Raw genomic sequence first — 57045 nt, 5'->3', positions numbered from 1 at the left:
GCCGGTCAGGCCGGCCGCCCCGGCCACCAGGCTTCCGGCCACCAGACCCCCGGTTAAGAACCACCGGGACCGTCGCCTGTTCTTCCGTGCTGCTGGCTGGCCGGAGTCCTTGGGGTTTCCGCGTTGCTCGGACATCGGACGTCCTCCTGCTCTACTTCCATACGAGACACGGCCGCACCACCTCAGATGGTGCGCAAGGCTACAAATAGGCTGTAGCCATTAACAGTCACCGTAAAGCGGTGTTTTGCCTGGCGAGGGCGTTCGTGAATCAACTACACATCGGGTTCATTTTTCTTTGCCACAAAATCGGGCAAAGGCCATGAGTCCTGACTTCGTGGACGAGATGTCGGGTCAGGTCCGCAGCGCCCAGCAGCTGGACAAACCGCACATTGCTGTATTCCGTTACCCGAGCAAGAAACGTACATAGCGCGCAGTGCTACCCGGATGCCGCAGAATTGCAGCGGAATACCCCAGACAGCTTTTGAATAGCTCAGAATCGGGCGAACGACCGCAATGGCATTCGCGGGCCGAAGGCAGGCGCATATCGCCCAGCAGCTGCCAGCAGTACGCAGACCCGCCCACGATGCCCTCGGAACGGCTCCAACAACTCGAGCATCCGCGCGTCGTCCGCCCGGGCCTCGCCGACCAGGGCCCAGGCCACCATGTTCGGGACGTGGAAGTCACCGACACTCACCGCGTCCGCGTCGGCGAATACGACCCGGACCACCTCTGCGGCGGTCCACCGGCCGATACCCGGGATCGCGGTCATCCGCCGTGTCGCCTCGGCCGAGGTCGTGCAGCGGGCCAGCCGGTCGGCGACCGCCGCCGCCCGACACAGCGTGTCGGCCCGTCGCTGCTCCAGACCGAACGGATGGAACGCCCAGTACGGCGCTGCCGCGATGTCGGCCGGCTCCGGCGGAGCCCACAGCCCCCGTACCGGGCCGGGGGCGGGACGACCGAAGTGTCGGACCGTTGCCGCGTACGCCCGGAACGCCTCCTTGCCGGTGACCTTCTGCTCACAGATCGCCCGCAACAGCCGGGGAAAGACCTGACCAGTGGCGGGCAGCCGGAGCCCCCGATGCTCGTGGGCCAGCCGGGCGACCACCGGATGGCCGGCGGCCAACTCCGCGAACCCCGACACGTCGTCGCGCAGCCCCGCCACCGCGTCGGCCTGCTCGACCACCCAGGTCGCCCCCGGCCCGTACCCGGCCGCGACCAGTTCCCCACCGGTACGCCGCAGGGCCAACACCCCAGGGCCGTCCGGCGTCCGGGTCGACCACCAGAACACTCCGTCGACGAATCGGGCACACGGGTCGTGTGCGCCCATCGCCAACAGCCGGACCGAGGCGGTGAACTGGTAGTTGTCCGGCGGACGTAGCGTCCGGGTCACCACCGGCTCGGTCTCGGTCACCGGCCCACTCTGTCACGCCCGACGCCGAACGCCCCGGGTGGTGGTGGCGTCGAGGGCTGGGCGGAGGCGTCAACCACCACCGAGGCACCGCCGACGAACCGGTCCAGGTCGTCGCCGGCCAACACCCGGCCCGGGAACCAGTCACCCGCCGCCCGTCGGGTCAGCTCCGGCACCGGCGGCTCGACCCGGCTGGCAACCAGCACCAGGTTGCCGTAACGCCGACCACGCAACACCGGGGCGTCAGCGATCAGGCAGGCCCGGGGCAGCACCGTACGGACCGTGGCGACCTGCGCGCGGGCGTACCGCAGCGGTGGGCCATCGGCAAGATTGGCCAGGTAGCTGCCGTCGGGGGCCAACACCCGGGCCACCTCACCGGCGAACTCCGCCGAGGTCAGCGAAGCCGGGGTACGGGCACCGGCGAACACGTCGGCCACGATCAGGTCGTACGCCCCATCGCGGGCCTCGGTGAGCACCTGGCGCGCATCCCCGACCCGGACCCGGATCCGGGCCTGCGCCGACCACGGCAACTCCTGCCGCACCAGTTCGACCAACCGACCGTCGATCTCGACGACCCGCTGACTGGAGCCGGGGCGGGTGGCCGCGACGTACCGGGGCAGGGTCAGCGCCCCGCCGCCCAGATGCAGTACGCGCACCGGCCGACCGGGCGGGGCGAGCAGGTCGATGGCGGCGGCGATCCGGCGGACGTACTCGAACTCCAGGTGGGTCGGGTCGGCCAGGTCGACGTGCGACTGCGGGGTCCCGTCCAGCAGCAGCGTGAACGAGCGCGGTCGGTCCGGATCGGGCACCAGTTCGGCCAGACCCGTGTCGACCTCGCCGACCACCCGGTCAGACCCCCGTTTACGTGCCACGGGTGCCAGTATCCCCGGCTGCGGAAACCGGGTCGCGGCGGATGGAGCCGATCTCTATGCTGGGGCCGACCTCGCGGCTGCTGAACCGTCGGGCACACCACCACACAGTTACGGGCGTTCGACCGGTTTCGTCGAACGGTTTCCTCGACCCGTTCCGTCGACCCGTTCCGTCGACCCGTGCCGGTGCACGTGTCGCTCGCTCGTACCCACCTCTCGGCAGCCATGAAAGGCACCCGTATGTCCGTTTCCAAGCGCCTCGATCCGCGCCTGGTCCGTACCGATGACTCCTGGCTCACCCTGCCCAATCCGGCGAACATCCCGGTCGAGATCTGCGCCGGGCCCGATGTCCCGATCGAAACCGCAGCGGTCGACGAACTGCTGACCGTGCTGGAGACCGCCGACACCCTGAACGCACTCGCCAAGAACAGCCCGGCCCGCGACGTCCCGCCGCGTATCGACCGGGTCGTCTGCACCCCCGACTTCCACAAGGGAGCTGGCATCCCGATCGGCACGGTGCTGCGTACCGTCGGCGCGCTGATCCCACAGGCGGTCGGCAACGACATCAACTGCGGAATGCGGGTCGAGGTCACCTCGTTGACCGTCGAAGAGGTCCGCCCACACCTCGACCAGCTGGAACGTCACCTGCGCCACCTGTTCTTCGAGGGCGGACGTCGGATCGGGCTCACCGCTGACCAGCGGGAGGGCCTGCTGCGCGACGGGTTACCCGGGCTGCTGGCCAACGGTGTCCCGGTCGGTGCCGACGGGGCCTGGGGGCAGGTGGTCCCGACGGACATCGACCTGGGCGGGCGACTACACGCCGCCGGCTATCCGGTCGACTCCGCCGAAGGCTTCCGTGACTGGATCACCAGTGGCGGCGGCACGAGCTACGACAGCATCATCGGCAGCGTCGGCGGTGGCAACCACTTCGCCGAGCTACAGTACGTCTCCGCCATCCACGATGGACCGACGGCGTACGCCTGGGGGTTGGCCCCCGGCCGGGTCGTGTCGATGGTGCACAGCGGCTCGCTGTCCCTGGGGCACCAGGCCAACGCCACCGGACAGGATCAGGCCCGCGCGGTCTGGCCCCGGGACGTGCCGATGCCCCGTAACCGGATCCTGCCCATCCTGCTCGACGAGCGCAGCGCGCCAGCCCGGGAGCGCTACCTGACCGCGCTCGCCAACGCGGCGAACTTCGCCATCGGCAACCGGTTCTTCCTGGCGTTGATGATGCGCGCCGGACTTGCCGCCATCGCCGGTGAGCTGCGCTCGCAGCTGGTCTACGACGCGCCGCACAACCTGCTCTGGCCCGACGAGGACGGCACGGTGCTGCACCGCAAGGGTGCCACCCCGGCCGGTGGGGTCAGCGATGACGGGTCGGGACCGGGCCGGCTCTGGGGCGAGCCGGTGATCGTACCCGGGTCGATGGGTGCGCCCAGCTTCCTGCTCCGTGGACTGGGCAATACCCGGGCGCTCGCCAGTGCCTGCCACGGTGCCGGACGTAGCATTCCGCGGGGCGTGGCCGCCCGGGGCGGCGAGGCAGAGCTGGACGCCTTCCTCCGGGAGTTCCGGGTGGTGACTCCGCTCAACCATCGGGACCCGGCCGTTTCCGCTCGCCGCGACATCATCGACGCGTGGCGCCGCGACCTGAAACAGGAAGCGCCGTGGGCGTACAAGGAGATCGGTCCGGTCGTGGGCAGCCTGAGCCGGGCCGAAGTGGCCCAGCCGGTCGCCGAACTTCGACCGATCCTGACGGTCAAGGGATAGCTGCACCGCCCCGAGAGGTTAGCGCCTGGACCCCGCTCGCCAGCACAGTAGGCGAGCGGGGCCCCTGACGTGGCCTGATCCGCCAGACCGGCCGTAACTGATCCCGGTATCCCGGTATCGGACTTTCAGCGGCGCGCCAGCGCCAGCACGCTCAGTCCGAACATCAGGACGCCCAGGGGGAGGTGGACCGACGGTATGTGCGCGATCCCGACCACGACCTGAACCGAGGCAAGGACAAGGAATCCGGACGCGTGCCAGACGGGCCGGGGCGAGCCGCCGCCCGGCTTCCACGCCAGCACCGCCGCGAGCACGTACAACATCGATGCCCCGTACATCACGCGGCTTCCGACATCGTGCAGCGTTCCTCCGTAGGACGAGGTCAGCAGCAGTCCGGCGGAGACCGCTTGAAGGAAGATGGTCAGGGTTTGCAGGATGATCGCGATCTGTAGAAACGAGAAGTGGCGCTGTGCCGTCGCCTGGGTTGCCATGCCACGGTCCCCTTTCCCGCCCGGGGGCAGTAAGTCGATAAGGTCTCACCAGTGCGACGACGCGGGCCTGCGAAAGGTAAGGCGAGGAGGCGGTCGGGAGCATGGCGGCGGCTGGGGCGAGCACCGATGAGATAGCCGGTGAGCGGCGCCAACTGCTCAATGTCGCCTACCGGTTGCTCGGTTCACTGGCCGAGTCCGAGGACGCCGTACAGGAGGCCTACGCGCGCTGGTACGCGCTGCCACGATCTCGGCAGGCCGAGATCGTGTCCCCCGGCGCCTGGCTGACGACGGTGACCGGCCGCATCTGCCTGGACGTGCTCGGCTCGGCGCGGGCCCGGCGGGAACGCTATGTCGGCGCGTGGTTGCCCGATCCGCTGCCCGACCACGCCGAGTGGGACCACAGCCATGGCATCGACCCCGCCGACCAGATGGTCCTGGACGAATCGGTGACCATGGCCTTCCTCGTCGTCCTGGAGTCGATGACACCTGCCGAGCGCGTGGCGTTCGTCCTGCACGATGTCTTCCGGTACTCCTTCGCCGAGATCGCCGACGTCCTCGGCCGGACCCCTGCGGCCTGCAAACAGCTCGCGGCCTCCGCCCGGCGGCGGGTGCGCGTCGCGCGGGCTCCGATGGCGGCGACCGGGCAGGCCGAGGCGGTACGGCAGGTCAAAGAGGCATGGGAGACCAAGAACATCGCGGCCCTTGTCGACCTTCTCGACCCGGCGGCCGTGATGACCGCCGACGGCGGCGGCCTGGTCGGTACCGTGCTACACCCGATCGAAGGCGGTGTACGCATCGCCCAGTACATGATCGCCATCGCCGACAAGGCTCCGGGGCTCGAACTCCTGGAGCGGTCGGTCAACGGTGTGCCGGGTCTGGTGGCCCAGCATGCCGGCACCGTCATGACCGTAGCCTCGTTCGAGGTCGCCGACGGCCGCGTTACCCGGATCTGGGTGGTCCGCAATCCGGAGAAGCTGCGGCCGTGGGGGCGGGACAGCTAGTGGCCCTTCCAAGCCTCGACGCCGGGTGGGGTCAGGCGGTCTTGCTTGCCACCCGAACCCGACGACGAGAACTCCGACCAGGCGACATCAGGTAGGAGCGCATCGCCGTTACCCGCGCCGAACGGGCCGCCTACGCATGATCCACCTGTTGCTCGTCTGGTGCGCGGCGAGCGGTGTCGTCGTCGGTACGGCCGTCGCCCGGCCACTCGCTCCGCAGACGCGGTGTCGGTATGTGTCGGGATGCTTGCCGGCCGTAGACGGTGAGGGTGGTTAGGAAGGGGCCCTTCCTCTACAAAAAGCGATAAGAAGGGGCCCTTCCTAACCTCAACGCCGGGCGGCGCCGATGGTCAGCGCGCGGTGCAGCAGGCGTGCGTCGCCGAGCAGACTGCGCAGTCGACGCTCCAAACCGGCGATCGGAATCAGGTTCTGGGGGGCCCGGGGATCCTTGTAGGACGTGGAGGCGAACGGCGGCAGCGTCACCAGGGACAGGTCAGCCAGGGCGATCGCCTCCGCCACGTCCAGTTCGGTGGAGCACTCGACGCGGACGATGCCCGCCCACGGTGCACCGGACGGGCCGGGCAGCCGCATGTACCACGAGTAGCCGCCCCAGGCCGTACCGACCCGGAACACCGGGCAGCGCTGACCCGGTTCCAGCGTGGTCACCACCGCCGCCAACTGCGCCGACAGGTATTTCCCCTGCTGCGTCTTGACGTAGCCCAGGGTGCGCGGCAGGTTGCGCCGACGCCGCAGCGGACCGTCCACGATGAGCAGATCGTCATCACCCACCGTGCCCCGGCGGGCCTCGGTGGAGACCTCCACCTCCAGCTCGGTCAGCGGCCCCTGCACGGTCTGGCTGAGCTTCGCCGCGTCGCTGGTGCCGACCCGGTGCACCCGGTAGCGGACCGTGCCGGCGATCAGCTCCGGAGCCTCCTGGCTCGCTGTGAACAACCCCCGGTCGACCCGGCGGGTCACCAGTTCGGCCGCCCCCCGGGCCAGGTCGCAGCGGACCACGCCGGCCGCGTACGAGGCGGCGATCCCCGGGTACGACGTGCCGTCCGACTCCCGGCTCCACAGTCCCGCGTCGATGCGACGTACCCCGTCGACGAGGAGCACCACCGGTGGTGGAAGCAGCCCGGCCGGGGCCGACAGCGGACGCCACTGATCGGACTTCAGCTCGACGTCGGTGTCGACCTGGGCACTGCTCTCGGTGGTCGGGCCACCAGCGGCCTCGCCCTGGTCGAACGACGTGCCATAGGCCGGGTTCCAGCCGTCCACATGCCAGCGGGTCACAATGCCTCCTGGTAGCCCTATAGGCCAGTGCGCTCGATGTGGGCCGTGCGGGCGTCCTTACGTACCTCGAACCGGACCGGCACCCGTTCGGCCAGGGCCGGTACGTGGGTTACCACGCCCACCATCCGGTCACCCCGGGCGGCCAGGCTCTCCAACGTCGCGGCCACCGTGTCCAGGGTGGCCGCGTCCAGCGTGCCGAACCCCTCGTCGAGCACGATCGACTCCAGGCTGGCCGAGGTGGTGGACATGCCGGCTAGCTGCTCCGACAGGGCCAGTGCCAGGGAGAGCGACGCCTGGAACGTCTCCCCGCCGGAGAGGGTCCGTACGCCCCGGCGCAGCCCCGCGTCGTGGTGGTCGACCACGAAGAACTCGCCCTTGTCGTGGGCCAACTCGTATTGCCCGGCGGAAAGCTCCCGCAGGATCCCCGACGCCCCCTCGACCAGCAGGTCGAGCGCCTCGGCCAGCAGCCACCGCTCGAAGTTGTTGGCCCGCAGGTGACCGGCGAGGGTCTTGGCGACCCGGGCCTCGTGCTCGTGCCCGGCCCGCTCCTCGGTCAGCTGCCGGGCCTGGTCGCGGCGTTCGGTCAGCCGCCGCTGCTCGGCCTCGGCGCGTTCCACCGCCACCGCCGCGCCGCGTACCGGGTCGTCGTCGGGGGCCAGCCCCGCGGCGGTGAAGAGACCGGCGATCCGTTCCCGGGCCGCTTCGGCGGCGGCGTGCGCCTCGGTGACCGCCCCGGCCACGTCGACCCGGTCGGCCCGGCGGCGCAGCACCTGCACCGTGGCCCAGTCGCAGAGCGCGGCCCAGGCCGCCGCCACGTCGTCCCGGTCGGCGGCGGGTGGAGCCAGCCGAGCCACCCGGTCCCGGGCGGTGTCGAAGTCCCGCCATGCCGCGCGGAGCCGGTCCTCGGCGGTGTCGAAGCCGTCCCGGGCCCGCCGGGCGGACTCCCGGGCCGCCCGCACCGCCGTACCCGCCTCGTCGAGGTCGCGCTGCAACGTGGAGACCGCCGCCAACTCGCGTTCCAGCGTCGCCGGCCCGGGGGAGTCGGCCAGTTGTGCGTCCAGGTCGGCCAGCCGGTTGCCGAGCTGGTCGTGCCGGTCCCGGGCCCGGTCCAGGGCACGTTGCAGCTCCCGGGCGGCGGCGTCCCGCTCGGCGAGCAGCCGGGCAGCGGCGTCGGCGGTGGCCCGGGCCGCCTTGCCAGCGGCCTCCGCGGCGGTCACCGCCGCCCCCACCGGTACGGGGGGCACGGTGTGCACCGGCTGGGTGCAGACCGGGCAGTTGTCCCCGGCGGTGAGCTGGGCGCGCAGCGCGGCGGCCCGATCGGCGGTTTGCGCCTCCTGGTAGGCCCGGCGGGCCTCCTCCAGCGCGTCAGTGGCCCGGTCGGCCTCGGCCCGGGCCTGCCCGAGCGCGTCGACCGCCCGGGTGTGTGCGGCTTCGGCGGTGACCAGCCCGGCCCGCAGTGTGTCCGCCTCGCCGGCCAGCCGATCCCGGTCAGCGTGCGCCCGCAGCAGCAACCGCAGTGCGGCCGGATCACCGGCCCCGGCCAGCTCGCCCCGAACCTTCTCCTCCCGCTCCTCGGCCAGCGCGACGGCAGCGGTGGTGTCGGCGATCTCGCCCCGGGCCACCGCCACCGCCCGGGCGACGGCGTCCACCCCGGCCGGGGGGCGTACCGCGTCCAGCTCGGCGATCTCGGCATCCAGGGCGGTCAGCCCGGCCGTCGCCTCGGCCGCCGCCCGCTGTGCCCGGTGCAGCTCCGGTACGGCGTCCGCCACGGCGGCGGCGAGGGTACGCATCGCGGTGACCTGCGCCTCCGCCTCGGCCAGCGCCTCGTCGTCCACCCCGGTCAGCCCGCCCAGCAGCCGGTCCACGGCGGTGACCCGCGCCTCGGCCTCGGTGGCCCGGGCGGTGGCCTGCTTCTGGACCTGCTCGTAGACGCCCAGCCCGAGCAGGTTGACCAGGATTTCCTGCCGGGCCGCCGGCTTGGCGTGCAGGAAGTCGGCGAACTGCCCCTGCGGCAGCACCACGCAACTGGTGAACTGCTCGTACGGCAGCCCGACCGCGTCGAGCACCGCCTGCTCCATCTCGGCCGGGGTGCCGGCGATCACCTCACCCAGGTCGTCCGGGCTCATCCCGGTGTCCAGTTTGGTCACGTCGAAGCCGGCCGGCATCAGTTGCAGGCCGGCGTTGCCGGTCTTGACGTTGCCCCGCCCGTCGCGCCGGATCACCCGGGTCGCCACATAGCGGGCACCGGCCGACTCGAACACCAGCCGCACCCGGGCCTCGGTCGCCGACGGCGCCAGCGCGTTGGCGATGCCCCGGGCACCACCCCAGCGGGGCACCGTGCCGTAGAGGGCGAAGCAGATCGCGTCCAACACGGTCGACTTGCCTGAGCCGGTCGGGCCGACCAGGGCGAAGAAGTCCGCGTCGGTGAAGTCGACCGTGGTGTCGTCGCGGAAGACGGTGAACCCGGACATGTCCAACCGTAGGGGGCGCACTACTTCTCCACCTCCTCCAGGAGCTGGTGGAACAGGTCACGTACGTCGTCGTCGGTGTGGCCCCGGCTGGTCAGGTAGTCGCCGAACAGATCACGGGGCGAACGACCAGCCCGCTGGGCGGTGCGCGGCGGACCGGTAGCGGCCAGCAGTTCCGGGTCGACGCGTACCTCCAGGGCCCGGGGGAGCAGCTCCTGCACCTCCTCGCGCAGCCCGGCGCGGGGCGTCTCCCGGACGTACACCCGCAGCCAGGCGTCCGAGTCGTCGATGGCGGCCAGCTCGTCGAGGGTGCCCCGGACGGTACGCAGTGGCGTGCCGGCGGTGATCGGCACCTCACGTACTTTGGCGGTGGTGGTGGCGGTGACCTCGACGATGGTGACCGACGGGGTGTTCTCCTCCTCGCCGAAGTCGACGGCGAGCGGGCTGCCGCTGTAGCGGATCGGGCACGGGCCGAGCACCTGCTGGGCGCGGTGCAGGTGACCGAGCGCCACGTAGTGCGTGTTGGTGGGGAAGACCGAGGCCGGTACGGCGTAGTTCATCACCGTGTGCGCCTCCCGCTCGCCCCCGCCGAGCCGGGCACCCACCACGGTCAGGTGGGCGGTGAACAGGTGCACCCGGTCGGGGGCGGAGAAGTCCTCGGCGAGCCGTCCGATCAGCCGTTTCATGTGGTCGGCGTAGGTCTGCACCGCCTCGGCGGCGGTCAGCTCGTACATCTCGACCGCGCGGACCGCGTACCGCTGGGACAGGAACGGCAGGGCGACGATCCGCCACCGCTCGCCGTCGGCGGTCTCGCCGTCGATGATGTGCTCCGCGGCGGTCTCCCGGACGGTGCCGCGCAGCGCCACCCCGGCCGCCTCGGCCCACGGGCGTAGCGCGTCCAGGGCGGCCCCGTTGTCGTGGTTGCCGCCGATCGCCACCACCTGCGCCCCGGTTCCGCGCAGCGCGGAGAGCGCCCGGGTGACCAGCCGGGTGGCGTCCGGGGTGGGTGCGGCGGTGTCGTAGAGGTCACCGGCGACGATGACCAGGTCCGGACGTTCGGCGCGGGCGATCTCGACCACCTGGGCCAGTACGTCGACGTGCTCCCGGACCCGAGACTGTCCCTTGAGGACCTTCCCGACGTGCCAGTCGGAGGTGTGCAGGATCTTCATGGGCTGCCCCGATCAGAACGGGATGTCGTCGTCGGTGAGCGCGCCGGACCGGGCACCGACCACCGCGAACGGGTCGGCGGCCTGGGTGATCGAGCGGAGCGTCCCCGACGGGGCCTGACCGGCCTCGGAAACCCGGGTCGCCCAGGCCGGGAACGGGAACTCCAGGCAGAGCGGCACCGGGATGTCCGGCTGGTTGACGAACATCGTGCCGGGTTTGGCCAGTAGTGCGCGTTGGCGCTGGGCTGGCGGCAGGAAGCCGTACTCCGGTCGGGATGCCTCGGCCGGGTCGAGCCGGCCGACCACCCGGATCGCCGAGTTGGTGACGATCCGCCGCTCGACCTCGCTGGCGGTCTGCTGCGCACCGATCAGGATCACCCCGAGCGAGCGACCCCGTTCGGCGATGTCCAGCAGCACCTCCTTGATCGGGGAGGAGCCGTCGCGCGGGGCGTACTTGTTCAGCTCGTCGAGTACGACGAAGAGCAGCGGCTTGGCGCCCTTCTTCTCCTTGTTCTCGAACTCGGTCTTGAGGGTGACGCCGACCACGAACCGCTGCGCCCGGTCCGGCAGGTTGTGCAGGTCGACCACGGTGACCTGGGCGCTCTCGTCGGTGTTGATCCGGTGCGGCCGGCGGGTGGCCAGGTCGCCCCGGATCAGTCGGGCCAGGTCCCGCTTGCTGCCGATCAGCCGGCGGGCGAAGGCGTTGACCGTGCCGGTGTTGATCGCACTGCCGGCCCACTCGGAGCGGGTCTCCTCGTCGGTGAGCTGCTCGACGATGTGGTCCACCAGGTCGGGGTAGGAGCCGAGGCGGACCCCGTCGATGCTCACCCCACCGTCGGCCGGTTGGGCGTAGCGGGCCAGGTGCGCGGTGACCGAGTGCACCACCATCGTGTACTGCTGGCGTTCGTCGTCGGCGTCGGCGAAGACGTACGGCAGCAGCCGGTCGGCGCAGAACTCGCTCAGCGTCCAGTAGAAGCTGTCCACCCCGGCGGGCCGGCTGCTCACGTCGGGTGTGCCGGAGGCGTCGCCGGCCCGGGGTGGGGCGTAGACCCGGACATCCGGGAAGGCCCCGGCGGCCAGACCGAGCTTTGCGTACGCCGCCGTGGTCGTCGCGTCCAGCCGGGTGTTGGGATGGTCGAGGAAGAGTAGATCCTCACCCTTGACGTTGAAGATCAGCGCCTTGGAGTTGATCCCGTCGGGGCCGAGCTGTCCGGAGCGGAAGACCGAGTAGAGCAGGAAGGTGGCGAAGCTGGTCTTGGTGGCCACCCCGGAGATGCCGGAGATGGAGACGTGTGCACCCCGGGTGCCGTCGAGGAAGTCGGCGTTGAGGTAGACCGGCACCCCGTCCCGGCCGGTGCCCATCGGGATCCGCCGTTCCATCCGGTCGAAGTGCAGCGCCCGCGCCCGGGCGTCGCCCTCGGCCCGGTAGACCGGCGCACCCGGGGCGGGCGGTACGTAGAACTCCGGGTCGACCCGGGTGGTGGTGATCTCGGCGGCCTCCTGCACCATCGCCGGCAGCGTGCCGTCGGCGATGGCGAAGACGTCAGAGTCGAACTGGGCTCCCTCGTGTCGGGCCCGGACCTGGGTCACCACCCCGGCGATGGTGACCGGTTCCCGGTCGGGCAGGTCACGTCGGGTGACCACCACGTCGTCGAGTTGCAGGTAGTTACCCGGAGTGACCGCGGTCCAGAACTGGAGCGGGGTGGCGTCGGCGGTGCCGAGCACCTTGCCGACCTCCTCGCCCGGCCCTCCCGGTTCGTCAGCGGTCATCGGGTCACTCCGGTCGCGGTCGGCGTCAGGTCACGGCACACGCCCTGCATCCTGCCCCACCGGTACGACAGCCCGCCAAGTGACTCGCGGTGCCGGCCCCGGTCGCCGGGTTGCGCGGTGGGTCAGACGCGGGTACGGGTGAAGCGGCGTCAGAAGCTCAGCGGGTCAGACCGGGGCGGACCTGACCGTCTCACCGGAGCCGGAGCCGGAGCCGGTGTCGGAGTCCGTCTGCGGCGGGTCCACGTGGGGTTGACCCGTGGGAGCTACCCGCCGCAGGGTGGCGACCGCCAGGATGGCCAGGGCGAGGAAGAGGAGCGCGCCGACCCCACCCACGACGTTGAGCCCGCTGGTGAAGGCTCCCCGGGCGCTGTCGACCAGCTCGGCGGCCGGACCGGTGGACAGTTGGCCACTGGCGGCGATCGCTCCCGCCAGGCTCTCCCGGGCGGTCTCGGCGAGCCGGCCCGGCACCCCGTCCGGAAGAACTAGTTGATCACGATAGACGGCCGCACCGAGGCTGCCCAGGGTGGCCAGGCCGAGCGCCACCCCGAGTTCCCCGCTGGTCTCCGACACGGATGCCGTCGCCCCGGCCTTGCCCGGCGGGGCGGAGCCGACGACCAGGCCGGTGGCCAGCGCGGAGGGCGGGGCGACGCCGACGCACGCCAGCAGGAAACCGACCACCAGCAGCGTCCGGCCACCGACCGGTCCGACCTGGCTGAGCAGCAGGCCACCGACGGCGGCGACCACCAGCGCACCCGCCATCACGTACGCCGGACGGAACCGCCCCGCGAGGTACGGGGTCAGCTGGGTGCTGGCGATCATCGCCAACGACTGCGGGATCATCCACAGTCCCGCCTGCAACGGGGGCAGTCCCTCGACCAACTGCAGGTAGAGCGGGATGAACAGGAAGGTGCCCGACATCAGCACCGCGCCGAGGAAGTTGATGCCCAGCGCGGCGCGGAACGTCCGGTCGGTGAAGAGCCGCAGGTCCAGCAGCGGGTGGGGCAACCGGTGCTGTCGGCGTACGAACAGCACCCCCAGCGCCACGCCGATCACGACGGCCGCCGCCGGCCCGGTCTGCCAGCCCTCCTTGGCCAGCTCCTTCAGGCCGTAGATCACCGGCAGGATCGCGCCCAGCGACAGCGCCACACTGGTCAGGTCCAGCCGGCCGGGATCGGGGTCGCGGTGTTCGGGCAGCAGGGCGGGCGCGGTCAGCACCAGCAACACCATCACCGGTACGCCGAGCAGGAAGACCGAGCCCCACCAGAACCACTCCAGCAGCACGCCACCGATCAGTGGCCCGATCGTGTTGCCGACCATGAAGCAGCTCATCCAGACCGCGATGGCCACCGAGCGCTGCCGGTCGTCGTGGAACATGTTCCGGATCAGGGCCAGCGTCGACGGCATCAACGTCGCACCGGCGATGCCCAGCAGGGCCCGCGCCGCGATCAGCAGCTCCGTGCTGGGGGCGTACGCGGCCAGCAGCGAGGCGGCGGCGAAGGCGCTCGCCCCGATCAGCAGCAGCCGGCGTCGGCCGATCCGGTCACCGAGCGTGCCCATGGTGACCAGGAACCCGGCGACCAGGAAGCCGTAGATGTCCAGGATCCACAGTTGCTGGTTGCCACCGGCCCCCAACTCCTCGCTCAGCTGCGGCAGCGCCAGGAACAGCACGCTCATGTCAAGGGACACCAGCAGGGTGGGCAGGGCCAGTACGGCCAGCCCGATCCACTCCCGGTGCCCGGCACGGGGGCCAGGTTCCGGCCCGGTCGGGTCGTACATTGGGTTCCTTCCGATGATCCGTTTGCGCGGTGCCTGGTCCGGCACCACATGGACAGGTCGGAGCGGACCGGGCCGTCTCGACAGGGCCAACCAACTTTTTTCGGGTCGGATGTCGAGAAACCGGTCCCGGCTCCGACCTGACTGCGAAAGGCGCCCATCGTGGGCGTTGTCGTCATGAGGAGCAACGAGTGAAGTACCTGCTGCTGATCTATCAGAACCGGGATTCCTGGAACGCCCTGCCCGAGGCGGAGCGTCTCGGGGCGATGGCCGAGGCCGAGGCGATCATGAAGGAACTCACCGAGGCCGGCGAGTGGATCAGCGGGGAGGCGCTGACCGACCCGTCCCAGGCCCGTACGTTCCGGCCCCGCGACGGCGTGCCGGTGCTGACCGACGGGCCGTTCGTCGAGGCCAAGGAGCAGTTGGCCGGCTTCTGTCTGCTGGAGTTCGAGAGCCCGCAGCGGGCGGCCGAGATCGCTTCGCGCTGGCCGGATGCCCGGTACGCCGGGGTGGAGTTGCGGCCGCTGATGGGCCAATCCGGGTCGGAGATGTGAGGACCGACGGTCACGTCGAGGGCCTGCTGCGCGAACTCGCGCCCCAGGTCCTCGGCGTGCTCGTCCGGCGGCACGGGCAGTTCGAGGAGTGCGAGGACGCGGTCCAGGAGGCCCTGCTCGCCGCCGCTCTCGGCTGGCCGACCGAGGGGGTGCCGGACAATCCCCGGGGCTGGCTGATCACGGTCGCCACCCGCCGATTGACCGACCAGTGGCGGGCAGTGGCGGCCCGGCGCCGCCGGGAGGAGACGGCCGCCGCGCGGATGCCGCCCGACGAATTCGTTGCCGCAGGTCCGGACGTCGATCATCCGGCGGACCGGGACGACTCGCTGGTCCTGCTCTTCCTCTGTTGCCACCCGGCGCTCTCCCCGGCCTCGCAGATCGCCTTGACGCTGCGGGCGGTCGGCGGGTTGACCACGGCGCAGATCGCCGCCGCGTTTCTCGTGCCGGAGGCCACCATGGCTCAGCGGATCAGCCGGGCCAAGCAGCGGATCCGCACATCCGATCTGCCGCTGCGGATGCCCGAGCCGGCTGAGTGGGACGATCGGCTGCGCGTGGTGCTGCACGTGCTCTATCTGATCTTCAACGAGGGATACACGGCCACGTCCGGGTCCCGGCTGGAACGGGTCGAGCTGTCCGCCGAGGCGATCCGGCTGACCCGGGCGGTGCATCGGTTGCTGCCCGACGACGGTGAGGTGGCCGGGCTGCTGGCCCTGATGCTCTTCACCGAGGCGCGCAGCCCGGCCCGGACCCGACCGGACGGCAGCCTGGTTCCGCTCGCCGAGCAGGACCGGAGCCGGTGGAACACCGCGTCCATCGAGGAGGCCCGCGCCCTCATCACCGGGACGCTGGCCCGGTCGCCGGTCGGGCCGTACCAGTTGCAGGCGGCGATCGCGGCGGTGCATGCCGACGCGCGTCACCCGGCGGAGACCGACTGGCGACAGATCCTGGCCCTGTACCGGCTGCTGGAGCGAATCTCGCCCAGTCCCACGGTGCGGCTCAACTGTGCGGTGGCGGTGGCCATGGTGCATGGCCCACAGGCCGGGCTCGACCTGTTGGCGACGCTGGACGCCGACGGCGGATTGGCCGGGCAGCATCGCCTCGACGCGGTCCGGGCCCACCTGCTGGAGATGGTGGGGGAGTTGGTGGCGGCCCGGGACGCCTACCGGCGGGCGGCCCAGCGTACGACCAGCCTCCCTGAGCAGCGCTACCTCGACGCGCAGGCTGCCAGACTGGCGGTCGCTACCGAGGTGGTGCAGGCTACCCGGATGGTGGTCGATCCCAAGGTGGTGCAGTCGGGTCGGCTGGCGGTCGAACCCGGGGCGGTGCGAGGTGCGGCGGACACACCGGTGGCGGGGTCAGGGGCGGGCGTAGCGCAGTAGCAGGGTGCCGTCCGGGGTGGCCAGGGCGTGCCGGAGGGTCAAGTCGCGCGGTGGGCTGAGCGGCCCGGCGGTGATCCGGCCGGCCCCCGGCCCGGCCAGGATCGGAGCCACGGTCAGGCAGACCTCGTCGACCAGGTCGGCGGCGGTGAGCGAGCCGAAGAGCAGCGGGCCGCCCTCACAGAGCACCTGGTGGAGTCCGCGTCGATGCATCTCGGCCAGTCCGGCGGCGAGGTCGACCCGGTCCGTACCGCAGCGGACCAGGTCGGCGACGTCGGAGAGGCCGGGCGGTGCGGTGGCGGATGCGCAGGTGAGCACCAGGGGGCGGACCGGGGCGTCGGTGAAGGCGGCGAGGGTGGGGTCGAGGTCCAGGGAACCGGAGACCACCACCAGCGTGGGATATTCGGGCAGCCCGTGCGTCTGCCGCCAGGCACGGCGGCGCGGATCGAGGCGCAACGCCCGATAGCCCTCGATGCGCAGGGTGCCGGCACCGACCAGCAGGGCGTCGCAGACCATCCGCAGGATTCCGAAGACTCGCTTGTCGGGCTCGCTGGAGAGGCCGGCGGAGTAGCCGTCGATGGTCACCGCGCCGTCGAGGCTCGACACGAAGTTGATCCGCAGGTGCGGGTGTGCGGTACGGCCGTACCGGTTGATCAGGTCGGTCTCGCCGAGCGGACCTGCTGGATCGGGCATAAGTTGGCCGATCGGGATATTTCCGGTCATTCGCTGGCCGGACCAGTGACCGGAGGGGTCGGTACGGGGGTACGGTGCTGGCAGTCGCACCAGTTGTGGCCCCGGCAGTCGTCGTGCCGCCTGTCTCGGCACGCGCGGCAGATCATGCGGGAAGCTTAGCCCGAAGGATGGGAGACCATGCCGCGTCAGATCTTCCAGCTGAAGGTGTCCCTGACCGATGTCACGCCGGCCGTGTGGCGGCGGGTGCTGGTGCCCGGCGGTTACACCCTGGACCGGGTACACCGGGTGATCCAGCACGTGATGGGGTGGCGGGACTGCCATCTGCACTGTTTCGACATCGACGGGTTGCAGTATGGCGAGCCGGATCCGGACGGTGAGTCTGCTCTGCGCGACGAGTTGGACGCCCGGTTGGACGCGGTGGTGGGCAAGGGCAGTCGGTTCCGCTACACCTATGACTTCGGTGACTGGTGGGAGCACGGGCTCGTCGTCGAGGACGTTTTCGGTGCCGATCCCGATGAGCGTTACCCGGTCTGCATCGACGGGGCTCAGGCCTGCCCGCCAGAGGAGGTCGGCGGCCCCTTCGGTTACCGGGTCTTCCTGACCGCAATCGCCGATCCGACCCATCCCGATCACGGCCTGATGCGCGGCTGGATCGACGGTCGGGAGTTCGATCCGGCCGCCTTCGACGCTGGCCGAGCGACGACGCTGGCCCGCCGACTGACCTGAGCGGCACCAGTCGGCCTCCGGCTTTTGAGTCGCCCCTGCCACCTGAAGCGATCCTGCCGATTTCCGGCCGGTAACGAAATGGGAACGCTCCCAACGACGCATTGACACCTCTGCGGCGTCCCGTGCACCCTTCATGGGAGCGCTCCCGGCTGGTCTGTGGTGGTGAGTCATGGATGCCCAGCGAAGCGGTGTGGCGCCAATGGGTTGCACCAACCACACCCACCCACCACGACACCTGAGAGGGGTCAGGATGAGCGTTACCAGGCGCGGCGTGCGCGGTATCGCCGTGGTCGCTCTTGCCACGAGCATGGCTCTGGGCACCGCGGCATGCAGCAAGGACAGCGGAGGCGGTGACAGCGCGGACGGCCAGGTGACCGTGGTCCTGCAGTACTTCGGCTCGCCCGGCTTCGACCAGGCGGTCGCCGACTTCCAGGCCAAGAACCCCGACATCAAGGTCGACGCCCAGAACATGGGCCAGCTCAAGGACTTCCAGCCCAAGCTCGTCCAGTGGCTGGCCACCGGCAAGGGCGCGGGCGACGTGGTGATGCTGGAGGAGGGGCCGCTACAGGGCTACCTCCAGGACCACAAGAACTTCGCCAACCTGCTCGACCTCGGTGCGGCCGAGCTGGAGAGCAGCTTCCTGCCGTACAAGTGGTCGAACGGATTCACCGCCGACAAGAAGAAGCTCGTCGGCCTCGGCACCGACGTCGGCGGCCTGGCCATGTGCTACCGCTCGGACCTGTTTGTCAAGGCCGGCTTCCCCACCAACCGGGACGAGGTCAGCAAGCTCTGGCCGACCTGGGAGGCGTACGCGGCCAAGGGTGCGGAGTTCAAGGCGAAGAACCCGGGCGCGGCCTGGATCGACAGTGCGACCAGCATCATGCAGCCGTACATCATGCAGAACTCCGACACGTGGTTCTACGACACCAGCAACAAGTTCATCGGCGACACCAACCCGGTGGTCAAGACGGCCTGGGACTACGGGCTCAAGCTCAGTGCCGACGGCCTCACCAGCAAGCTCACCCGCTGGCAGCCGGACTGGGACGCGTCGTTCAAGAAGAGCTCCTTCGCCACCGTGCCCTGCCCGGCCTGGATGACCGGTGTCATCGCCGAGCGGGCCGGTGAGGAAGCCAAGGGCAAGTGGGACGTGGCCGCGATCCCGGGTGGCAGCGGCAACTGGGGTGGCTCCTATCTGGCGATCCCGGAGCAGAGCACCAAGAAGAAGCAGGCCTTCGAGCTGCTGAAGTATCTCACCGGCAAGGACGGCAGCCTGTCGGCCTTCAAGGAGAAGGGCAACATGCCCTCCAGCGTGCCGGCGCTGGACGACCCGCAGTTCAAGGACTCGACCAACGCGTACTTCAGCAACGCGCCGACCGGGACCATCTTCGGCAGCAGCGTGAAGCAGCTCAAGCCGATCTACCTCGGCCCGAAGCACCAGCAGCTGTGGGAGAACATCTTCGAGCCGCAGATGCAGGCCGCCGAGCAGGGCCGGTCGCCCGCTGACGCCGCCTGGCAGAAGGCGGTCCAGGACGGCCGAAAGCTGGCCGAGGGCTAGGCATCGTCTGGTGGCGCCCGTACCCGTGTCGGTACGGGCGCCACCGGCCCGCCCAGCCCACGTGACTGCCGCCCGCGAGAGCGTTCACGGAAGGAACGTTCCCATGCCCGACCCCGTCCGTACTGCGGAGTCTCCACCCCGCGCCACCGCGCCGCCCGCGCAGCCGGAGCGTCCCCGGCGTACCGCCCGCCGGGTCGGTCGCTTCGGCCAGTTCGACACCAAGGCATCGCCCTACTTCTACATCGCGCCGTTCTTCGTCCTGTTCGGCCTCTTCGGTCTCTTTCCGTTGATCTACACGGCGTACGTGTCGTTCCGGGACTGGTCACTGACCGGTGGGGACAACGGTTTCGTCGGGTTGGCCAACTACTCGGAGATGCTCACCGACGACCGGTTCTGGAACGCGCTCTTCAACACCTTCGGCATCTTCGTCGTGGCGACCGTGCCACAGCTGATTCTCGCCCTGCTGCTGGCCAACTGGTTGAACAAGAAGCTGCGCTTCCGTACGGCGTTCCGGATGGGCATCCTGCTGCCCAACATCACCTCGGTGGCGGCCGTCGGCATCGTCTTCGGCTTCATCTTCGCCGACCGGTTCGGCCTGCTCACCTGGCTGTTGGACGTCGCCGGGCTGGACCCGATCGAGTGGCGTAACAGCCGGCCGGCGGCCTGGACCGCCATCTCGATCATGGTCGACTGGCGGTGGATCGGCTACAACTCGCTGATCTACCTCGGCGCGATGCAGGCGATCCCCAAGGACATCTACGAGTCCGCGTCACTGGACGGGGCCTCACCCAGCCGCCAGTTCTGGCGGCTGACCGTACCGCTGATCCAACCGACGATCGTCTTCACCGCCATCATCTCCACCATCGGCGGCATGCAGCTCTTCACCGAGCCACTGCTGTTCGGCTACGGACGCATCCAGGGCGGGGCGTTGAACGAGTTCCAGACCATCGCCATGTACATCTACGAGCGCACCTTCGACAGCAACTACGACTACGGCTACGGCTCGGCGATGTCGTGGACGCTGTTCCTAGTGATCATCCTCTTCGCGCTCGGCAACTTCCTGGCGGTACGCCGCTCGCTGAGGGGGTCGACGAAGTGACCACAGTGACCGCCAAGTCAACTCCGGCCACGCCACCGCCGCCACCCTCGTCCCAGGCCGGTGGGCGCCCGCCCGGACGCGCCGGTTGGTTCCGTCGCGGCGCCGATCGGTTCCGTCGGAGCTCGGGGCGGCTGTGGGAGGCGAGCCCGCTGACCTACCTGGCGCTGGTCGTTGCCTGCCTGCTGTCGATCTTCCCGATCATCTGGTCGTTCATCGTCGCCTCACGAGACAACAGCGCGATCTACGACATCCCGCCGCCGCTCGTCCCGGGCGGCAACTTCCTGGAGAACACGTCCCGGCTGCTCGCCAACGAGCAGGCATCGTTCCTCATTGGGCTGGTCAACTCGCTGTTCGTCTCCACCATCGTGACCATCTCGGTGGTGTTCTTCTCCACCCTGGCCGGGTTCGCCTTCGCCAAGCTGCGGTTCCGGGGCGCCAACGCGCTGCTGTTGGTCATCGTCCTGACGATGATGGTGCCCACCCAGCTCGGTCTGATCCCGCTCTACATGGTCATGATCGAACTAGGCTGGATCGGCACTCTCCAGGCGGTGATCGTCCCGTTCCTGGTCAAGGGGTTCGGGGTCTTCCTGATCCGGCAGTACGCCCAGTCGGCGATCAGCGACGAGCTGATCGAGGCAGCCCGGGTGGACGGCTGCTCCACCTGGCGGATCTACTGGAACATCGTGCTACCGGTGCTGCGTCCCGCCGCCGGTGTGCTGGGTCTGCTGACCTTCATGGAGACCTGGAACGAGTTCCTGTGGCCGTACATCGTGCTGGACAGCAACACCCCGACCGTGCAGGTGTCGCTCAAGATCCTCTCGACCGGCAACTACACCACCGACTATGCCCAGGTCTTCACTGGTACGGCGCTGGCGATCGTGCCGCTGCTCCTCGTCTTCATCGTCTTCGGTCGCCAGATCATCGGCGGCATCATGGAAGGTTCCATCAAATCGTGACCGACCTTGTGACCCCGCAGCAGCTTCCACCCGTCGACCCGGCCGGCACCGCCCCCGCCGACCGCCTCGTCTTCCCGAACGACTTCCTCTGGGGGGCGGCCACCGCGGCCTACCAGATCGAGGGAGCAGCCGACGAGGGCGGCCGGCTTCCGTCGATCTGGGACACCTTCAGCCACACCCCGGGCCGGGTGAAGGAGGGCCACACCGGGGACGTCGCCTGCGACCACTACCACCGGTACGCCGACGACGTGAAACTGATGGCCGAACTGGGGCTCAAGTCGTACCGGTTCTCGGTGGCCTGGCCCCGGGTGCAGCCCGGCGGCACCGGCCCGGCGAACCAGGCCGGACTGGACTTCTACCGTCGGCTGGTCGACGAACTGCTCGACCACGGCATCGAGCCGTGGGTGACCCTCTACCACTGGGACCTGCCCCAGGCCCTGGAGGACGCCGGGGGCTGGGTGGTCCGGGACACCGCCGCCCGGTTCGCCGAGTACGCCGAGCTGACCCATGCCGCCCTCGGGGACCGGGTGCGCTACTGGACCACGCTCAACGAGCCCTGGTGCTCGGCCTTCCTCGGCTACGGTTCCGGCGGCCACGCCCCGGGGCGGGAGGACGGTGGAAACGCCATCCGGGCCGCCCACCACCTGATGCTCGGTCACGGGCTGGCCGTACGGGCGATGCGTGCCGCCCAGCCGGACAACAACTTCGGCGTCACCGTCAACCTCTACCCGGTCTCGCCGCAGCGCGGCGCGACCACCGAGGCCGACCTCGACGCCGTACGCCGCATCGACGGCCTCGCCAACCGGATCTTCCTGGACCCGATCCTGCGCGGCGAATATCCGGCCGACGTACTGGACGACCTGCGCGGGGTCACCGACTTCGGGCACGTCGAAGACGGCGACCTGGAGATCATCTCCACGCCGCTGTCCCTGCTCGGCGTCAACTACTACAACCGGTACGTGGTGGCCGGGGCGGACCCCGCCGACGGCGCGCCGGTCGAGGCGTACCGCAAGCCGTCCTGCTGGCCGGGGAGCGAATGGGTCCGGTTCGGTGCCGCCGGGCGCCCGGTCACCGACATGGGCTGGGAGATCGACGCGTCGGGCCTGCTGGAGATCCTCCAGCGGATCCGCCGGGAGTACACCGATCTGCCGCTCTACGTCACCGAGAACGGGTCCGCCTTCGTCGACGAGCGCACCCCCGACGGCGGGTACGACGACACCGACCGGCTGGGCTACTTCGACGCCCACCTGCGCGCCTGCCACCAGGCGGTCGCCTCCGGGGTGCCGCTGCGCGGCTACTTCGCGTGGTCGTTGCTGGACAACTTCGAATGGGCCTGGGGCTACACGAAGCGGTTCGGCATGGTGCACGTCGACTACGACACCCAGCTGCGTACCCCGAAATCAAGCGCAAAATGGTACGCCGAGGTGATCCGGCGTAACAGCCTGGCCGCACAATAGGGCGAAGCCGGTCAGCAAGCAGGGCAGCCGGTGTCGACCCGAGCCTTGGGTTGGCGCCGGCTGCCGGACGTCGGAGGAGCAACCGATGACAACCCAGCGCACCCGCTCGCTCGGGCGTCCCACCCTCGATGCGGTCGCCGCTCGTGCCGGAGTCGGCCGGGGCACGGTGTCCCGCGTCGTCAACGGCTCGCCGCAGGTGAGCCCGGAGGCCCGGGCCGCCGTTCAGCAGGCCATCGAGGAGTTGGGCTACGTGCCGAACCGGGCGGCCCGAGCGTTGGTCACCCAGCGTACGGACTCGGTGGCGTTGGTGGTCTCCGAGTCGGGGGACCGGGTCTTCACCGAGCCGTTCTTCGCCGGCATCGTGCGCGGCATCAGCTCCGGGCTGCTGGAGACGCCGATGCAGCTGTGGCTGGCCATGGCCCAGTCACCGGCCGAACGGGAGCGGGTCGAACACCACCTGACCAGCCAGCACATCGACGGGGTGCTGCTGCTGTCGCTGCACGACGCCGATCCGCTGCCGACTCTGCTCGCCGAACGGGGCCTGCCCACCGTGCTGGGCGGTCGGCCGGCCCGGATGCTCCAGCCGGGGGCCCAGTTGGCGCACTTCGTGGACGTGGACAACACCGGGGGTGCCCGGCAGGCGGTGGAATACCTCTTCGAGCGGGGGCATACCCGGGTGGGCACCATCGCCGGCCCGCAGGACATGGGGGCCGGGCTGGCCCGACTGACCGGCTACCAGGAGGCGGTCACGACCAGCGGTCGTACGGTCACCGACGATTTGATCGCGTACGGCGACTTCAGCGAGGGCAGCGGTACGGCGGCGATGCGGGACCTGCTGACCCGCTGCCCGGACCTCGACGCGGTCTTCGCCGCCAGTGACCTGATGGCCTTCGGCGCGCTGCGGGCACTACGGGAGGCGGGGCGGCGGGTGCCCGACGACGTGGCCGTGGTCGGCTTCGACGACGCCCCGATCGCCCGGCAGGCCGAGCCGCCACTGACCACCGTGTTCCAGCCGGTGGAGGAGATGGGCCGGCAGATGGCCCGGTTGCTGGTGGCCCGGATCCGGGGCGAGGAGGAGCAGCCACCCTACGTACTGCTCGACACCCACCTGGTTCCCCGCGAATCCGCCTGACCCACCCCCCACCCGCCCGTGCACGGGGCGGAGGATGCCGCCGCGTCAAGGGTGAGTTTTTGCAGTTGGGACATGCTGCGGCAACAGGGGCGAAATGGTCAACGGGCAGCCTGTTCCCAGGCTCACCGGCGTAAGCGCGCCGGTCCGTCGACCAGAGGGGCAGAGATGTTGCTGAGGGTACGGGTGACGATGCCGGACCGCCCGGGCTCGCTCGGCCAGGTGGCCCGCACACTGGGGGTCGCCGGAGCGGACATCGTCCAGGTGGTGGTGCTGGAACGACTGGGCGGCCGAGCGATCGACGACTTCACCGTCGTGTGGCCCGGCATGGCCCGGGTGGAGCGCCTGCTCGCCGGGCTCGCCGCCATCCCCGGAGTACGGGTCGACGGCGTGTGGCGGGCGATCGGCGCCCCATCCAGCGGCGGCCAGGACGCGGAACTGCTCGCCCAGGTGGCGGGCAACGCCAACGAGGGACTGGCGACCCTGGTGGATGCCGTACCCGGGTTGTTGGCGGCCGACTGGGCGGCGGCGGTGGTGGTCCCGACCGACTGGGCGGCCCGCAGCAGGTCGACCGGTGGCGGGGAACCGACCGTGGTGTACGCGAGCTGGCAGATGCCGGTCCCCCCGCACCTGCCGGAGGTGACCCCGCTACGTCCCCGGGCGATGGACGGCCCGGCCGGCACCCACTACGCCGCCGTGCCGTTCGGTCGGGCCGGGATGGTGCTACTGGTGACCAGGGTGGACAGCCCGGAGTTGCCGGCGGCCGGCTTCCACCTGACCGAGGTCGACCGGGTGGCGCAACTGGTACGCGCCGCCGCGGTGATCCTCGGTGACCGGATCGACCTGGTCAGTGCGACACCCGAGGCGGCGGCGACCGCCCTCTCCGACAGGTTCGACCCCGACACGTGGAAGGAGCCGTCATGACGTTGTGGCGGATCAGGGCGACCGTGGACGACCGACCCGGCTACCTTTCTGTACTTACCGCGAGTCTCGCCCTGCGTGGCGTGAACATCCTGACCATGCAGGTGCACACCACCGAGAGCGGCGCGGTGGACGACTTCCTGGTCGACGCGCCGAACACCCTGACCGAGCAGGATCTGGTGGCGGCGGTCGAACGCGGCCGGGGCCGGGACTGCTGGGTGGCCCGCAGCGAGGCCCGAGGACTCGTCGACCAGCCGACCCGGGTGTTGGGCCTGGCCAACCGACTGGTCCGGGACCCGGACACCCTGGGAGAACTCTTGCGCAGCCTGCTGGCGGCCCGCGTGGTGACCTGGCGACCAGAGCCGGTCCCGACGTCGACCCCGGAGTCGGCCCCGGAGCCGGTTTCGACGAGCGCCCCGGGGATCGGGCGGTCCGGCCGCGTCGATGGCGAGGCGATGTGGCTGGCCGATCCAGCGGGTGGCTGCTTCGAGGTACGGCGTGACGCGCCGAGCTTCACCCCGGCCGAGTTCGCCCGGGCCCAGGCACTGGTGGACCTGGCGGCGACGGTGGTACGCGGAGCCGCCGACCGGGTCACCCTGGTCCTGCCCGACGGGGCGGAGCTGACCGTACGGCCGGCCACCGTCGACGACCTGCCGGCCGTACGCGAGATGCATGAGCGGTGCTCGCCAGCCAGCCGGTACCGGCGCTATCTCACCGGCGGGGCCCGACCCACCGACGCGCAGCTACGTCGACTGCTCGAACCGGCGTACGGGCTGAGCCTGGTCGCCGTGTCGGCCGGAACAGTGTCGGCCGGAACAGCGGGGGAGCCGGAGCGGGTGGTGGCGCTGGCCAACCTGGTGGCCGAGGGGGCGATGGCGGAATTGGCGCTGCTGGTGACGGACGCCTGGCAGCGCCGAGGGCTCGGCGGCGCGTTGCTGCGCCGGTTGACCGTGCACGCCGACCGGGCCGGGTACGCCGTGCTCGTGGCACACACCCAGGCCGACAACATCGCCATGCTGCGGACGCTGCACCGGCTGGCCGGCCCGCGACAGATCGAGCGAGACGGCAGTTTACTCACCGTGACTGTGGCGCTGGCCGACGGCGCGGCCGGCGTCGGGGACGGCATCGGCCACCGGGAGCAGGCTGATCCGGCACAGGCACCTGCCGCCGTCGAGGTGTAGCAGGGGGGAGACTCCGGTGGTCCGGTCCTGGTTCGGGGCCGGACCACCGGAGTCGGTCCAAGTCGACCGGTGATTGCAGCCGACGGGCGGATCGGTTGAAGGTGACGGGCGGATCAGGTCGCCGGGTAGCTGTGGTAGTCGGGGAAGTTGCCGAAGAGCCGACCATCGGGCCCACTCACAGTGACCGCGTGGACCAGCAGGTCACCACCGACGAACGCGCCCTTCCAGGACGCGCCCCGACCGCCGAACGGCTCCTCCCGGTCGCCCCGGGAGCGAGGCTTGTTGATGCCCACCTTGAACGCCTGGAGGTCGACGGCCAACTTCGCCGCCAACTCCTCGTCGTCACAGGCGAGACTGGCCACCAGCGCGCCGTTGGAGGCGTTCATCGCGGCCAGCAGTTCGTCCTTCGTGTCCACCACCACGATCGTGTCGACCGGGCCGAACGGCTCGGCGTGCATCAGTCGGGACCGGCCGGGTGGGGCCAGCAGCACCGACGGGGCCACGTACGCCGAGGTGTCCTGTCCGTCGAGGAACGGCGCCCCGTCGAGCCGGCCCCGGTGCAGCGGGACCGCGCCACCGCGTACCGCCTCCTCGACCTTGCGGCGTAGCTCGTTGGCCTTGGCGGCGCTGATCAGCGGTCCGAAGTCGAGCTCCGGCAGCGGGTCACCGGCGGTCCAGTCGCCACCGACAGCGAGCGGGTGGCCGAAGCGTACCGAGCGGACCACCGGCAGGTACATGTCGAGGAACTGGTCGACCAGATCCCGCTGTACGACGAACCTCGGGTACGCGGTGCAGCGCTGCTTGCCGTACTCGAAGCCCTTCTTGAGGTGGGCGGCGAGGGAGTCCCACTGAGAGAAGTCCCAGATGCCCCAGGCGTTGAGCCCTTCCTGCTCGATGAAGTGACGCTTGTCCGAGTCGAGCAGGGCGGCGGCGACCTTGCCGCCGTTGGACCGGCCGCCGACGAAGGCGACCGCGCCGATCTCGGGGGCCCGGACCAGCACCTCGGAGAGTTCCTCCCCGCTGCCGGAGAGCAGTGTGGCGGGCAGCCCGGCGCGCCGCATCAGCGCGTGTGCCACGGTGAGGCAGACCGCCCCGCCCTGGGACGGGGTCTTGGCGATCACCGCGTTGCCGGCCAGGATCTGCACCAGCTCGGCGTGGACCAGCACGCTCATCGGGTAGTTCCAGCTGGCGATGTTGCTGACCGGGCCGGGCAGCGGCTCCCGGCCGTCGGCGAGCATCCGGTCGATCTCCTCGACATACCAGCGCACCCCGTCCAGTGCCCGGTCGACGTCGGCGCAGGCCAGCCGCCACGGCTTGCCGATCTCCCAGACCAGCAGCAGGGCCAGCAGGTCCCGGTGGGCCGACAGGTCGTCGAGCGCCCCGACCACCCGGGACTTCCGTTCGGCCAGCGGGGTGGCCGCCCAGTCGCGGTGCTCGGCGGCGGCGAACCGTACGGCGGCCAGCGCCGAGCCGGCGTCGACTCGGGGCAGGTTGACCAGAATGGTGCCGTCCACCGGGGTACGCACCGGTGTCGGCATGCCGACCGACTGCCAGGCACCCTGCACCAGGTTGCGCAGGGTGGTCGGGTGTGCCGGTCCCTCGGCCGGTTCCCGGTCGAATGCTTCGGGTGTCGCGGCGACCGCACGGGCGAGGGTCTCTGCCCAGCTCGTGCCTTCGGCAAGGCGTAACGCCATCGCTGCCTCCTTGGACGTGACCAGTGGAAGCGGCGGCGTCGATGGCACCGCTGATCTATCGGTACTGTCCCCCAGCCGGGCCCGGGTCGGCAACCGTACGCCCGTATCCCAGGACAGAACGGTGAGGACTTATCCGCCCGCTGGCCGGTGTTGGCTCGCGACCGGAGCGGGCTACGTCTGGGGTGGAGCTCGGGTTCGTCTTACACAAGCGTTCGAAGGTTGGACTGTCGCGAACATGATCGACGAAGGAACGGTGCGGTATCAGCGGGCGGATCAACAAGAAGGAGGGGCTTGTCACTGAAGTTACCGGCCGCGCCCGGCTGGGGGTCACTGCGCCTTGGCGCCGTTTGGGGTTGAGCGGTAGGTGGCTGACAACAGGTCGGGTACGTTGACCAACGCATCGTTAAGCAGCTTGATGACCTCGTCAGCCTCATGCGTTTCCAGTGGCTGCCCAATCCGCCCGCTGTGCCGGAGTATTTCATCGAGACGGGAAGCGAGAAGGTCGATATTCGACTTGTCTTCGGCCACCACGTATTGCTCAATAACGCTGGCCAGATGCTCGTCGGTCAGGTGAGCTGCGGCATGCGCAAGAGGGCTACGGCGAAGCCGGTCTATTACCGCGATCCACCGTTGGGTCAGTTGGTCGGTCCGCTGTGCTCGTCGTAGGAGCAACTCATGCTCCCCCTCCTCTTGGATTCGTTGCAGGTGGATTGCTCGGAGTTGCTCGCGTACCTCCGTATCGAGGCGGACCCGGACCTCGGGCTGGCAGCGGAGCACGAGACCCCGCCGTTCGTATGTACGGTGAGTACGCGACAGTTCCCGGTTGAGGCGGTGCTCGAGTTCACCGGCCTGTTGCGGGTGGAAATGCCGTGACAGCTCAGCGGCCTGCCTCTCGATATCCCTCCTTGCGATGTCGGCAAACTGCAATGCCCAGGCGCCCAGCACGTCCTCACGTACCTCTTCTGCTTGCCAGGTCAGCAGCACGTGGATTTCGAACGTAAAGACGAACCCTCGTGCTGGCACGATGATGGGCTGGGATAAGCGATGTCGTTGGCTGATCCTCTCTGGGGCGGCTCGTCGAATCGGCGATGGTGGACCAGCCAAGAGGCGGAGTGCGGCGGACCAGAGGTTCCTGAGCCAGGATCTCAGGCCTCGCCAGCAACGGACGAGGGCATTCGTGGTTGCGGTAGCGGTGGGCGAGGTCATCGATACCTCCGGACTTAAGCGGCCGAAGCGGATGGGGATAGGGCACCGGCTCGCGATAGCCAGTAGGTGAATCGTGGTTGCACGCTCGGGTCGAGCACGAGCCTCCGGAGCAGGGCGCGGAAGGCCTCCGCAGTTGGTGGGTACGTCCGGAAGGATCGCAGCCAATGGCCCAGTTGACGCCAACCGCTCTCGGCGAGGTCCGGATCCAAGAGAACGAGGCGCCAGAGAACCGCCGTGTCTTCCAGAGCCTGAGGAGACGTGCCGGCCATTGAGAGCAACGGAAATCGGCCCGGGGAGGGAAGCTCTGACGCGATCAGCAGGCGGAACGATCGGCCAGCTGCAGCCGCGAGGGTTGGGTCCCCGCTTTGCGCCCACCTGTTAAGAAGAACCAACATTGGGGCATGGCCTACATCTCCGGTTAGCCGAGCGACCGCCTCCGCGACCTCGTGACCAAGATAACCGTTGGCATTGCGAGCGACATACGTAAGATCGCGCAGCAACTGGCTGTGATGCGGTGGTCGGAAGCCCATAGACCATGTCTTGGCGGCCGTGTCGCGCTCGAACGCCGCATTAGACTGGGCGAGTAGAGAGATTTTTCTATTTACTTGTCTGCTGATCCGGTCGCTCGCCGATGTGCCGCGCGTTGCCGATTCGGCAAGATTTATTGCGGCCACCAGGGCGGCGGCAGCGGCTTGGCGGAGGGGCGGCTTCCGATCTTTGGCCCACTTGCTGATCATGCTGTCGTAGACCTGGTCAAAGTCGTGACAGGCAAATCCGGCAGCAGCGACCGCTGCGCAGTTCTTGAAATCCTCTGCGGGGTGAGTGGCCAGCGCGTCTACCCAGCCGATAAGTGCCGGTCGACTATTGTCGAATTCATTCCAGCTAACTTCCAGCAGTGCTCGGACCATGTCTGGTTCGACGTGAGCCATTCGGGTTGCCACGTTTGGTCGGGGATGTCCTATTGCTTCTTCCTTGTCCCAGTCGCCGGTGAGCTCGTTGCCTAGCAGCACGGGGAGACTGTGTACCAGTGCGGGCCGGCAGATGGCGGGATGGGCGAAGAGTTCATCTAGTTTCTCCAATAAGAGCCCGGCGGCATCTGTCACGTGGGCGATCGGATGGCCGGAGAAGACCGCGTATGCCACCCGTAGGGCCCGACGGTGCTGCAGCTGACGATGCTGATAGTCGCCCTCGGCTGCAGGCGTCTCCAGGATGGTGCGTGCACGAATGCGCCGCCGCTTCTCCCCGGAGGGAAGTAGGGCCGCCAGCTCTTCATTGCTCCGTGGAAGTCTTGTTGCGATCGTTTCCGCCTGCTGCGCGCACTCTCGGGGTTGAGTCAACAGCTTTACGCCGCTTCGAAGGAGGCTGTTCTTCATGAGTTTCCGTGCGTAGCGGATTCCGCACCGGTTGTTGCAGCCGTCGTCGTCGATGCAGTGGCCGTATAGGTGGTAGACAAGATGTCGACGGAACATCACCGCCGGATCGAAGTTGGACCTGTGAAACACCTCGGCGTGGTGCAGTACGTCGTTTGGCCTGTCTAGATCTCGGACCAACACCGCACTCGCTTCGTGCGTCTCGAAAGTCCGCTCCAAAGCTCGGATAAGTCCGGCAGTGGTGTTGGCGCCGAGTCGGATGATATAGCCATGTCCCTTTTGTAGGAGATCCTGATGGTTTCGTAGCTGCAGAGGATCGATGGGATCCGGGAGCATGATTTCCCGGATGTTCTCCTGGCCTCGCCGAGTCGCAAGTGCGGCACAGGCGGTACTCAGGCGTCCACTGCCAACCGGGCCTGCCAAACCGGCCACCGGGCTTCGGTGCAAGCGTTGTGCCAGGTCGTCGAAGCAAGGGGGCTTGACAAATGTGGCTACCTTGAGCTTGATGCGGCGGATGGGGTCAGCGCTCAATCGCACGCGATCGTCGGTGCCGAAGTTGAAGATGCTGCCGGCCATTTGCGCATAGTCGCCGTAGACGGTCGGCCCTTCGTTTCGGACATCGTCGAACCGGTAGTACTTACCTTGCCCGGGCATCCACGCTCTGAGTGTCGGATTGGACTGCACGAAGTCGGCAGAGCGGTGGGATCCCGCACTCTCCACAGGATCCTCTGACTGGTCCTCTTCCTCTTCGTCCTTTTCGTGGGCCTGCACGATTTGTAGATTCGCGACTGCCCCTGCCTCCTCCTGGGCAGGCTCAGATTCCTCTGCTTTCGCGGTGCGCTTTGGGTCATCCGCGCTCGGATTGGGCACGATCGTTACCGCCGCGTCAGCCCCAGCGTCAACCAGCGATGGCTTTTTGTCAGGAGAAAGGTGGGATGTCACAGGTCTCCCTCCTTGTCGTCGACCCACACCGACGCGCCGAAGGCACGGCCATGGTCGCCATACACTGTGGGCCCGTTGTTGGTGACGGTCCCGAAGTTGAACCTGCTTCCACCGGACGGATCCACTGCCGGCTGCGTTGTCTGTCTTCCGCGACGGCGAGCAGCGCCCGAGCTACCCGAGGCGCTGTGGTTGATGTTTTCGTCCGGCACGAACACCCATGCCTCCTCTGCAAAGGACTTCACCTCTGCACGTACTCGGCGGAAGCGGTCTCGGCGGATTCCGCTGTAGGACTGGCTCACCACGTCACGGTGGATGGCGGCCGACACGATGAGCGCCACTCCAGCGTCGGGAAAAGAAGCCAGTGCCTTTCGTACCGGTTCTGCGTTGACCAACCGTGCAGCTGTAACGACCGCCTTGCCAGCAAAGCCGTTCTCCGCTGGCGTTACCAGGCCTTGGTGGAGGGCGACGCGCATCCGGATGCGTGCGTGATCCGCAGCTTGCCGATTGTGATCGCGCAGGACTCGGTCCATTGCCGGCACAAGTTCAGCGATGATCCTCGGCTCCGAGGTTCCCGGCGGGAAGATCGCAAACTCGCCGTCCCCGTTCGCCTGGGTTACCCAGCCGTTCCTGTCCAGTCCGCAAAGCTCTGCAGAGTCTCGCATGATCCTCTGGAAGTTGCTCTGGGCGTGGAACTGTCCCATGTCGTCGTTCCTGCTGTAGCTCTCCATGTCCACGAACATGATCAGCCGCCGGTCGGGCTGCGCTGCCGGTGCCATCTCATCCTCCTCATGCCCCGTCTCGCCTCTCTAGCCTGCGGGGACATGTCACTTATAGCGATGCGTGGCGTTGGGAATGCCATCGAAATACGGGTTTCAGGAAGCAGCTCTGCTGTCAGCCTTGCGTCAAGCCGTACTTCGACGGGTTGGGCCGGAAACGTGGTGGCTTCACTGGAGTCATGAGCACCTCCCAGTCCGCGGGCCCGACTCGTCCCACCGACGTGGAACGAGCGTTGACGACTGCTCGCTTACATCAAGACTCGATCCAGCACGCCGATGCCAAGATCGCAAGGCTCGCAGGCATGTACGGGGTGCTGGTGAGCCTCATCGTCAGTACACTGCCCAGTCGATCCGACCTGTCAGGTACGCCCGGGATTGGCATAGTGGCGGGCCTTGCCGGCGTAGTGTTCATTAGCTCGTCGGTCGCCGGTGCACGGCAGTTGGTGCTCGGCTTCCGTCCAGTGGTAACCGGGCCAAGAAGACCAAACCGATTCGGCTTTCCTGATTATCAGTCACCACCTAGCATTCCGGCGGTTGGTCAAGAGAGCACCGAAGCGTGGCAGCTCGTGATGCTGCTCGGGCAGATCGCACACAGCAAGCACCGCCGGGTGCGGTCAGCGCTCCCATGGACCTTCGCCGCAGTCGTCTCGGCAACGTCATGGCTGGTCCTCACCGCACTCCTCTGATCGACGCCCCCTTGCTTGAACACCTTTTGCCGGGTTGACCGATCGGCCAGAATGGCTGAGGTGTTGACGCGGCTACTACGGGTGAAGCGTCGGCACTCCCGCCAGCGAACGGGGTGCTGACATGCGATACGACCAGGACGAACCACGAGACCCATCGCAGTGGATCTCGGGGTCCCTGCTCAGCTGCCTGACTCCGGCTGTCCGCGCCGCGCTTCTCGCCATCGGTACGGCCGTCAGGGTGGAGTCGGGAGATCGAATTCTCCGCGAAGGTGAGGAAGGCACCCACATGGTGTTGCTGCGCGATGTGTTGACGAAGGTGACCGTCAACATGGCGAACGGCCGCCAAGCGCTCTTGGCAATCAGGGTCTCGGGCGACGTTGTGGGCGAAGTCTCGGCGCTGAGCGGCACCACGCGCACCGCCACGGTTACCAGCTGTGGCAGCGGGCTGGTTAACGTCATCCACAAGCGGGATTGGCATCCCTTTCTGCACTGTCGCCCTGAGGCAACGCTCGCGTTGGCGGGCATTACGGCGGCCCGTTTCCACTGGGCAAACCAGCGGAGGATCGATCTCGCCTCTTATCCAGCGAAGGTCCGAATTGCTCGGATCATGGCCGAGTTGTCGATGGTCCACGGAAAACCGGTCCCGGCCGGTCGAACCCTTGGCGTCACGCTGACTCAGCCGGAGTTGGCAACGTTGAGCGGTGCAGCGGAACCGACCGTGGAAAAGGCATTGCGTGAACTACGGCAGGCTGGGGTGCTTAAGACGGGATATCGTCAGATCATCGTGCGTGATCTGGTGCGTCTGCGGCAGGTCGGGCGCATGTCGAATGTCCCACATGAGTAGAGCAGATGTCTGCCGCGGTGGGCACCGACGGCCAGGTCGAGACGCTCCTCGATCCGCCCCGCGGGGTGGTAGCGATGGACGTGCCGCTGAACCTGTTGACTGCGGGTCGGTTCGGTGGCGCGCCGACCGAACCCGCGCCGTTTCCAGCCCGACCGCTCATCTTGCTGGCGGTGGGGCCACTGGCCGGGCTTGCTGGCCTACTCCTCGCTGCCGTGGCGATGCTGATCTGGTGGCTACGACACCGACGTCGTCTGGTCCCGGTGACGCGGGCGAGCCGCGTACGTCGACCAGAGCAGCAACCACCAGGGCGGCAGCAGTAGCGCGACGGCCAGTAGCCAGGGCAGCCGCCACCACGGGGACGGGCCGCCGGCCGGGGCGACCGTGTCGGCGGTCGGCACGATCCAGCCGGTGGCCGTCAGTGACCAGGTGAGGAAGGCGTCGCCGACCGGGAGCACACCGCCGAGGTAGCGGCGCTGGTCGTCGTACTCGATGGCCAGACCGGTCGTCTCGGCCAGCCCGGTGAGCGCGTTGGCGCTGCGTCGGTCACCGAAGAGCACCGCGTCGCCGAGCGCCACGGCACTGGCCGACGCGGACAGCCCGAGGATGAGCGGCCCGGAGTCCACGTCCCCGGGCAGGTCCACACCCTGCGGATGCTCGCGGAGCCCGGGAGCACCGGGCACGTCCGAGGCGAACAGCTCCCGGAACCGGGCCCAGTCGCGGGTGGCCTCGACCGGATACACCTCGCGCAGGAACCGCAGCGCCATCGTCTGCGAGGTGGCCCGCGCACCCTCCACCGGCTGACCGTCCGCCGGGTCGACCCGGTGCGGAAGCAGACCGGTGGCCGGGTCACGTCGGGCGTCGGCGGCGGTCAGCCAGCGGCGGGTCAGCTCGGTGTACGTCGTGCCGCCGGTCAGGTGGTCGGCGAGTCGTACGGCCGCGATCCCGACCGTGCTGTCCACCGGCCAGGCCTGTCCCGGGTAGGCGGGCAGGAACGGCGAGCCGGTCGAGGCGAGTTGCCGGTCGAAGGCAGCGGCGAGCGCGGCGACGTCGCTGGCCAGGCGGGCTGCCTCGGCCGGCGCGGTGGCCGGACCACCGGCCAGACGGACCACCCCACCGCGCAGCCAGCTGCTCCAACCCGCGTGGAAGACGCCGTACGGCGGGTCGAGGCTGGGGGAGAACGGTGCCCGCCCAGCCTCGGAGTCGAGGGCGGCCAGTGCCCGCCGGGACTCGGTGAGCGCCTGGTCTCGCAGGTCCGGGTCACGGGTGCCGACATCCACCCAGGACAGCCCGTAGAGCACGTGCAGGAAGAAATACCCCTCGGGGAAGAGTCGCTGCATCTCCTTGTCCGCGCCACGGTCGATGGCGTGGCGCAGGAACGTCAACCGGGGTACGGCGTCGGCGACCACCTCGGCGCTCGTACGGTCCAATGGTGTACGGGCGTGCAGTCGTACGGTGAGGATCGTGGCCGCCAGGGTGGCGACCAGCGCGATCACGGCTGCGCCGGTGACGAGCACGAGTCGGCCGGCGCTGCGGCCAAGCTGACGTGAGTGGATGGTGGCGGACACCGCCGGCACGGTAGCCCGCCCGGTCCACCCATCCGCTTTGGTGTTAGGAAGGGCCCCTTCCTATGCAAAAAGCGATAGAAAGGGGCCCTTCCTAACGCGCGATGCGGTAGCCCACCCCGGGCGTCGTAGTGATGACCGTTGGCGGCCCCAGTTTGCGGCGGAGCCGCCCGATGGTCACCGTGACGGTGTTGGTGAACGGATCGGCGTTCTCGTCCCAGACCTGCTCGAGGAGCGCCTCGGCACTGAGGAAGGCCGGACTGGCCCGCAGCAGGGCTTCCAGGAGCGCGAACTCCTTGACCGAGAGGCTGAGCTGACAACCGTCCCGGGTGACCGTGCGGCGTACCGGGTCCAGTTCGATGCCCGCCGCCCGCAGGGTTCGGGGCCGGGCAGCGGGTCGCCGCCGCGCCAGAGCCCGGATCCGCAGGACCAACTCGGGAAAGTGGAACGGTTTGGCCAGGTAGTCGTCGGCACCCAGGGTGAGGCCGCTGACCCGGTCGTCGGGCGAGCCGGCTGCGGTCAGCATGAGGACCATCGCCCGGTCCTCCCGTTCGGTGATCATCCGGCAGAGCACGTCGCCGTGGAGTCCGGGCAGGTCGCGGTCGAGGAGCACCACCTCGTACGCGTTGAGGTCGAGCTTGGCAGCGGCGGTCAGGCCGTCGTGGGCGACGTCGACGGCCAGGCCCTGGTCCCGTAGTCCCTCAACCAGCACCTCGGCGAGCGCGTACGCGTCCTCGACTACCAGGATCCTCACGTCACCACGCTCGAAGGTGCGGCTTCTGCCGGTACGGAGATGGTGACGCGCAGGCCACCCTCGCTCCGGGCGTGCAACTCCAGCCGACCGCGGTGCGCGGCGACGATGGCCGCGACGATCGACAGGCCGAGCCCGGAGCCGGTTTCGGAGCCGGTACGGTCGGCGGCGAGCCGCTGGAACGGCTCGGTGAGCCGAGCGACCTGCGCCGGGTCGAGCGGCGGTCCAGCCGTTTCGACGATGAGTTGCGCCCAGGCATCCCTGGTGCGGGTGAGAACCCGCAGCCAGCCGCCGGCCTGGTTGTGGACGATCGTATTGTCGACCACGTTGGCTACCGCCCGAGCCAGCAGGGTCGGGTTGCCCCGGGTCCACCCGCGATCGCGGATGTCGACCTCGACGGTCAGGTCCTTCGCCGTGACGTCGGCGGCACGGGCGGTCACGGCTTCGGACAGCAGGCCGCCGAGCGGGACCGGGGCACGATCGGGCAGCACGCCGTGCTGCGCCCGGGCCAGGACGAGGAAGCCCTCCAGCAGTCCGTCGACCCGGTCGAGCTCGGTACGGAGCCGGCCGGTCAGCGCGAGTGTCTGCGGTGGTACCGGCTCCGGTTTGGCCAGGGCGACGTCCAGCGACGCCCGCATGGTGGTCAACGGTGTCCGTAGTTCATGGGAGGCGTTGGCGACGAACCGGCGCTGGGCGGCGAACGACGTCTCCAGGCGTTCCAGCAGCCCGTCGATGGTGTCGGCGAGGTTCTTGATCTCGTCGGTGGGGCCCGACACAGCCAGCCGTCGGTGCAGGTTCTCGGCCGAGATTCGCTGGGTCGCGGCGGTTATCGTCCGTAGTGGTCGCAACACCCGACCGGCGAGGAGCCGTCCCAACAGGATGGAGATTCCCGCCATCACGGCGAGTGCGATCAGCGAGCCCACCAGGAGTTGCCGCGACTGCGTTGCCCGGAGGTCGGCGAGTTGGGCTTCGAGCTGCTCGATGTGCGTCCGGGCGGCGGCGAGGTCGACCCGCTCGCCGGGTGGGCGCCCACCCGGCGCGACCTGGGTCACCTGACTCCCGGCCAGCAAATTGGTGATGGCCAGCAGGCCGGCACCGGAGACCAGGAACACGACGGCGTACAGGACGGTGATCCGGCTCCGGATGGTCCGGCCCGATCGCGGGAGGCATCGCAGTTGGTCCATCAGTTTTTTCCCCCGTCCACACCCGGACCCTCAGGATGCCGTGCCGCACCTAACAGCGGGATGACAGCGGTCGTTCGGGCCGTGTCATGGGCGGCTCCGTAGAACCGGAGGCATGCCAGAAACCAACGAAGTCACCGGTGTGCCCCTGGGCGTGGCCGTACGCCGGGAATGGTCCGTCTTCCGGAGTCGGAATCGGGTGCTCGCCCTGACGGCCGCGGTGCTGGTCACCGTACTGCTCGGTCTGCTGGCCGCGGTCGGCAGCCGGTCATCCTGTAGCGAGGGCGACGTGGCGATCGCCTGCCCCAGCGATCCGGTGGGGCCAAACGGCCAGGTGGTGACCGATCATTTCTATTTCGCGCACCAGCCGCTGGACGGGGACGGCAGCATCACCGTACGCATGATCGACATGACCGGCATCATCACCTACCCGCCGCCGGATCACGACGAGATCGTCTCCGGCCTCGTACCCTGGGCGAAGGCCGGGATTATGATCAAGGACGGCACGACCCCCGGATCCTCGTACGCGGCGTTGATGCTCACCGGTAAACACGGCGTACGGATGCAGCACGACTACGTCCACGACACGGCGGGTCGCCCGGGCGGAGTCTCGGCCGACGCGCCGCGCTGGCTGCGCCTGACCCGCACCGGTGACACCATCACCGGTCACGAGTCGAACGACGGCACACAGTGGACGAAGGTAGGTGTGGCCCGTCTCCCTGGGCTGCCCCGTACCGTGCAGGTCGGGCTCTTCGCCACGTCCCCGGGAGATTTGACACTACGCCGTACGGAGTTCGGGGCGAGCACCTCCGAGGTGCGGTTCACCCAGGCGACTGCGGTCTTCGACAACGTCAGTCTGGCCGGCGGTGCATCGGCCGGCGAGTGGCAGCACGTCGGGACGGACGTCCAGACCGACTGGGAGCGGTATCACCGGGCACCCGGGCTCGTCGAGTCGGACGGCACCCTCACCGTCACCGGCTCGGGTGACATCGGGCCGATCGGTGCGGTGGGCGGCCGTACTCCGGAGGACACCCTCGTCGGCCTGGCCATCGGGCTGATGATCGTGATCGTGTTGGCGGTACGGTTCGCGACCAGGGGACTCCGACCGGGGCGCACCGGCGTCGCATCGCTGAGCGGGCGGGACCTGGTGGCGAAGGCCGGCGTGGTCGGCCCAGTCGCCTTCCTCACCGGACTGGTCGCCGCCGGGATCACCGTGCCGCTCAGCGCGCAGGTTATGCGCGCCACCGGTACCCCCACCGTCGCGGTGCCCACCCTGACCGAGCTACGGCTCGTCGTCGGTGTCGCCACGCTGTATGCCGTCACCGCTGTCCTCGCGCTGTCCCTCGGTGCGCTGGTGCGCCGTGGCTGGGCGGCGATCCTGGTCGCGACCTCGATGGTCGTCCTGCCGTACGTCCTCGGTGCGCTGCCGCTGCTACCCGACGACGTGTCCCGGTGGCTGTTGCGCCTCACCCCCGCCGCCGGGTTCGCGGTGCAGCAGACGATCCGCGAGTACCCGCAGGTCGTCGCCCACTACGTACCATCCACCGGCTACTTCCCGCTGGCCTGGTGGGCGGGCCTTGCCGTGCTCTGTGGTTACGCTCTGGTGGCATTCGGGATGGCCATCGCGCGGACCCGCCGTGCCGGCAGCGACGACAGCAGGGGGGTGGAGGTAGGCCCACCCCGCAGTGGGCAGGAAACCTCATTCCGGGCGCTAATGTCAGATGACACCGTGAACGTATGCGAATCCTGACGACCATCGTGACCGTCTTCGCACTCCTGGCGCTGCCAGCGTCTGCGACCGCCAAGCCCGCTGCGACCGCCAAGCCCGCCACGACCGCCGAGTCCGCCGGTACTGGCAAGGTACGTACCGACACGGGCTGGATAGCTGGCACGGTACGGGGTGACCATCGGCTCTTCCAGGGCATCCCCTATGCCGCCGCCCCCGTCGGCGAGTTGCGTTGGCGCTCTCCGCAGCCCGTCGAGCCGTGGACCGGCGTCCGGGATGCGAAACAGCCCGGCCCTCGGTGCGCCCAGACAGCGGACAGTTGGGGCCTGCCGGCCAGCGACAGCGAGGACTGCCTCTACCTGAATGTGACCGCGCCGCGCGGTGCCGCATCCCAGCACCCCAAGCCGGTGCTGGTCTGGCTGCACGGCGGCAGCCTGATAAAGGGGGCCGGCAGCGACTACGACGCCACCCGCATCGCCACGCGTGGCGACGTCGTCGTGGTGACCGTCAACTACCGGCTGGGGATCTTCGGCTTCTTCGGCTACCCGGGGCTGCCGGATGGTGGCGCGTTCGGGGTGGAGGACCAGCAGGCGGCGCTGCGGTGGGTGCAGCGTAACGCGGCCGCGTTCGGCGGTGATCCCGGCAACGTCACACTCGCCGGCGAGTCAGCCGGCTCGCACTCGGTATGCGCCCAGCTCGCCTCCCCGGGCGCAGCCGGCCTGTTCCACCGCGCGATTACCCAGAGTTCGCCGTGTTGGATTCAGGAGGACCTGCCGAAGGTCCTCAATGTTCCGCTCTGGGTCCCGGCCGTAGTGCACGAGGGGCATGGGCAGATGATCGCCGGCCAGCTCTCCTGCCCGGATATCGCCTGCCTTCGGGGTAAGTCCGTTTCGGAACTGCTTGCGCAGCCCGTACTGCCCCTGCCCGGATACGGCAACGCAGTGCTACCCGAAGACCCGGCGACGGTCTTCGCCGAGGGACGCTTCCACCGGGTGCCGATTCTGTCCGGCATCACCCGGGACGAGGGCACCATGTTCGCCTCGATGGTGTTCCCGAAGCTCACCGCTGAGCAGTATGTCGACGGCGTCACCCAGATCTTCGGGGAGCGGGCACCGGCCGTCCTGGCCGCCTATCCGCCCGGCGAGGTGCCCACCCAGTCCGCTGCTGCCATCATGAGCGACCTCGACTGGGCGAGGGCGGCGCGGGACACCGATCAGTTGCTGGCCCGGTACGTGCCGGTCTACTCCTACGAGTTCCTCGACCGGACCGCACCGCAGCTGTTCCCGTTCCCCGACGACCAGGTGGAGCCCCTGGCTTCGCACGGCTCCGAGCTGCCGTTCCTTTTCGACCCGTCGTGGGAGTCTGCCCCGCTCACCGCCAAGCAGCGTCGACTCGGCGACCTGATGATCGGCTACTGGGCCCGGTTCGCCAGCACGGGTGACCCCAACGGACGCGGCCTACCGGCATGGCAGCACCACCCGTACGTCCAGGGCTTGGACCTCGACCGGGTAGGCCGGTTCGACCGGACCACCGCGCACCGGTTGACCTTCTGGGACGAGATCTGACGCTGCTCTCTGGATCGACGGCAGCCCCGAAGGGCGCCAGCAGCAGTAGGCCCGCAGGGTGCTGGTGGCCGTAGGTCCGCATCGGCCCGGTGACGACACTGTCGTCACCGGGCCGATGGCCGCGTCAACTCCGGATTTCGCCGTGCTCCACGCAGGTCGCCGACCAGCCGGCCGGCAGGACCTGCACCTTCATCCGCCGCTTGCAGAGGGAACAGAAGCGGGGTGGTTCCAGCTCACGGGCGGCCTGACAAGCATCATGCTGGCCGCTGCCGACCGCCTCGCCGCACCGGTCACACCACAGCGCCGTCGTCGTCATCGACCCGCTCCCTACAGCGTCGCGGACAGGGCCTTGACCGGCATCTTCAGGTCGTCCAGCAACTCCAGGTCGGCGTTGGCCGGGCGACCGAGCGTGGTCAGGTAGTTGCCGACGATGACCGCGTTGATGCCACCGAGCAGTCCGTCCCGGGTGCCGAGGTCACCGAGGGTGATCTCCCGGCCGCCCGCGTACCGGAGGATGGTCCGGGGCATCGCGAGCCGGAACGCGGCGATGGCCCGCAGGGCATCACGCGCCTCCACCACCGGCTGGTCACCCATGGGTGTGCCCGGGCGCGGGTTGAGGAAGTTGAGCGGCACCTCGTGCGGGTCCAACTCGGCAAGCTGGGCGGCGAACTCGGCCCGCTGCTCCAGGGTCTCGCCCAGCCCGAGGATGCCACCGCAGCAGACCTCCATGCCGGAGGCGCGCACCATCGTCAGCGTCTCCCAGCGCTCCTCCCAGGAGTGCGTGGTGACCACCTTGGGGAAGTACGACCGGCAGGTCTCCAGGTTGTGGTTGTAGCGGTGCACCCCCATTTCGACCAGTTCGTCGACCTGGGCCTGGGTGAGCATGCCGAGCGAGGCGGCGACCTGGATTTCCACCTCCGCCTTGATCGCGGCGACCCCCTCACGCATCTGCTTCATCAGCCGCTCGTCCGGGCCGCGTACCGCCGCGACGATGCAGAACTCGGTCGCCCCGGTGGCAGCGGTCTGCTTCGCCGCCTTCACCAGGGAGGGAATGTCCAGCCAGACCGAGCGCACCGGAGAGGCGAACAGACCCGACTGCGAGCAGAAATGGCAGTCCTCCGGGCAGCCGCCGGTCTTCAGCGAGACGATCCCCTCGACCTCGACCTCCGGCCCGCACCAGCGCATCCGTACGTCGTGGGCCAGCTGTAGGGCGGCGGGCACCTGCTCGTCGGGCAGGTGCAGTACGGCGAGCACCCCGGCCTCATCGAGCCCGACTCCGTTTTCGAGCACCTGCGTACGAGCCTGATCGAGGATCTCTGACATGGCCGTACCCTACTAGCTTGGGTCGGCATGCCGACCAGGCCAGCCGTACCGGAAGTGGTATTTTCGCCGGTCGGGGGCGTTCGTACGGGAGGCCGTGGGCAGTATCCGGCGGTCCGCCACCGAGCCGAGGGGGTGACCGTGGCGAACTGGCTGGCAACACTCGATCGTCGGGCTCAGCTGCGCGCCCGGGCGGGACTGACCCGGCGGCTGCGCCCACGCGGGGCGGCCGACGGCGCGGTCGACCTGGCCGGCAACGACTACCTCGGCCTGTCCCACCATCCGGATGTGACGGCTGCGGCGGCGCGGGCGTTGACCGAGTACGGGCTGGGGGCGACCGGCTCCCGCCTGGTCCGGGGCTCGACAGACCTGCACGACGCGCTGGAGGCGGAACTCGCCGCCTGGCTCGGCGCGGTGCGGTCCCTGGTCTTCTCCTCCGGCTACCTGGCCAACCTGGCCGCCGTACGGGCCCTGGTCCGGCCGCGCACCCTGCTGGTCTCCGACGCGCACAACCACGCCTCGCTGATCGACGGCTGTCGACTCTCCGGTGCGGAAACCCTGGTCACCCCGCACCTCGACGTCGCCGCCGTCGATGCGGCGCTGGCGGCGGCGCGCGGCCGGCCGGCGGTGGTGGTGACCGAGTCCGTCTTCTCGGTCGACGGTGACCTGGCCCCGCTCGCCGAGCTGCACGCCGTCGCCCGGGAGTACGGCGCGCTGTTGCTGGTCGACGAGGCGCACGCGCTGGGCGTGACCGGCCCCGGTGGTGCCGGGTCGGTGGCCGCCGCCGGGCTGGCTGGCGAGCCGGACGTGGTGGTGACCGCGACCCTGTCCAAGGCGCTCGGCGGGGCGGGCGGGCTGGTCGCCGGACCGGCCGAGCTGATCCAGCACCTGGTCGACACCGGCCGTACCTTCATCTTCGACACCGCGCTGCCCCCGTCGGTGGCCGCCGGGGTGCTCGCCGCGACCCGACTTGCCCGCGCCCGTGAGCCCCTGCATACCGCTGACCGCCTGCGCGCCGGCGAGCCGCTACGTGCCGGTGACCAGTCGCGGGCCGGTGACCAGCTGCGGGCCGAGTCGGCCCGCCGGGTCGATCACGCGGTACGGCGACTGCGTGTGGCCGGGTTGACGGTTTCCACGCCGGCCGGCGCGGTGCTGTCGGTGGCCGCGCCCGACGCGGAGTCGGCGGTGGCCTGGGCGGCGAGCTGCCTCGACCGGGGCGTCGCCGTCGGCTGCTTCCGCCCGCCGTCCACCCCGGACAGCCGCTCCCGGCTGCGACTGACGATCAACGTGGGGGTGCCGTCGGCCGATTTCGACCGGGCGCTCGACGTGATCGTCGCGACTGCCCCGACGGCCGCCCGGACCGCACCTGAGGAGACCGGATGATTGGCGCTGTCCGGACCGTACCGGAGGAGACCGGATGACCACCGCCTGGTCCGGCCCGATCGTGGTGACCGGCACCGACACCGACGTCGGCAAGACCGTGGTGACCGCCGCCATCACGGCGGCGGCGCAGGCAGCCGGCCTGCGGGTCGCCGTGGTCAAACCCGGCCAGACCGGTACGGCCACCGGCGCGCCGACCGATGTGGATGTGGTCGACCGGCTGGCCGCGCCAATGACCTCGATGACCCTGGCCGACTATCCGGACCCGCTTGCCCCACTGGCCGCCGCCCGGATAGCTGAGTTGGAGCCGTTGGAGCTGTACACCGTCGTCGACGCGGTCCGCGCCCAGGCGGAGAAGCACGACCTGGTGTTGGTCGAGGGGGCCGGTGGGTTGTTGGTGCCGATGGGGGTCCGCCCCTCCGGGGAGCCGTGGACCGTGGCCGACCTGGCGGTCTCCCTTGGCGCCCCGGCGGTGGTCGTCTGCCGGGCCGGGCTGGGCACGCTCAACCACACCGCGCTCACCCTGGAGGCGCTGGACCGGCGGGCCATCCCGGCCGGGGTGGTGCTCGGTGCCTGGCCGGCCGAGCCGCAACTGGTGCACTGGGCCAACCTGACCGATCTGGTGCCCAACATGGTTGGTGCGCTGCCCGACGGGGCCGGCACCCTGGAGCCCGGGGTCTTCCAGCGCTCCGCGCCTGGCTGGCTCACCCCGGCGCTCTACGGCGTCCTCGACGACTGGCGTACCTGGGCCGAGGAGGTCAACTAGATCGACTCCCGCCAGTGGATGATGAGGGAAGTTTGGCCGACTCGGAGCTGATTTCTTCGCCTCCGCCCGGAATTCGCCGCCGAGCCGACCTGGCCCTGCGGTTCGGCGACTGAACGGCGAAGCGGTGTCTGACTCGGCCGCTGTGGAGCCAGACAGCGCTTCCTTGCGTGCCCAGGTGGTTCAGCCGTTGATGACGTGTTCGTTCTGGCCGCGTTCGGCGGCGTGCAGGGTCCAGTAGGCCTGGGCGATCTGGTCGGGTGCGACGTGCGGGATGCCGGGTGCCGGCGGTGTCGCGCCGATGAAGACGTTGATGGCGACGGTTGCGGCCTGGATGCCCTGGTTGGCGAGGGTGTTGTGCAGGTTGTGGGCCCAGTTGCGAAGGGCGGCCTGGGCGGCATTGGTGGCGCCGAGCATGGGGTACGGGGTGATCGCGCCACCGCCGGTGGTGAACAGCAGCGTGCCGGTGCCCGCGGCGAGCATGCCGGGCAGGACGGCACCGACCGCGGTCACGGCACCGTAGAGCAGCTGCTCGATCTCGGGTCGCAGATTGTCGATGGTGACCTCGGCCGGGGTGACCCGGTTGAGGCCGGCATATGGCGAGAACTCCAACACCTCAATACCGCCGAAGTGCGCCGAAGCCTGTTCCAATGCGGCTGCCAGTGCCTGCTGGTCGCCGGTGTCGGCGGTGAATCCCGCGGCGGTGATGCCGGCGGTGGCGAGTTCGGTGACCAGGGCGTCGAGCTTGTCCCTGTTGCGGGAGATCAGGGCGACCTGGTAGCCGTGGCCGCCGAAGACCTTGGCAATGGAGAGTCCGAGGCCGGGGCCGGCCCCGACGATGGCGATGGTGGGCATGACGAAAGCACCTTTCAGGCATGGTGAGGAATCGCCTGACCTCTTACGGCCAGGTCGTGCAGAGAAGAGCCGGGCGGAGCCGGTGGTTAGCGGCCGGCGACCTGGTTCACCGGGCCGTCCGGTTCAACGGCCCGCAGCAGACGCTCGGCGATGACGCCGAGCTGCCGCTGCTGCGCCTTGGTGAGCGGGTCGAAGAGGACCCGCTGCACCTCGGCGACGTGCGCGGGGGCGGTCACGACCACCTTGTCCCAGCCGTCGTCGGTGAGGGTGGCCAGCGTGTAGCGGCCGTCGGTCGGATCCGGTGAGCGGCGTACCCAGCCCTGCCGCTCCAGCCGGGTGACGACGTTGCCGAGCCGGGCCAGGCTGCTGGCGGTGTAGCCGGCCAGCACGCTCATCCGCAGGGTGCGCTCAGGCGCCACCGACAGCGCGGCCAGGACCATGTACTCGAACTGGCTCATGCCGGCATCGCGTTGCATCTGCGCGTCCAGCGTCGCGGGCAACCTGATCAGCGCGTACGCGAACAGGTTCCAGACCCGCTGCTGCTCCTCATCGAGCCAGCGGGGTGCCTCGGTGTCGTCCATGGCCCCCAGCATAGCTACAAGCTTGTAGTGATTGCCAGCTTTTCATGGCTTGTAGCTTGTAGTGATCGACTGCTGCTTTCGCTACAAGGTTTGAGTCATGCTGGGAAGTGGTGATAGGTGATGAACGTGTGGGATCAGCCGGACTGGCGGGCCGTCCATGCCGGGTCACGGCCGCTGAACGCCAGGGCCCGGTCCAGCGGCGACGCGGAGTCCGGCACCGGCACCGGCTCGGCGAAGATGCCGGCGGCCCGCCCCTGGCCGGCCATCCGCTCGATGATTCCCCGCGTCGTCTCGGCAACCGCAGTGGAATAGGCCGGTCGCTGTCCGGTCGCTACGGCCAGGTCCCAGCCGTGCAGCACCAACTCAGCCAGCATCAGCGAACCGACCAGTGCGGCGGGCATCGGCACGCCAGCGAGGCTGGTCGTACCGGTCCAGGCGTCCGGTACCGACCAGGCCGCGACGGTCTGGTCGGCGTGTCGAGCGAACGTCTGGGCCCAGTCGACTCCGACATCGTCCGGGCCCGCATCGGGCATAGGTTGCTGCTTGCGGGCCGCCCGCTCGGAGAAAAGCACCCCCCAGTACGTGAGGTGCCGCCCCAGCCCGGCGACGTCGTACTCGGTGCAGGGGGTGGGCAGGGCAAGCTGGTCCGGTCGTACGGCGCGGACGATCTCCGCTGTCCGTCGCATCGCCTCGGACATCGCCTCGGACATGGCCTCGGGCAGTGATTCGTGCATGAACCTGACGGTAGGCCCGGTCTGGCGGTGACTCTTGAAGAAACACGATGGATGGCGTGAGGCCACAAACTTGACCCACATCGACCTCCCGTCGGTGCGAGAGCCGGCCAGATCCTGACGGCAACCCACTCGGCAGCGGCTCGGCGGTCCCCGTCAGACTGAACCAAAGGAGCAGACGTACTTCCAAGGAGGATCCTTGAGACCTTCTGCCAGCCAGCGCCCCATCACCTCGGACCCGAAGATTCCGTTCGGTGTCAAGCTGTGGTTCGCCCTGTGCACACTGATCGGCTTGGTACTGCTTGCGTTGGCGGTGTGGCTGGTCTTCAGCACACTCGACTGGCGCGGCTGAGGGGTGCTGAGCTGGCCCGATGATCGAGGCTTCGTCCACGCGCGGGCAGCCCGGGAGAGATTCCACTATGCCCGGCGGCAGCCCGCGCCCGAGCTGGCACCGTTCGTGGCGCACTACTGGGCCGTGGAGTACGACCTGCGTGGCGAGGCGCCGTACCGCCAGCGGGTCTTACCACACCCGTCGGTCAACCTCGTCGCCACCGACGGGAGAGTGCGCACGACGGCGGCCGGGCCGACCCGGTCCTGGATCGCCGGGGTCATCCGTGGCCACCATGACGAGACGCTGTGCGACACCGGCTGGGTAGTCGGGGCACGCTTCCGGCCGGGGGGCTTCCGCCCGTTCCTGGGCGCACCGGTGGCCACCATCACCGATCGGTTCCTGCCACTGACCGACGTCTTCGGGCCGGTCCTGGGGTCGGCCTTCGGGCCCACCGCCGACGTCAGTCACACCGCTGGCGACGACGCCGACGGCACGGACAGCGGCCCCCAGGCGCTGATGAACCACCTGGACACCCTGCTACTCGCTGCCCGACCGGTGGTCGACCCGACAGTGGCGGAGGTGGCGGAGCTGGTCGCCCGTATCGCGGCCGATCCGGCGATCGCCCGGGTCGACGAACTGGCCCGCCAGGCCGGTACCACCGTGCGCCAGCTTCAGCGGCTGTTCCACGAGTACGTCGGTGTCGGCCCCAAGTGGGTGATCCGGCTCTACCGCCTGCACGAGGCGGCCGATCGTGCCGCCAGCGGTGAGAAGATCGGCTGGGCGGCGATGGCGGCCGAACTCGGCTACAGCGATCAGGCCCACCTCGTACGCGATTTCACCGCACAGGTAGGTGTACCACCCGCCCGGTACGCCCGTGCGGATGCCGTCGGGACACCACCGTCCACGAGTAACGCGCCTATGGCCCGCCGCTGACCGCCGTCACCTGACTTTCGTCAGTAACGCCGCAGATAGAGGCACTTGTAGCCTGGCCGGATGGCGGCGTGGCGCGACATCGGGAGCGGATTGGTGCGGGGCGGATCGCGGAGCCGGCAGGAACTGCTGTTCGACGTGCTGCTCTGGGTGGTGCTGTCCGCACCGATCGCCTGGGCGCTGCTCGTACCCTGGCCGGATCTTCTCTTGGGGTTTCGCCTGGCTGGCTCGCTGCTGCTGGTCGGCGTCGCGGTGGGGTTGAGTCGTCGGCATCCGACGGTTTCGCTGGTGCTGATGGTGCTGCCCACCATCTTCGACGGCAACTTCGTCTTCGCCATCCCGGTGCTGAGCTACCTGACGGGGTTGCGGACACCCCGGGCCAGGCCGGCCGCGCTGGTCTTCGGTGTGATCGCGGTCGGCGGCACGGTGCTCAACCTCGGCGTGCTCGACCTGGACGTGAACAGCTGGTTCCTGATCGCCACCGTACTTCTGTTCGCCGGGGTGTTCCCCTGGTTGCTGGGCCGCTATCGGCGGCAGCACCAGGCGCTGGTCCTCGCCGGATGGGAGCAGGCCGACCTGCTCGAACGCGAGCAGCGTGGGGCCGCCGACCGGATCCGGATGCGGGAACGCGCCCGCATTGCCCAGGACATGCACGATTCGCTGGGACACGACCTGAGCCTGATCGCATTACGGGCCGGAGCCCTCGAGGTGACGCCAGGCCTGGACGAACGGCACCGCAGAGCCGCCGGTGAACTGCGGGTCAGCGTCGCCGCCGCCACCGACCGGCTACGGGACATCATCGGAGTGCTCCGCGAGGACGCCGAACCGGCGGCCATCCGACCGGCCGACGAGAGCATCGCCGACCTGGTCGCCGGGGCGCGCGATGCCGGGATGTCGGTCAACCTGGTCCGCGACCTGCCACTCGGTGGGCAGTCGGATGCTGATCCAGTGAGCAGCGGGCGACCGGACGAGGCGCTGTCCCCGATGGCCGACCGGGCCGCGCACCGGGTGGTGCAGGAGGCGCTGACCAACGCGGCCCGGTACGCCCCGGGCGCGGCGGTCGTCGTCGGGGTCGTCCGAGTGGGGGAGTGGACCGAGGTGAGCGTACGCAACGAGCCACCCCCAGCCGGACCACTGCCCGGTACGGTGTCCACCGGCTCCGGCCTGCTCGCCCTGGGGGAGCGAGTACGGCTGGCCGGCGGCACGCTCTCGACCGGCCCCTGCGACGGCGGCGGTTTCGTGGTGACCGCCCGGCTGCCGCACGGTGCTGCTGATCGGGTGTCCGGTGTCGATCGGGTGTCTGGTGTCGATGGTGGGCCACTGTCCGACGCGGCAGGGCTGCTGGTGTCCGCCGACGCGGCAGCGCTGCTGACATCCGCCGACGCGACTGGGCCACTGGCATCCTCCGACGCGGCGGTCCGGATGCGGCATGCCCGACGGCGGGTACGCCGCAGCCTGCTGGCGGCCGTCGCCGTACCGCTGGTCATCGCGGCGGTGCTGTCGCTGGTCTACTACCCGCTCGCCACCTTCAACGCCGTCCTGGAGCAGCGCGACTACGACCGGCTGCGGGTCGGTGAGTTGCGGACGGACCTGCGTACGGTGTTGCCGGCTCGGCAGGTGGCCGCGCCGAGCGCCGCGAATCTCCCCGTACCCCCGGCCAACTCGGTGTGCGAGTACTACACCGACGGCAACTTTCCGTTCGCCGAGCCGACCTATCGGCTGTGCTTTGGCAACGGCCGGCTGACGGCCAAGCACCACCTGACTGGCTGACGGCCAAGCACCTTCTGACCGGCTGACGGTCACTGCCCCCACCCCTGTGCTGAGAGGTTAGGAAGGGCCCCTTCCTCTACAAAAAGCGATAACAAGGGGCCCTTCCTAACCCACATGTCAGGAGAGCAAAGAGTGATTTCGGTGCTGTTGGCCGACGACGAGGCGATGATCCGGGCCGGCGTACGGGCGATCCTGGCCGCTGACCCGGAGATCGAGGTGGTGGCCGAGGCCAGCGACGGGCGGGAGGCGGTCGACCTGGTCCGGGCGCACCGGCCACAGGTGGCGTTGCTGGACATCCGGATGCCCCGGCTCGACGGGTTGGCCGCCGCCACGCAGATCCGGCAACTCGTGCCGGAGACCGCCGTGGTCATGCTCACCACGTTCGGTGAAGACGACTACATCGCCCGGGCGCTCGGTGACGGGGCCAGTGGATTCCTGCTCAAGTCCGGCGACCCACGGGAACTGATCGCCGGGGTACGGGCGGTGGCCGACGGTGCCGCCTACCTGTCGCCCCGGGTGGCCCATCGGGTGCTCGCGCTGGGTGGTGAACGGATGGCCCGGGGGCCGGCGGCCCGGGACCGGATCGGCACGCTCACCGAGCGGGAACGTGAGGTGTTGGCGCTGGTCGGTGCGGGGCTGTCCAATGCCGAGATCGGCCGGCGGTTGTTCCTGGTGGAGGGCACCGTGAAGAGCTACCTGAGCACGATCTTCACCCGGCTGGGCGTCCGGAACCGGGTCCAAGCGGCGATCATCGCGTACGAGGCCGGACTGGTGGATGCTGCGTGAGTTGCGTACGAGGCCGGACTGGTGGACAGCGACAGTCGACCGGCGGGCGGTCCGATGATCGGGCCGCCCGCCAGCTGTCGACTGTGCACTCTCAGGCGTCGCGCCGCCGCAGTACCAGCCGGCCAGCGAACAGCGCCACCACCGCCCAGCCGGCGAGCAGCAGCAGGCCGACGACGGGCGGGTACGGGTCGGTGTCACCGCGCATGAAGTGCACACCGGCCACCCCGGGGAGGAGGTCGGCGATCCAGGTGAGCACCGAGATGTCCGGCTCCTGCAACGACAGCGGGATGATCATCAGGCTAAGGAAGAGGACGGTCAGGGTCAGCACCGCGCTGCGCAGCGCCGCCCCGAGACCGAGGGTGAACACCCCGATCAGGGCCAGGTAGCCGGCGACCGCCACGACGTCGCCCACCGTCTCGCCGACCGGCACGCTGCCCCATTCACCGAGCACCGGTCGGGCCACGGCCACGCCGACCACACCGAGCAGCAGGCCGAGGGGAAACGTGACCGCGCCGACGACGGTGGCCTTGGCCAGCAGCATCCGGGTACGCGACGGGGTCCACTGCAACGTCGCGCGGATCGTGCCGGTGGCGTACTCGGCGGTGATCACCAGCAGCGCCACCGCCAGCACGGCGTACTGGGTCAGCTCCATCGAGTCGATCACGATCCGGCCCACGGTGACCACACCGGGATCGTCGGCCGGGTCGTCGTTGGTGTTGGCGTTGGCGGCGTAGATGGCGAGCTGACCGGAGGTGGCCGCCATCAGCAGCACGCTGGCCAACATCGCCCACCATGTCGTACGGACTGACCAGAGTTTGGTCCACTCGCTGGCGATCGCCCCGGTGAGGCCACCACCGGACGGGGGACTGTCGGTGTGGGGGCGGGCCTGGCGAGCGGGCGGAGCGAGCGTGGTCACGCGGCTTCCTCGTTTCGGAACTGGACCTCGGGATAGGTGGCGGACGGGCCGTCGAGCAGCGGCCGTGACTGGTGGCGCAGATGCTGGTCCACGAACGCCGTGACGTACGCCCGGGTGATCAGCAGTTGCCGCTCCGCCGGCATCGGGCCCGGGTCCATGCCGAGCTGTGCGCCAAGCACCGGCCGGTCGGTGAAGGACATGTGCCCGGTGCCGGTGACCGTCAGCCAGCGTTTCCACCCGGCCAGCCCCGGCCAGTCGCGCAGCCAGCTGGCGTCCGCCGGCCGTTGGGCACCGACCAACATGAATGGCTTGGTGAGGGCACCCGCCGGAACCGGTACGAACAGCGTGCCGTCCAGGTTCGCCCCGGCGGCCACCCGACGGTCGGTACGCACCACCTGCGCCGCCGAGGCACCGCCGATGGAGTGGCCGATCATACCGATCCGGGTCCGGTCGATCGTCCAGGCACCCGGCCAGGCTGGCGTCGGCCCGGTCAACCGGTCCAGCAGGAACGACACGTCGACCGCCCGGCCCTCGATGACCTTCGCGGCGGTGCCCGTACCCCAGGCGTCACAGGCCAGACACTCGGCGACCCGGCCGTCGGGGAATTCGACCCCCCGCGCCTCGTACGGGTGGTCGACGCCGGCCACCACGTATCCGCGACTGGCCAACTCCTCGGCCAGCCCGGTCAGCGACTCCCGGCTCAGGCTGAAACCGGGGGAGAGCACCACCAGTGGCCAGCCGCCGACTGTCGGCCGTACCGGGACGTCCCGACGGGCGTTGGTGCGTACCGTGGTCAGGATCTCCGACGGCAGCGGCAGCCCTTCGGCGGCGACGATTCGGGCGGAGACGGCGGCCGTCGTGTACGGGGCGGGTTCGCCCCGGTCGGTGATCACCGGATACCACAGCGACACCATCAGCTCCCGGGTCGCGCCCGGCTGCCACGGGTCGGGCCGTCCACTGTCGACCAGGTGCAGCGACGTGGTGCCGACCGGATAGCGGCCGGTCGGGGCGGGCAGGCTCAGCGCCGAGGTGGCGGCCGGCGTCGCTGTGGGTGCGGCCACCGCCGCGCCGCCCGGTGCGAGCAGAGCCAGCAACCCCATGAGTACGACCAGCGCCCCGCCAACGCGACGGCTCAGCGAAAACGGCATCTTGCGGCTAAGCATGGTGACCCCCAACGGACGTGGTCGTGCCGGCGTACTCGAGACTGCCGGCGGTCAACTCCAGGTACGCCTCTTCCAGTGACGCCGAGCGGACGCTCAGCTCGTGCAGCCGTACCCCCAGCTCGTGGGCCAGGTCGCCGACTTGCTCGCCGCTGGCACCGGTGATGGTCAGCTCGCCGTCGCCGGTGGCCTTGACGCCGATGGATCGGGCGGTGAGCCGTTCGGCGAGTGCCGCCAGCCCAGCCGGCTGCGGGCTGCGTACCCGGACCGCCGTCGACGAGCTGGCGGCGATCACCTCGGCGATCGGGGCGTCGGCGATCAGCCGGCCCCGACCGATCACCACCAGTTGGTCGGCGGTGAGCTGCATTTCGCTCATCAGGTGACTGGAGACGAAGACCGTCCGGCCTTCGGCGGCCAGGGAACGCATCAACTGGCGGATCCAGCGAACCCCGTCCGGGTCGAGCCCGTTGACCGGCTCGTCGAACATCAGCACCGGCGGGTCGCCGAGTAGCGCACCGGCGATGCCCAGCCGCTGGCCCATGCCCAGCGACAGGGCCTTGCCGCGCTTGCCGGCGGCGGTCGCGTCCAACCCGACGGTGGCCAGCACCTCGTCCACCCGGCGGGTGGGGATGCCGTTGCTGCGGGCCATCGCCAGCAGGTGGTTACGTCCGGATCGGGCCGGGTGGATGGACTTGGCGTCGAGCAGCGCCCCGACCTCGTGCAGCGGATGACGCAGGGTCGCGTACGCCTGCCCGTTGACCAGCGCCTGGCCGGCACTGGGTCGGTCCAGCCCGAGGATCATGCGCATGGTGGTGGACTTGCCGGCCCCGTTGGGGCCGAGGAAGCCGGTGACCCGGCCCGGTGTGATGTCCAGGGACAGGTTGTCGACAGCTGTCGCCGCGCCGAAGCGCTTCGTCAGCCCGCGTAACGTGATCATGAAACCTCCCTCGGGGATCTCCCCCGTCGTGGTGCGTTGACGGTAGAAATCCGGCCAGGTGCGGCACAGCGCCCGAACGGGGCCGGTCCGTACTGACTTTCGTCAAGTGATGGACCATGCTTGACGACATGCCAGACACCATGCGGACATGGCGCAGCACGCTGGTGGCCCAGGTCATTGGCGGGATCCAGGCAGAACTCGACCTGGCCTGGGCGGGGCTGCTGAGTGACGTGGACGTTGCCCCTGACTCGCCGGACGAGACGGCACTGAGCTGGCTCGTGATCGACAATCCCCAGGAGTACGACTGGCGCGTCGTCGATGCTGCACTCGACCGTTTGACCTGTACGGAGTGCGGGTCCACCCTCACCGGGGGACCGGCCAGCTGTCAGCGGTGCACCTACTACCACGAAATGCGCTTCGCGGCCCGGGAGGTGGACCGGCCGAACGTGCCAGCCGGCAACGAGCACGCTATCCGCGTTTCCTTCGCCGTTGCCCGCAGCCGCCGCACCCGGTACGCCGCGCGGGTCCGGGTCGGCTACGAGCTGGTCTTGCCCGATCTCGTCGCCGGTGGCCTGCCCACCACGAAACAAGCCCAAGCGGCCAGAGCCTTAATCAACAAGTTGACACCCGAGGAGTGTGAGCGGGTCACGACCTTTGCTGAGATTGAGGAGCTGGCCCGTACCCGCTGACGAGGCACCCGTGCTCTTCCCGGCGGCGGTCGCGTTCTCTCAGGCGGCGGTCGCGCTTTTTTCGGCTGCGCGCCGGACCACGAAGGCGTCCGGCATTCGGAAGGAGAGGTTGTCCGGGCACCACGGGGCACGTTCGACCGTGACCCCAGCCAGCAGCGACGCCACCTCGCCCACCACCACCCCGGCCTCCATCCGGGCCAGTTGCGCTCCGACGCAGCGGTGCGCGCCCGCCCCGAAGGCCAGGTGTCGCCGCGAGCCGCGTTGCCCCGGCCGGAACTGTGCACCAGCGCTGACAATCGCCGGGTCCCGGCCGGCCCGAGCCAGCCACAACACGATGCTGCTCCCCGCCGGTACGGCAGTGTCGGCCAACACCGTGTCCCGGGCCGCCACCCGCCGCCAGGTCACGATCGGCGGGTCCAGCCGTAGCCCCTCCTCGACCACGTCCACGATCTTGACCGTGCCGGCGCGCAGCCCGGCCAACACCTCCGGCTCGGTGCTCAACCGATGCAACAACAGGGTGAGGAACTGCGAAGTGGTCTCCTGCCCGGCCACCAGCAGGAAGAACAACGCCCCCACCAGCACGTCGTGTGGATGTCCGGCGGCCCGCAGGTCAGCGACCAGCCCGTGACCGGTCTCGGCGAACCCGCTCAGTACGGCGTAGAAATGCCCAACGGTGTCGGCCAGGGCCAGCTGTCGTTGCGCATCCACCGGTGCCCAGAACAACTCCAACGCGGCCCGGGAGAACTGTCTGACCACCGCGACCAGCTCGTCCGGCAGGTCCACCAGCCGGGCCAGCACCAGCAGCGGCAGATCGGCGGCCAGCTCGGCGTACAGGTCGACCGGCTCACCCGCGTCCAGCACCACCGACAGTCTGTCGACCCGCTCGCGTACGACTCCGGTCAACCACCTGCGCTGCTCCTCGACCCGGGTCGGGTGCAGCGCGTCGGCGACGATGGACCGGATCTCCGGATGGGTCGGACTGCCGTTGTTGGCCAACGTCGGGGGCAGCCGGAAACCGTGCCGGGTCAGGATCCGCAGGGCGGCCACCGGCATCGGGGTCACCGCGTCCAGCGCGTTGTCCGGGCGGAACGTATCCGGATCGGCGAGCACCTGGCGAACCAGGGCGTACCGGGTCACCACGAGATGCTCGACCCCGACGTGGTCGGCGACCCGCGCGACATCCGGCCACTGCTGGTCGACGGCCCCCTGCCAACTGCGAAACAGCACGCCGCCACGCTACCCAGCGGCTGGCTTCCGGTCACGGGCGGGCGCGGGGCCGGTCGGCGGGTTCAACTCCCAGATCATGGTGCGCTTGATCCGTACGCTCTCCAAGGCCATCGGGACCGGCACGTCGTACTCGGCGAGCTGCCGGAACCGGGCCCGGGGCAGGAACGCCCGGTCCGGGTCCCCGACCAGGACCCGGGCCCCGCCCCGGGCCGCGCGTAGTAGGAACCGCAGCATCCGGTTCGCCATCGCCTCGCTGTAGAAGGCGTCCCCGACCAGTACCACCTGCGCGTTGCCGGCATCGCCGTCGAGGACGTCGCCGGCGAGCGCCGTCACCGGTACGCCGTTCGCGTCGGCGTTGAGCCCGATCGCGGCGACCGCCACCGGGTCCACGTCCACCGCCCGTGCCTCGGCCGCACCGGCGCGGGCCGCGGCGATCGCCACCAGACCGGAGCCCGAGGCCAGGTCGAGGACCCGTCGGCCGGTGACCGTCTCCGGGTGGTCGAGCACGTACCGGGCCAGCCCCTGGCCACCAGCCCAGGCAAAGGCCCAGAACGGTGGTGGCTGCTCGCTGCGGAACTCACCCTCGGTCAGTTCCCACAGGCCGATCGGCTCCTCGGCCTGATGGAGCTGGATCTCGGGTACGTGGGCCACCGGGGCCAGCCGGGCGTAGGTACGGACGAAGGTCGTCGAGGTGTCGGACACTCCGAGATTGTGCCCGCACCCGGGCGGGTGTCGGACGGCCGGTGGCCTGGTCGCTCGGTGTGCGGTGGTCGGCCTGGGTCGACGTCTGGGCCAGCGTCCAGGTCAGCGCGCGGTCAGCGCGTAGTCAGTTGTGGTCAGCGCGGGGGACGCCAGTTTGGTTCCCGGCCGAATCCGGCGATCAGCCGGTCCTGGTCGGTGGCCTCGGCGGGCACCTCGACGCGGGCGTCGATCAGATCGTTGTCCCGATAGAGCGGGACCCGGTCGGCGAACCAGTCGAGGCAGTAGCGCACCGCGTCGGCGTCCAGTCGGGGAGCGGCGCCGATCGCCACCGCCAGGTCCCAGCCGTGCACCAGGTGCTCGGCGAGCAGTTGATGCAGGTACTCCCGGGCGGGGGTGTCCCCGGCGGAGAGATGGGCGATGCGGTCCAGGGCACCGGGCGCGCTGACCGCCAGGTCGGCTTGGGCGGCCGCGTCCCGGGCCGCGCCGGCCGCGTCCACGCCCAGCAGATCGCCGTCGAACCGGTCACCCACCTCGGCGATGGTCGCGCCCGTAAACATCGGTACGGTCCACCGGTCCTCGCCGACCACATGATTGACCAGGGTCCGTACGTCCCAGTCGGCGCACGGGGTGGGTGCCGTCCACTGGCCGGAGCCGACCTGGCCGACCCGATCGGTGAACTCGTTGAGACTGCGGCGGTAGGTCGCTAACAGGGCCATGGGACCGATTCTTCCCCGGCAGTCGTGGTTTCGCCGGGTTCATCCGCCGTTCTCCGGCGGCTACTCCAACTCGGCCGGGTCCAGGCCGACCTCCCGAGCCGTGGCCAGCCGGATCCAGTCGGACAGCTGCCGGCGGTTGATCACCCGGTCGTGCACCGTTACCTGTACGGCGAGCCCGTCGATCAGCGCGTTGATCCGCCAGGCCGCGCCGGCCGGGTCGGCGCAGGTGAACGTACCGTCGGCGACGCCGGCCGCGATGATTTCGGTCAGGTCTTCCTTCCAGCGCAGGTCCAGCCGCCGGGACACCTTCTCCAACTCCTCGGTACGCAGCGACTCCGACCAGCCGTCGATCCACATCGCCCAGGATTTGGAGCGGCCGGTCGGGGCGTACAGCTTGAGGACCCGCTTAAGCTTGGCCAACGGCGGGGCGGAGGAACGGGCGACCGCGTCCAGCCGGGCCAGATCCTGCTCGGCCGCGTACGCGAAAGCCTGCGCGAGTAGCCGTTCCTTGGTCGAGAAATGGTAAAAAACGAGTGCCTGGCTGACCCCGGCGGCCTGGGCGACATCGGCGGTACGGGTGTTCGCCAACCCACGCTCGACAATTACGTCACATGCGGTACGCAGCAGGGCATCCAGGCGGACCTCGGCCGCGCGTCTCGTCACGCGGCTACGGTAACCCATGCCTCCGAGTACGGGGAGTTACCGACACGGCGTACAGCACTCACGCATCTAGCTCAGGTTCCTAGGACGATTAGCGGGTGTGGTGTGGGTGTTTTGGGCTCCTCTGAGCCTGCTGGCGCGTCGTGGGCACCCCGATTTGGCACTGGCTCGCCAGCTCGGCTAAAGTTCTCACCTGTCACCGGGAAACGCCGGAAACAAACGGAGACAAGCGGACGTAGCGCAGCTGGTAGCGCATCACCTTGCCAAGGTGAGGGTCGCGGGTTCGAATCCCGTCGTCCGCTCGGAGATGCCGCCACTATCAGCGGGGGCAACCTCGGTGGAGTGGCCGAGAGGCGAGGCAACGGCCTGCAAAGCCGTGTACACGGGTTCAAATCCCGTCTCCACCTCGCAGTAAACGAGGGCGATTGGCGCAGTGGGAGCGCGCTTCCTTGACACGGAAGAGGTCACTGGTTCAAACCCAGTATCGCCCACCAGTAAAAAGGCCAGGTCAGAGGTTATCTGACCTGGCCTTTTCTTGATCTTTGCCCTAGACGAGTAGTTCCGAAACCTGGTCAGTGGTCGTAAGCGATCAGTGATCGGGTGACGGGTGCTCCGGTCTTGTTGTTGTGCCAGATCCCGGC

At 69.5% G+C, this 57045-nt stretch carries 52 protein-coding genes and 3 tRNA genes (1 of these 55 only partly in view); 26 read left to right on the top strand and 29 right to left on the bottom strand.

Annotation, left to right across the window (positions count from 1 at the left end; all coding sequences use genetic code 11):
• From ACWDV4_RS11220 to ACWDV4_RS11210, 3 genes are all read right to left on the bottom strand, one after another.
• Positions 1–135, bottom strand: the start of a protein-coding gene (locus tag ACWDV4_RS11220; RefSeq protein ID WP_449976853.1) for a right-handed parallel beta-helix repeat-containing protein. Its footprint begins 1389 nt before the window's first position; the window shows 135 of its 1524 coding nt (coding positions 1–135); the start codon lies at positions 133–135; its stop codon lies off the left edge, out of view.
• A 355-nt stretch (positions 136–490) separates the two neighbouring features.
• Positions 491–1411: a DNA-3-methyladenine glycosylase family protein gene (locus ACWDV4_RS11215; RefSeq protein WP_449976851.1), complete on the bottom strand. Its 921-nt coding sequence runs from the start codon at positions 1409–1411 to the stop codon at positions 491–493.
• On the bottom strand, positions 1408–2280 hold the full coding sequence (locus ACWDV4_RS11210; protein ID WP_449976849.1) for a spermidine synthase: 873 nt from the start codon (positions 2278–2280) through the stop codon (positions 1408–1410). Before ACWDV4_RS11210 ends, ACWDV4_RS11215 begins: the two co-directional genes overlap by 4 nt.
• 237 nt (positions 2281–2517) lie before the next feature.
• Between ACWDV4_RS11210 and ACWDV4_RS11205 the strand changes: the two genes are divergently transcribed.
• Entirely contained in the window at positions 2518–4044 is a 1527-nt protein-coding gene (locus tag ACWDV4_RS11205) for an RtcB family protein (RefSeq protein ID WP_449976847.1), read from the top strand.
• Between the two features lie 125 nt (positions 4045–4169).
• Here ACWDV4_RS11205 and ACWDV4_RS11200 read toward each other — a convergent pair whose 3' ends face one another.
• Positions 4170–4532, bottom strand: a complete 363-nt coding sequence (locus ACWDV4_RS11200; protein WP_449976845.1) for a hypothetical protein — start codon at positions 4530–4532, stop codon at positions 4170–4172.
• A gap of 101 nt (positions 4533–4633) precedes the next feature.
• Here ACWDV4_RS11200 and sigJ point away from each other — a divergent pair, with 101 nt between their 5' ends.
• Positions 4634–5533: an RNA polymerase sigma factor SigJ gene (sigJ, locus tag ACWDV4_RS11195; RefSeq protein WP_449976842.1), complete on the top strand. Its 900-nt coding sequence runs from the start codon at positions 4634–4636 to the stop codon at positions 5531–5533.
• A 324-nt stretch (positions 5534–5857) separates the two neighbouring features.
• Here sigJ and ACWDV4_RS11190 read toward each other — a convergent pair whose 3' ends face one another.
• From ACWDV4_RS11190 to ACWDV4_RS11170, 5 genes are all read right to left on the bottom strand, one after another.
• Entirely contained in the window at positions 5858–6823 is a 966-nt protein-coding gene (locus ACWDV4_RS11190; RefSeq protein ID WP_449976840.1) for a hypothetical protein, read from the bottom strand.
• A 17-nt stretch (positions 6824–6840) separates the two neighbouring features.
• Positions 6841–9315, bottom strand: a complete 2475-nt coding sequence (locus ACWDV4_RS11185) for an AAA family ATPase (protein WP_449976837.1) — start codon at positions 9313–9315, stop codon at positions 6841–6843.
• Positions 9315–10460, bottom strand: a complete 1146-nt coding sequence (locus tag ACWDV4_RS11180) for an exonuclease SbcCD subunit D (protein ID WP_449976834.1) — start codon at positions 10458–10460, stop codon at positions 9315–9317. The genes ACWDV4_RS11185 and ACWDV4_RS11180 overlap by 1 nt, the downstream gene beginning before the upstream one ends.
• Before the next feature lie 12 nt (positions 10461–10472).
• Positions 10473–12227: an ATP-binding protein gene (locus tag ACWDV4_RS11175; RefSeq protein ID WP_449976831.1), complete on the bottom strand. Its 1755-nt coding sequence runs from the start codon at positions 12225–12227 to the stop codon at positions 10473–10475.
• 165 nt (positions 12228–12392) lie between these two features.
• On the bottom strand, positions 12393–14003 hold the full coding sequence (locus tag ACWDV4_RS11170) for an MFS transporter (protein ID WP_449976828.1): 1611 nt from the start codon (positions 14001–14003) through the stop codon (positions 12393–12395).
• 188 nt (positions 14004–14191) lie between these two features.
• Here ACWDV4_RS11170 and ACWDV4_RS11165 point away from each other — a divergent pair, with 188 nt between their 5' ends.
• Positions 14192–14554, top strand: coding sequence for a YciI family protein (locus tag ACWDV4_RS11165; RefSeq protein WP_449976826.1), 363 nt, complete (start codon positions 14192–14194; stop codon positions 14552–14554).
• On the top strand, positions 14551–15933 hold the full coding sequence (locus ACWDV4_RS11160) for an RNA polymerase sigma factor (protein WP_449976825.1): 1383 nt from the start codon (positions 14551–14553) through the stop codon (positions 15931–15933). The genes ACWDV4_RS11165 and ACWDV4_RS11160 overlap by 4 nt, the downstream gene beginning before the upstream one ends.
• Here the strand turns inward: ACWDV4_RS11160 and ACWDV4_RS11155 are convergent.
• Positions 15910–16653 (bottom strand): pyrimidine reductase family protein, encoded by a 744-nt coding sequence (locus ACWDV4_RS11155; RefSeq protein WP_449976824.1) that lies wholly within the window; start codon positions 16651–16653, stop codon positions 15910–15912. The two genes, ACWDV4_RS11160 and ACWDV4_RS11155, sit on opposite strands and share 24 nt — an antisense overlap.
• 147 nt (positions 16654–16800) lie before the next feature.
• Between ACWDV4_RS11155 and ACWDV4_RS11150 the strand changes: the two genes are divergently transcribed.
• The 8 genes from ACWDV4_RS11150 to ACWDV4_RS11115 all read left to right on the top strand — a co-directional run bounded on the left by ACWDV4_RS11150 (position 16801) and on the right by ACWDV4_RS11115 (position 25647).
• Positions 16801–17349 carry a plasmid pRiA4b ORF-3 family protein gene (locus tag ACWDV4_RS11150; protein WP_449976821.1) on the top strand — a complete coding sequence of 183 codons (549 nt, stop codon included), beginning with the start codon at positions 16801–16803 and terminating at the stop codon, positions 17347–17349.
• Positions 17350–17599: 250 nt separating this feature from the next.
• Positions 17600–18904 (top strand): ABC transporter substrate-binding protein, encoded by a 1305-nt coding sequence (locus ACWDV4_RS11145; RefSeq protein ID WP_449976818.1) that lies wholly within the window; start codon positions 17600–17602, stop codon positions 18902–18904.
• A 103-nt stretch (positions 18905–19007) separates the two neighbouring features.
• Positions 19008–20003: a carbohydrate ABC transporter permease gene (locus ACWDV4_RS11140; RefSeq protein WP_449976816.1), complete on the top strand. Its 996-nt coding sequence runs from the start codon at positions 19008–19010 to the stop codon at positions 20001–20003.
• Positions 20004–20134: 131 nt separating this feature from the next.
• Entirely contained in the window at positions 20135–20959 is an 825-nt protein-coding gene (locus ACWDV4_RS11135; RefSeq protein WP_449977200.1) for a carbohydrate ABC transporter permease, read from the top strand.
• 8 nt (positions 20960–20967) lie between these two features.
• Positions 20968–22416 carry a GH1 family beta-glucosidase gene (locus ACWDV4_RS11130; protein WP_449977198.1) on the top strand — a complete coding sequence of 483 codons (1449 nt, stop codon included), beginning with the start codon at positions 20968–20970 and terminating at the stop codon, positions 22414–22416.
• An 85-nt stretch (positions 22417–22501) separates the two neighbouring features.
• A complete protein-coding gene (locus ACWDV4_RS11125; protein ID WP_449976814.1) occupies positions 22502–23548 on the top strand; it encodes a LacI family DNA-binding transcriptional regulator in 1047 nt (348 codons plus the stop codon).
• Positions 23549–23713: 165 nt separating this feature from the next.
• On the top strand, positions 23714–24469 hold the full coding sequence (locus ACWDV4_RS11120) for an amino acid-binding protein (RefSeq protein WP_449976812.1): 756 nt from the start codon (positions 23714–23716) through the stop codon (positions 24467–24469).
• Positions 24466–25647 carry a GNAT family N-acetyltransferase gene (locus tag ACWDV4_RS11115; protein ID WP_449976810.1) on the top strand — a complete coding sequence of 394 codons (1182 nt, stop codon included), beginning with the start codon at positions 24466–24468 and terminating at the stop codon, positions 25645–25647. Before ACWDV4_RS11120 ends, ACWDV4_RS11115 begins: the two co-directional genes overlap by 4 nt.
• 113 nt (positions 25648–25760) lie before the next feature.
• Here ACWDV4_RS11115 and ACWDV4_RS11110 read toward each other — a convergent pair whose 3' ends face one another.
• From ACWDV4_RS11110 to ACWDV4_RS11095, 4 genes are all read right to left on the bottom strand, one after another.
• A complete protein-coding gene (locus tag ACWDV4_RS11110; RefSeq protein WP_449976808.1) occupies positions 25761–27341 on the bottom strand; it encodes an aldehyde dehydrogenase family protein in 1581 nt (526 codons plus the stop codon).
• A gap of 327 nt (positions 27342–27668) precedes the next feature.
• A complete protein-coding gene (locus ACWDV4_RS11105; RefSeq protein ID WP_449976806.1) occupies positions 27669–28325 on the bottom strand; it encodes a hypothetical protein in 657 nt (218 codons plus the stop codon).
• A 236-nt stretch (positions 28326–28561) separates the two neighbouring features.
• Positions 28562–30859, bottom strand: a complete 2298-nt coding sequence (locus ACWDV4_RS11100) for a hypothetical protein (protein WP_449976804.1) — start codon at positions 30857–30859, stop codon at positions 28562–28564.
• Positions 30856–31635 carry a hypothetical protein gene (locus ACWDV4_RS11095; protein ID WP_449976802.1) on the bottom strand — a complete coding sequence of 260 codons (780 nt, stop codon included), beginning with the start codon at positions 31633–31635 and terminating at the stop codon, positions 30856–30858. The genes ACWDV4_RS11100 and ACWDV4_RS11095 overlap by 4 nt, the downstream gene beginning before the upstream one ends.
• Before the next feature lie 179 nt (positions 31636–31814).
• On the opposite strand from ACWDV4_RS11095, the gene ACWDV4_RS11090 reads away from it, so the two are divergent.
• Together ACWDV4_RS11090 and ACWDV4_RS11085 are read left to right on the top strand one after the other, a co-directional pair.
• Positions 31815–32321 carry a hypothetical protein gene (locus ACWDV4_RS11090; protein ID WP_449976800.1) on the top strand — a complete coding sequence of 169 codons (507 nt, stop codon included), beginning with the start codon at positions 31815–31817 and terminating at the stop codon, positions 32319–32321.
• 121 nt (positions 32322–32442) lie between these two features.
• The gene (locus ACWDV4_RS11085; protein WP_449976799.1) at positions 32443–33165 is read left to right on the top strand and encodes a Crp/Fnr family transcriptional regulator; all 723 of its coding nucleotides are present in this window, start codon (positions 32443–32445) and stop codon (positions 33163–33165) included.
• A gap of 233 nt (positions 33166–33398) precedes the next feature.
• Here ACWDV4_RS11085 and ACWDV4_RS11080 read toward each other — a convergent pair whose 3' ends face one another.
• The 3 genes from ACWDV4_RS11080 to ACWDV4_RS11070 all read right to left on the bottom strand — a co-directional run bounded on the left by ACWDV4_RS11080 (position 33399) and on the right by ACWDV4_RS11070 (position 36662).
• Positions 33399–34730 (bottom strand): hypothetical protein, encoded by a 1332-nt coding sequence (locus ACWDV4_RS11080; RefSeq protein ID WP_449976797.1) that lies wholly within the window; start codon positions 34728–34730, stop codon positions 33399–33401.
• A 91-nt stretch (positions 34731–34821) separates the two neighbouring features.
• Positions 34822–35481 (bottom strand): response regulator transcription factor, encoded by a 660-nt coding sequence (locus ACWDV4_RS11075; RefSeq protein WP_449976794.1) that lies wholly within the window; start codon positions 35479–35481, stop codon positions 34822–34824.
• Positions 35478–36662: a sensor histidine kinase gene (locus tag ACWDV4_RS11070; RefSeq protein WP_449976791.1), complete on the bottom strand. Its 1185-nt coding sequence runs from the start codon at positions 36660–36662 to the stop codon at positions 35478–35480. The genes ACWDV4_RS11075 and ACWDV4_RS11070 overlap by 4 nt, the downstream gene beginning before the upstream one ends.
• A gap of 112 nt (positions 36663–36774) precedes the next feature.
• Here ACWDV4_RS11070 and ACWDV4_RS11065 point away from each other — a divergent pair, with 112 nt between their 5' ends.
• Positions 36775–38409 carry a hypothetical protein gene (locus ACWDV4_RS11065; RefSeq protein ID WP_449976788.1) on the top strand — a complete coding sequence of 545 codons (1635 nt, stop codon included), beginning with the start codon at positions 36775–36777 and terminating at the stop codon, positions 38407–38409.
• Positions 38397–39950 (top strand): carboxylesterase/lipase family protein, encoded by a 1554-nt coding sequence (locus tag ACWDV4_RS11060; RefSeq protein ID WP_449976786.1) that lies wholly within the window; start codon positions 38397–38399, stop codon positions 39948–39950. The genes ACWDV4_RS11065 and ACWDV4_RS11060 overlap by 13 nt, the downstream gene beginning before the upstream one ends.
• Before the next feature lie 124 nt (positions 39951–40074).
• Here the strand turns inward: ACWDV4_RS11060 and bsaP are convergent, their stop codons facing one another.
• Entirely contained in the window at positions 40075–40266 is a 192-nt protein-coding gene (gene bsaP / locus ACWDV4_RS11055) for a biotin synthase auxiliary protein BsaP (protein WP_449976783.1), read from the bottom strand.
• An 11-nt stretch (positions 40267–40277) separates the two neighbouring features.
• Positions 40278–41273 carry a biotin synthase BioB gene (gene bioB, locus ACWDV4_RS11050; protein ID WP_449976781.1) on the bottom strand — a complete coding sequence of 332 codons (996 nt, stop codon included), beginning with the start codon at positions 41271–41273 and terminating at the stop codon, positions 40278–40280.
• 138 nt (positions 41274–41411) lie between these two features.
• Here bioB and ACWDV4_RS11045 point away from each other — a divergent pair, with 138 nt between their 5' ends.
• A complete protein-coding gene (locus ACWDV4_RS11045) occupies positions 41412–42653 on the top strand; it encodes an 8-amino-7-oxononanoate synthase (RefSeq protein WP_449977195.1) in 1242 nt (413 codons plus the stop codon).
• A 34-nt stretch (positions 42654–42687) separates the two neighbouring features.
• Positions 42688–43416, top strand: coding sequence for a dethiobiotin synthase (gene bioD, locus ACWDV4_RS11040; RefSeq protein ID WP_449976778.1), 729 nt, complete (start codon positions 42688–42690; stop codon positions 43414–43416).
• 180 nt (positions 43417–43596) lie between these two features.
• Here the strand turns inward: bioD and ACWDV4_RS11035 are convergent, their stop codons facing one another.
• From ACWDV4_RS11035 to ACWDV4_RS11025, 3 genes are all read right to left on the bottom strand, one after another.
• Positions 43597–44268 carry an SDR family NAD(P)-dependent oxidoreductase gene (locus tag ACWDV4_RS11035; protein WP_449976776.1) on the bottom strand — a complete coding sequence of 224 codons (672 nt, stop codon included), beginning with the start codon at positions 44266–44268 and terminating at the stop codon, positions 43597–43599.
• Between the two features lie 86 nt (positions 44269–44354).
• Positions 44355–44849: a MarR family winged helix-turn-helix transcriptional regulator gene (locus ACWDV4_RS11030; RefSeq protein WP_449976773.1), complete on the bottom strand. Its 495-nt coding sequence runs from the start codon at positions 44847–44849 to the stop codon at positions 44355–44357.
• A gap of 134 nt (positions 44850–44983) precedes the next feature.
• Positions 44984–45583, bottom strand: coding sequence for a TIGR03086 family metal-binding protein (locus ACWDV4_RS11025; RefSeq protein WP_449976770.1), 600 nt, complete (start codon positions 45581–45583; stop codon positions 44984–44986).
• 196 nt (positions 45584–45779) lie between these two features.
• On the opposite strand from ACWDV4_RS11025, the gene ACWDV4_RS11020 reads away from it, so the two are divergent.
• The 4 genes from ACWDV4_RS11020 (at position 45780) to ACWDV4_RS11005 (ending at position 49397) form a co-directional block, all read left to right on the top strand.
• Entirely contained in the window at positions 45780–45932 is a 153-nt protein-coding gene (locus ACWDV4_RS11020; protein WP_449976768.1) for a hypothetical protein, read from the top strand.
• 3 nt (positions 45933–45935) lie between these two features.
• The gene (locus ACWDV4_RS11015) at positions 45936–46844 is read left to right on the top strand and encodes an AraC family transcriptional regulator (protein ID WP_449976765.1); all 909 of its coding nucleotides are present in this window, start codon (positions 45936–45938) and stop codon (positions 46842–46844) included.
• 60 nt (positions 46845–46904) lie between these two features.
• Positions 46905–48611, top strand: coding sequence for a sensor histidine kinase (locus ACWDV4_RS11010; RefSeq protein ID WP_449976764.1), 1707 nt, complete (start codon positions 46905–46907; stop codon positions 48609–48611).
• Positions 48612–48725: 114 nt separating this feature from the next.
• Positions 48726–49397 carry a response regulator gene (locus tag ACWDV4_RS11005; RefSeq protein WP_449976761.1) on the top strand — a complete coding sequence of 224 codons (672 nt, stop codon included), beginning with the start codon at positions 48726–48728 and terminating at the stop codon, positions 49395–49397.
• Between the two features lie 91 nt (positions 49398–49488).
• On the opposite strand, the gene ACWDV4_RS11000 is transcribed toward ACWDV4_RS11005, so the two are convergent.
• The 3 genes from ACWDV4_RS11000 to ACWDV4_RS10990 are packed head-to-tail and all read right to left on the bottom strand — an operon-like array spanning position 49489 to position 52410.
• Positions 49489–50313 carry an ABC transporter permease gene (locus tag ACWDV4_RS11000; RefSeq protein ID WP_449976759.1) on the bottom strand — a complete coding sequence of 275 codons (825 nt, stop codon included), beginning with the start codon at positions 50311–50313 and terminating at the stop codon, positions 49489–49491.
• Positions 50310–51461, bottom strand: coding sequence for an alpha/beta hydrolase family protein (locus tag ACWDV4_RS10995; RefSeq protein WP_449976757.1), 1152 nt, complete (start codon positions 51459–51461; stop codon positions 50310–50312). Before ACWDV4_RS10995 ends, ACWDV4_RS11000 begins: the two co-directional genes overlap by 4 nt.
• Before the next feature lie 7 nt (positions 51462–51468).
• The gene (locus ACWDV4_RS10990) at positions 51469–52410 is read right to left on the bottom strand and encodes an ATP-binding cassette domain-containing protein (RefSeq protein ID WP_449976754.1); all 942 of its coding nucleotides are present in this window, start codon (positions 52408–52410) and stop codon (positions 51469–51471) included.
• A 128-nt stretch (positions 52411–52538) separates the two neighbouring features.
• Here ACWDV4_RS10990 and ACWDV4_RS10985 point away from each other — a divergent pair, with 128 nt between their 5' ends.
• Positions 52539–53099, top strand: a complete 561-nt coding sequence (locus tag ACWDV4_RS10985; protein ID WP_449976751.1) for a hypothetical protein — start codon at positions 52539–52541, stop codon at positions 53097–53099.
• 39 nt (positions 53100–53138) lie between these two features.
• Here ACWDV4_RS10985 and ACWDV4_RS10980 read toward each other — a convergent pair whose 3' ends face one another.
• The 4 genes from ACWDV4_RS10980 to ACWDV4_RS10965 all read right to left on the bottom strand — a co-directional run bounded on the left by ACWDV4_RS10980 (position 53139) and on the right by ACWDV4_RS10965 (position 56407).
• Complete coding sequence (locus ACWDV4_RS10980; protein ID WP_449976748.1) at positions 53139–54326, bottom strand: cytochrome P450; 1188 nt, start codon at positions 54324–54326, stop codon at positions 53139–53141.
• A 9-nt stretch (positions 54327–54335) separates the two neighbouring features.
• Positions 54336–55028 carry a class I SAM-dependent methyltransferase gene (locus tag ACWDV4_RS10975; RefSeq protein ID WP_449976745.1) on the bottom strand — a complete coding sequence of 231 codons (693 nt, stop codon included), beginning with the start codon at positions 55026–55028 and terminating at the stop codon, positions 54336–54338.
• A gap of 134 nt (positions 55029–55162) precedes the next feature.
• On the bottom strand, positions 55163–55744 hold the full coding sequence (locus tag ACWDV4_RS10970; RefSeq protein ID WP_449976743.1) for a TIGR03086 family metal-binding protein: 582 nt from the start codon (positions 55742–55744) through the stop codon (positions 55163–55165).
• A 60-nt stretch (positions 55745–55804) separates the two neighbouring features.
• On the bottom strand, positions 55805–56407 hold the full coding sequence (locus ACWDV4_RS10965) for a TetR/AcrR family transcriptional regulator (protein ID WP_449976741.1): 603 nt from the start codon (positions 56405–56407) through the stop codon (positions 55805–55807).
• Between the two features lie 226 nt (positions 56408–56633).
• Between ACWDV4_RS10965 and ACWDV4_RS10960 the strand changes: the two genes are divergently transcribed.
• From ACWDV4_RS10960 to ACWDV4_RS10950, 3 genes are all read left to right on the top strand, one after another.
• A tRNA-Gly gene (locus tag ACWDV4_RS10960) sits at positions 56634–56706 on the top strand.
• 34 nt (positions 56707–56740) lie between these two features.
• A tRNA-Cys gene (locus tag ACWDV4_RS10955) sits at positions 56741–56811 on the top strand.
• A gap of 12 nt (positions 56812–56823) precedes the next feature.
• Positions 56824–56898 (top strand) — tRNA-Val (locus ACWDV4_RS10950).
• Positions 56899–57045 lie beyond the last annotated feature (147 nt).

Source organism: Micromonospora sp. NPDC003197, assembly GCF_053590565.1.
This window is presented reverse-complemented; position numbering and strand designations above follow the sequence as displayed.

Bases quoted from the DNA above. Each gene is read 5' to 3' on its own strand.
- ACWDV4_RS11205 (WP_449976847.1), top strand. From the start codon at position 2,518: ATGTCCGTTTCCAAGCGCCTCGATCCGCGCCTGGTCCGTACCGATGAC.
- ACWDV4_RS11200 (WP_449976845.1), bottom strand. From the start codon at position 4,532: ATGGCAACCCAGGCGACGGCACAGCGCCACTTCTCGTTTCTACAGATC.
- sigJ (WP_449976842.1), top strand. From the start codon at position 4,634: ATGGCGGCGGCTGGGGCGAGCACCGATGAGATAGCCGGTGAGCGGCGC.
- ACWDV4_RS11180 (WP_449976834.1), bottom strand. From the start codon at position 10,460: ATGAAGATCCTGCACACCTCCGACTGGCACGTCGGGAAGGTCCTCAAG.
- ACWDV4_RS11175 (WP_449976831.1), bottom strand. From the start codon at position 12,227: ATGACCGCTGACGAACCGGGAGGGCCGGGCGAGGAGGTCGGCAAGGTG.
- ACWDV4_RS11170 (WP_449976828.1), bottom strand. From the start codon at position 14,003: ATGTACGACCCGACCGGGCCGGAACCTGGCCCCCGTGCCGGGCACCGG.
- ACWDV4_RS11155 (WP_449976824.1), bottom strand. From the start codon at position 16,653: ATGACCGGAAATATCCCGATCGGCCAACTTATGCCCGATCCAGCAGGT.
- ACWDV4_RS11150 (WP_449976821.1), top strand. From the start codon at position 16,801: ATGCCGCGTCAGATCTTCCAGCTGAAGGTGTCCCTGACCGATGTCACG.
- ACWDV4_RS11145 (WP_449976818.1), top strand. From the start codon at position 17,600: ATGAGCGTTACCAGGCGCGGCGTGCGCGGTATCGCCGTGGTCGCTCTT.
- ACWDV4_RS11140 (WP_449976816.1), top strand. From the start codon at position 19,008: ATGCCCGACCCCGTCCGTACTGCGGAGTCTCCACCCCGCGCCACCGCG.
- ACWDV4_RS11125 (WP_449976814.1), top strand. From the start codon at position 22,502: ATGACAACCCAGCGCACCCGCTCGCTCGGGCGTCCCACCCTCGATGCG.
- ACWDV4_RS11120 (WP_449976812.1), top strand. From the start codon at position 23,714: ATGTTGCTGAGGGTACGGGTGACGATGCCGGACCGCCCGGGCTCGCTC.
- ACWDV4_RS11115 (WP_449976810.1), top strand. From the start codon at position 24,466: ATGACGTTGTGGCGGATCAGGGCGACCGTGGACGACCGACCCGGCTAC.
- ACWDV4_RS11110 (WP_449976808.1), bottom strand. From the start codon at position 27,341: ATGGCGTTACGCCTTGCCGAAGGCACGAGCTGGGCAGAGACCCTCGCC.
- ACWDV4_RS11095 (WP_449976802.1), bottom strand. From the start codon at position 31,635: ATGGCACCGGCAGCGCAGCCCGACCGGCGGCTGATCATGTTCGTGGAC.
- ACWDV4_RS11090 (WP_449976800.1), top strand. From the start codon at position 31,815: ATGAGCACCTCCCAGTCCGCGGGCCCGACTCGTCCCACCGACGTGGAA.
- ACWDV4_RS11085 (WP_449976799.1), top strand. From the start codon at position 32,443: ATGCGATACGACCAGGACGAACCACGAGACCCATCGCAGTGGATCTCG.
- ACWDV4_RS11070 (WP_449976791.1), bottom strand. From the start codon at position 36,662: ATGGACCAACTGCGATGCCTCCCGCGATCGGGCCGGACCATCCGGAGC.
- ACWDV4_RS11065 (WP_449976788.1), top strand. From the start codon at position 36,775: ATGCCAGAAACCAACGAAGTCACCGGTGTGCCCCTGGGCGTGGCCGTA.
- ACWDV4_RS11060 (WP_449976786.1), top strand. From the start codon at position 38,397: ATGCGAATCCTGACGACCATCGTGACCGTCTTCGCACTCCTGGCGCTG.
- bsaP (WP_449976783.1), bottom strand. From the start codon at position 40,266: ATGACGACGACGGCGCTGTGGTGTGACCGGTGCGGCGAGGCGGTCGGC.
- bioB (WP_449976781.1), bottom strand. From the start codon at position 41,273: ATGTCAGAGATCCTCGATCAGGCTCGTACGCAGGTGCTCGAAAACGGA.
- bioD (WP_449976778.1), top strand. From the start codon at position 42,688: ATGACCACCGCCTGGTCCGGCCCGATCGTGGTGACCGGCACCGACACC.
- ACWDV4_RS11035 (WP_449976776.1), bottom strand. From the start codon at position 44,268: ATGCCCACCATCGCCATCGTCGGGGCCGGCCCCGGCCTCGGACTCTCC.
- ACWDV4_RS11030 (WP_449976773.1), bottom strand. From the start codon at position 44,849: ATGGACGACACCGAGGCACCCCGCTGGCTCGATGAGGAGCAGCAGCGG.
- ACWDV4_RS11025 (WP_449976770.1), bottom strand. From the start codon at position 45,583: ATGCACGAATCACTGCCCGAGGCCATGTCCGAGGCGATGTCCGAGGCG.
- ACWDV4_RS11010 (WP_449976764.1), top strand. From the start codon at position 46,905: ATGGCGGCGTGGCGCGACATCGGGAGCGGATTGGTGCGGGGCGGATCG.
- ACWDV4_RS11005 (WP_449976761.1), top strand. From the start codon at position 48,726: ATGTCAGGAGAGCAAAGAGTGATTTCGGTGCTGTTGGCCGACGACGAG.
- ACWDV4_RS10995 (WP_449976757.1), bottom strand. From the start codon at position 51,461: ATGCCGTTTTCGCTGAGCCGTCGCGTTGGCGGGGCGCTGGTCGTACTC.
- ACWDV4_RS10990 (WP_449976754.1), bottom strand. From the start codon at position 52,410: ATGATCACGTTACGCGGGCTGACGAAGCGCTTCGGCGCGGCGACAGCT.
- ACWDV4_RS10985 (WP_449976751.1), top strand. From the start codon at position 52,539: ATGCCAGACACCATGCGGACATGGCGCAGCACGCTGGTGGCCCAGGTC.
- ACWDV4_RS10970 (WP_449976743.1), bottom strand. From the start codon at position 55,744: ATGGCCCTGTTAGCGACCTACCGCCGCAGTCTCAACGAGTTCACCGAT.